This window comes from Scatolibacter rhodanostii (assembly GCF_900197595.1).
Taxonomy (GTDB): domain Bacteria; phylum Bacillota; class Clostridia; order Oscillospirales; family Acutalibacteraceae; genus Scatolibacter; species Scatolibacter rhodanostii.
The window spans coordinates 115,344-173,014 of sequence record NZ_FZLO01000003.1; the positions used below are offsets into that span (position 1 = coordinate 115,344).

The 57,671-nt window shown below is 40.0% G+C and carries 56 protein-coding genes (2 of these 56 cut by a window edge); 23 read left to right on the top strand and 33 right to left on the bottom strand.

Annotation, left to right across the window (positions count from 1 at the left end; all coding sequences use genetic code 11):
• Positions 1-990, bottom strand: partial view of a spore germination protein gene (locus tag CS931_RS08005; protein ID WP_099205259.1) — the 5' portion only. 636 nt of this gene lie to the left of the window's left edge; the window shows 990 of its 1,626 coding nt (coding positions 1-990); the start codon lies at positions 988-990; the stop codon falls past the left edge of the window.
• Positions 991-1,364: 374 nt separating this feature from the next.
• Here CS931_RS08005 and hcp point away from each other — a divergent pair, with 374 nt between their 5' ends.
• The 4 genes from hcp to CS931_RS08025 all read left to right on the top strand — a co-directional run bounded on the left by hcp (position 1,365) and on the right by CS931_RS08025 (position 5,792).
• The gene (gene hcp / locus CS931_RS08010; protein ID WP_099205260.1) at positions 1,365-3,236 is read left to right on the top strand and encodes a hydroxylamine reductase; all 1,872 of its coding nucleotides are present in this window, start codon (positions 1,365-1,367) and stop codon (positions 3,234-3,236) included.
• 432 nt (positions 3,237-3,668) lie between these two features.
• Positions 3,669-4,346: a YveK family protein gene (locus CS931_RS08015; RefSeq protein ID WP_099205261.1), complete on the top strand. Its 678-nt coding sequence runs from the start codon at positions 3,669-3,671 to the stop codon at positions 4,344-4,346.
• A 17-nt stretch (positions 4,347-4,363) separates the two neighbouring features.
• Positions 4,364-5,077, top strand: a complete 714-nt coding sequence (locus tag CS931_RS08020; protein WP_099205262.1) for a CpsD/CapB family tyrosine-protein kinase — start codon at positions 4,364-4,366, stop codon at positions 5,075-5,077.
• The gene (locus tag CS931_RS08025) at positions 5,052-5,792 is read left to right on the top strand and encodes a CpsB/CapC family capsule biosynthesis tyrosine phosphatase (protein WP_099205263.1); all 741 of its coding nucleotides are present in this window, start codon (positions 5,052-5,054) and stop codon (positions 5,790-5,792) included. The genes CS931_RS08020 and CS931_RS08025 overlap by 26 nt, the downstream gene beginning before the upstream one ends.
• A gap of 185 nt (positions 5,793-5,977) precedes the next feature.
• Here CS931_RS08025 and CS931_RS08030 read toward each other — a convergent pair whose 3' ends face one another.
• From CS931_RS08030 to CS931_RS08075, 11 genes are all read right to left on the bottom strand, one after another.
• Positions 5,978-6,373, bottom strand: coding sequence for a thioesterase family protein (locus tag CS931_RS08030; RefSeq protein ID WP_099205264.1), 396 nt, complete (start codon positions 6,371-6,373; stop codon positions 5,978-5,980).
• Positions 6,374-6,537: 164 nt separating this feature from the next.
• The gene (locus tag CS931_RS08035; RefSeq protein ID WP_099205265.1) at positions 6,538-7,287 is read right to left on the bottom strand and encodes a phosphotransferase family protein; all 750 of its coding nucleotides are present in this window, start codon (positions 7,285-7,287) and stop codon (positions 6,538-6,540) included.
• Positions 7,288-7,302: 15 nt separating this feature from the next.
• Positions 7,303-9,912, bottom strand: a complete 2,610-nt coding sequence (gene adhE, locus CS931_RS08040) for a bifunctional acetaldehyde-CoA/alcohol dehydrogenase (protein WP_099205266.1) — start codon at positions 9,910-9,912, stop codon at positions 7,303-7,305.
• A gap of 318 nt (positions 9,913-10,230) precedes the next feature.
• Positions 10,231-10,770: a biotin transporter BioY gene (locus CS931_RS08045; RefSeq protein ID WP_099205267.1), complete on the bottom strand. Its 540-nt coding sequence runs from the start codon at positions 10,768-10,770 to the stop codon at positions 10,231-10,233.
• Positions 10,767-11,780, bottom strand: a complete 1,014-nt coding sequence (locus CS931_RS08050; protein WP_099205268.1) for a biotin--[acetyl-CoA-carboxylase] ligase — start codon at positions 11,778-11,780, stop codon at positions 10,767-10,769. The genes CS931_RS08045 and CS931_RS08050 overlap by 4 nt, the downstream gene beginning before the upstream one ends.
• 139 nt (positions 11,781-11,919) lie before the next feature.
• Positions 11,920-12,837 carry a 4Fe-4S binding protein gene (locus CS931_RS08055; protein ID WP_242964940.1) on the bottom strand — a complete coding sequence of 306 codons (918 nt, stop codon included), beginning with the start codon at positions 12,835-12,837 and terminating at the stop codon, positions 11,920-11,922.
• On the bottom strand, positions 12,830-12,994 hold the full coding sequence (locus CS931_RS12820; protein ID WP_370738188.1) for a CD1871A family CXXC motif-containing protein: 165 nt from the start codon (positions 12,992-12,994) through the stop codon (positions 12,830-12,832). The genes CS931_RS08055 and CS931_RS12820 overlap by 8 nt, the downstream gene beginning before the upstream one ends.
• Entirely contained in the window at positions 12,963-13,580 is a 618-nt protein-coding gene (locus CS931_RS08060; RefSeq protein WP_159459773.1) for a TlpA family protein disulfide reductase, read from the bottom strand. The genes CS931_RS12820 and CS931_RS08060 overlap by 32 nt, the downstream gene beginning before the upstream one ends.
• Before the next feature lie 60 nt (positions 13,581-13,640).
• Complete coding sequence (locus tag CS931_RS08065; protein WP_099205270.1) at positions 13,641-13,955, bottom strand: ArsR/SmtB family transcription factor; 315 nt, start codon at positions 13,953-13,955, stop codon at positions 13,641-13,643.
• Between the two features lie 191 nt (positions 13,956-14,146).
• Entirely contained in the window at positions 14,147-14,620 is a 474-nt protein-coding gene (gene nrdR / locus CS931_RS08070) for a transcriptional regulator NrdR (RefSeq protein WP_099205271.1), read from the bottom strand.
• Between the two features lie 142 nt (positions 14,621-14,762).
• The gene (locus CS931_RS08075; RefSeq protein ID WP_159459774.1) at positions 14,763-15,590 is read right to left on the bottom strand and encodes a sugar phosphate isomerase/epimerase family protein; all 828 of its coding nucleotides are present in this window, start codon (positions 15,588-15,590) and stop codon (positions 14,763-14,765) included.
• A 178-nt stretch (positions 15,591-15,768) separates the two neighbouring features.
• Here CS931_RS08075 and CS931_RS08080 point away from each other — a divergent pair, with 178 nt between their 5' ends.
• Together CS931_RS08080 and mtaB are read left to right on the top strand one after the other, a co-directional pair.
• A complete protein-coding gene (locus tag CS931_RS08080; protein WP_099205273.1) occupies positions 15,769-17,691 on the top strand; it encodes an ABC transporter ATP-binding protein in 1,923 nt (640 codons plus the stop codon).
• A gap of 112 nt (positions 17,692-17,803) precedes the next feature.
• Positions 17,804-19,093 carry a tRNA (N(6)-L-threonylcarbamoyladenosine(37)-C(2))-methylthiotransferase MtaB gene (gene mtaB, locus CS931_RS08085; protein ID WP_099205274.1) on the top strand — a complete coding sequence of 430 codons (1,290 nt, stop codon included), beginning with the start codon at positions 17,804-17,806 and terminating at the stop codon, positions 19,091-19,093.
• A 72-nt stretch (positions 19,094-19,165) separates the two neighbouring features.
• Here the strand turns inward: mtaB and CS931_RS08090 are convergent, their stop codons facing one another.
• A complete protein-coding gene (locus tag CS931_RS08090) occupies positions 19,166-19,411 on the bottom strand; it encodes an RDAC family protein (protein ID WP_099205275.1) in 246 nt (81 codons plus the stop codon).
• A 17-nt stretch (positions 19,412-19,428) separates the two neighbouring features.
• Complete coding sequence (locus CS931_RS08095; protein ID WP_099205276.1) at positions 19,429-20,301, bottom strand: sugar phosphate isomerase/epimerase family protein; 873 nt, start codon at positions 20,299-20,301, stop codon at positions 19,429-19,431.
• 307 nt (positions 20,302-20,608) lie between these two features.
• Between CS931_RS08095 and CS931_RS08100 the strand changes: the two genes are divergently transcribed.
• The 8 genes from CS931_RS08100 (at position 20,609) to pfkA (ending at position 31,539) form a co-directional block, all read left to right on the top strand.
• Positions 20,609-21,790 carry a MalY/PatB family protein gene (locus tag CS931_RS08100; protein ID WP_099205277.1) on the top strand — a complete coding sequence of 394 codons (1,182 nt, stop codon included), beginning with the start codon at positions 20,609-20,611 and terminating at the stop codon, positions 21,788-21,790.
• 51 nt (positions 21,791-21,841) lie between these two features.
• Complete coding sequence (hprK, locus tag CS931_RS08105) at positions 21,842-22,807, top strand: HPr(Ser) kinase/phosphatase (protein WP_099205278.1); 966 nt, start codon at positions 21,842-21,844, stop codon at positions 22,805-22,807.
• A gap of 218 nt (positions 22,808-23,025) precedes the next feature.
• Positions 23,026-23,775 (top strand): phosphatase, encoded by a 750-nt coding sequence (locus CS931_RS08110; RefSeq protein ID WP_099205279.1) that lies wholly within the window; start codon positions 23,026-23,028, stop codon positions 23,773-23,775.
• Positions 23,776-23,794: 19 nt separating this feature from the next.
• Positions 23,795-24,703: a UDP-N-acetylmuramate dehydrogenase gene (gene murB / locus CS931_RS08115; RefSeq protein WP_242964941.1), complete on the top strand. Its 909-nt coding sequence runs from the start codon at positions 23,795-23,797 to the stop codon at positions 24,701-24,703.
• 244 nt (positions 24,704-24,947) lie between these two features.
• Positions 24,948-25,805 carry an RNase adapter RapZ gene (gene rapZ / locus CS931_RS08120; RefSeq protein ID WP_099205281.1) on the top strand — a complete coding sequence of 286 codons (858 nt, stop codon included), beginning with the start codon at positions 24,948-24,950 and terminating at the stop codon, positions 25,803-25,805.
• A gap of 15 nt (positions 25,806-25,820) precedes the next feature.
• A complete protein-coding gene (whiA, locus tag CS931_RS08125; RefSeq protein ID WP_099205282.1) occupies positions 25,821-26,753 on the top strand; it encodes a DNA-binding protein WhiA in 933 nt (310 codons plus the stop codon).
• Between the two features lie 126 nt (positions 26,754-26,879).
• Positions 26,880-30,386, top strand: coding sequence for a DNA polymerase III subunit alpha (locus CS931_RS08130; RefSeq protein WP_099205283.1), 3,507 nt, complete (start codon positions 26,880-26,882; stop codon positions 30,384-30,386).
• 184 nt (positions 30,387-30,570) lie between these two features.
• A complete protein-coding gene (pfkA, locus tag CS931_RS08135) occupies positions 30,571-31,539 on the top strand; it encodes a 6-phosphofructokinase (protein ID WP_099205284.1) in 969 nt (322 codons plus the stop codon).
• A 194-nt stretch (positions 31,540-31,733) separates the two neighbouring features.
• Here pfkA and asnB read toward each other — a convergent pair whose 3' ends face one another.
• Positions 31,734-33,587, bottom strand: a complete 1,854-nt coding sequence (gene asnB, locus CS931_RS08140) for an asparagine synthase (glutamine-hydrolyzing) (protein ID WP_099205285.1) — start codon at positions 33,585-33,587, stop codon at positions 31,734-31,736.
• 313 nt (positions 33,588-33,900) lie between these two features.
• Here asnB and CS931_RS08145 point away from each other — a divergent pair, with 313 nt between their 5' ends.
• From CS931_RS08145 to CS931_RS08155, 3 genes are all read left to right on the top strand, one after another.
• Complete coding sequence (locus tag CS931_RS08145; protein WP_099205286.1) at positions 33,901-36,270, top strand: ATP-dependent helicase; 2,370 nt, start codon at positions 33,901-33,903, stop codon at positions 36,268-36,270.
• Between the two features lie 235 nt (positions 36,271-36,505).
• Positions 36,506-37,126 (top strand): superoxide dismutase, encoded by a 621-nt coding sequence (locus CS931_RS08150; RefSeq protein ID WP_099205287.1) that lies wholly within the window; start codon positions 36,506-36,508, stop codon positions 37,124-37,126.
• A gap of 27 nt (positions 37,127-37,153) precedes the next feature.
• The gene (locus CS931_RS08155) at positions 37,154-37,597 is read left to right on the top strand and encodes a Dps family protein (RefSeq protein WP_099205288.1); all 444 of its coding nucleotides are present in this window, start codon (positions 37,154-37,156) and stop codon (positions 37,595-37,597) included.
• Between the two features lie 180 nt (positions 37,598-37,777).
• Here the strand turns inward: CS931_RS08155 and CS931_RS08160 are convergent, their stop codons facing one another.
• Genes CS931_RS08160 through CS931_RS08180 form a run of 5 tightly spaced genes read right to left on the bottom strand, consistent with a single transcriptional unit; the run spans position 37,778 to position 42,448 of the window.
• The gene (locus tag CS931_RS08160; RefSeq protein ID WP_099205289.1) at positions 37,778-37,954 is read right to left on the bottom strand and encodes a YjfB family protein; all 177 of its coding nucleotides are present in this window, start codon (positions 37,952-37,954) and stop codon (positions 37,778-37,780) included.
• A 24-nt stretch (positions 37,955-37,978) separates the two neighbouring features.
• Complete coding sequence (locus CS931_RS08165) at positions 37,979-39,025, bottom strand: protein-glutamate methylesterase/protein-glutamine glutaminase (protein ID WP_099205290.1); 1,047 nt, start codon at positions 39,023-39,025, stop codon at positions 37,979-37,981.
• A gap of 3 nt (positions 39,026-39,028) precedes the next feature.
• Complete coding sequence (locus tag CS931_RS08170) at positions 39,029-39,880, bottom strand: CheR family methyltransferase (protein ID WP_143826241.1); 852 nt, start codon at positions 39,878-39,880, stop codon at positions 39,029-39,031.
• Positions 39,881-39,892: 12 nt separating this feature from the next.
• A complete protein-coding gene (locus CS931_RS08175; protein WP_099205291.1) occupies positions 39,893-40,375 on the bottom strand; it encodes a chemotaxis protein CheW in 483 nt (160 codons plus the stop codon).
• A gap of 18 nt (positions 40,376-40,393) precedes the next feature.
• Positions 40,394-42,448 (bottom strand): chemotaxis protein CheA, encoded by a 2,055-nt coding sequence (locus CS931_RS08180; RefSeq protein WP_099205292.1) that lies wholly within the window; start codon positions 42,446-42,448, stop codon positions 40,394-40,396.
• Positions 42,449-42,705: 257 nt separating this feature from the next.
• Here CS931_RS08180 and CS931_RS08185 point away from each other — a divergent pair, with 257 nt between their 5' ends.
• The 6 genes from CS931_RS08185 (at position 42,706) to CS931_RS08210 (ending at position 48,024) form a co-directional block, all read left to right on the top strand.
• On the top strand, positions 42,706-44,139 hold the full coding sequence (locus CS931_RS08185) for a hypothetical protein (protein ID WP_099205293.1): 1,434 nt from the start codon (positions 42,706-42,708) through the stop codon (positions 44,137-44,139).
• Positions 44,126-44,443 (top strand): EscU/YscU/HrcU family type III secretion system export apparatus switch protein, encoded by a 318-nt coding sequence (locus tag CS931_RS08190; RefSeq protein WP_099205434.1) that lies wholly within the window; start codon positions 44,126-44,128, stop codon positions 44,441-44,443. Before CS931_RS08185 ends, CS931_RS08190 begins: the two co-directional genes overlap by 14 nt.
• Positions 44,436-45,245, top strand: a complete 810-nt coding sequence (locus CS931_RS08195) for a M15 family metallopeptidase (RefSeq protein ID WP_159459775.1) — start codon at positions 44,436-44,438, stop codon at positions 45,243-45,245. The genes CS931_RS08190 and CS931_RS08195 overlap by 8 nt, the downstream gene beginning before the upstream one ends.
• Positions 45,246-45,414: 169 nt before the next feature.
• A complete protein-coding gene (locus CS931_RS08200) occupies positions 45,415-46,644 on the top strand; it encodes an EAL and HDOD domain-containing protein (RefSeq protein ID WP_099205295.1) in 1,230 nt (409 codons plus the stop codon).
• A gap of 163 nt (positions 46,645-46,807) precedes the next feature.
• Complete coding sequence (locus tag CS931_RS08205) at positions 46,808-47,575, top strand: ParA family protein (RefSeq protein ID WP_099205296.1); 768 nt, start codon at positions 46,808-46,810, stop codon at positions 47,573-47,575.
• Positions 47,575-48,024 (top strand): late competence development ComFB family protein, encoded by a 450-nt coding sequence (locus CS931_RS08210; protein WP_099205297.1) that lies wholly within the window; start codon positions 47,575-47,577, stop codon positions 48,022-48,024. The genes CS931_RS08205 and CS931_RS08210 overlap by 1 nt, the downstream gene beginning before the upstream one ends.
• Positions 48,025-48,175: 151 nt before the next feature.
• Here CS931_RS08210 and CS931_RS08215 read toward each other — a convergent pair whose 3' ends face one another.
• The 13 genes from CS931_RS08215 to fliN all read right to left on the bottom strand — a co-directional run.
• On the bottom strand, positions 48,176-48,664 hold the full coding sequence (locus CS931_RS08215) for a chemotaxis protein CheD (RefSeq protein WP_099205298.1): 489 nt from the start codon (positions 48,662-48,664) through the stop codon (positions 48,176-48,178).
• Positions 48,661-49,284: a chemotaxis protein CheC gene (locus CS931_RS08220; RefSeq protein ID WP_099205299.1), complete on the bottom strand. Its 624-nt coding sequence runs from the start codon at positions 49,282-49,284 to the stop codon at positions 48,661-48,663. Before CS931_RS08220 ends, CS931_RS08215 begins: the two co-directional genes overlap by 4 nt.
• A 10-nt stretch (positions 49,285-49,294) precedes the next feature.
• A complete protein-coding gene (locus CS931_RS08225) occupies positions 49,295-50,020 on the bottom strand; it encodes a flagellar hook-basal body protein (RefSeq protein WP_099205300.1) in 726 nt (241 codons plus the stop codon).
• 16 nt (positions 50,021-50,036) lie between these two features.
• Positions 50,037-50,783 (bottom strand): flagellar hook-basal body protein, encoded by a 747-nt coding sequence (locus CS931_RS08230; protein WP_099205301.1) that lies wholly within the window; start codon positions 50,781-50,783, stop codon positions 50,037-50,039.
• Between the two features lie 87 nt (positions 50,784-50,870).
• Positions 50,871-51,653: a sigma-70 family RNA polymerase sigma factor gene (locus CS931_RS08235; RefSeq protein ID WP_099205302.1), complete on the bottom strand. Its 783-nt coding sequence runs from the start codon at positions 51,651-51,653 to the stop codon at positions 50,871-50,873.
• A 35-nt stretch (positions 51,654-51,688) separates the two neighbouring features.
• Positions 51,689-53,746, bottom strand: a complete 2,058-nt coding sequence (flhA, locus tag CS931_RS08240) for a flagellar biosynthesis protein FlhA (RefSeq protein WP_099205303.1) — start codon at positions 53,744-53,746, stop codon at positions 51,689-51,691.
• On the bottom strand, positions 53,743-54,807 hold the full coding sequence (flhB, locus tag CS931_RS08245) for a flagellar biosynthesis protein FlhB (RefSeq protein ID WP_099205304.1): 1,065 nt from the start codon (positions 54,805-54,807) through the stop codon (positions 53,743-53,745). Before flhB ends, flhA begins: the two co-directional genes overlap by 4 nt.
• Positions 54,808-54,845: 38 nt before the next feature.
• On the bottom strand, positions 54,846-55,616 hold the full coding sequence (fliR, locus tag CS931_RS08250) for a flagellar biosynthetic protein FliR (protein WP_099205305.1): 771 nt from the start codon (positions 55,614-55,616) through the stop codon (positions 54,846-54,848).
• A 4-nt stretch (positions 55,617-55,620) separates the two neighbouring features.
• The gene (fliQ, locus tag CS931_RS08255; RefSeq protein WP_099205306.1) at positions 55,621-55,884 is read right to left on the bottom strand and encodes a flagellar biosynthesis protein FliQ; all 264 of its coding nucleotides are present in this window, start codon (positions 55,882-55,884) and stop codon (positions 55,621-55,623) included.
• A gap of 30 nt (positions 55,885-55,914) precedes the next feature.
• On the bottom strand, positions 55,915-56,637 hold the full coding sequence (gene fliP / locus CS931_RS08260; RefSeq protein ID WP_099205435.1) for a flagellar type III secretion system pore protein FliP: 723 nt from the start codon (positions 56,635-56,637) through the stop codon (positions 55,915-55,917).
• Positions 56,638-56,728: 91 nt separating this feature from the next.
• Entirely contained in the window at positions 56,729-57,142 is a 414-nt protein-coding gene (locus tag CS931_RS08265; RefSeq protein WP_099205307.1) for a FliO/MopB family protein, read from the bottom strand.
• Between the two features lie 33 nt (positions 57,143-57,175).
• Positions 57,176-57,538 carry a response regulator gene (locus CS931_RS08270; RefSeq protein ID WP_099205308.1) on the bottom strand — a complete coding sequence of 121 codons (363 nt, stop codon included), beginning with the start codon at positions 57,536-57,538 and terminating at the stop codon, positions 57,176-57,178.
• A 19-nt stretch (positions 57,539-57,557) separates the two neighbouring features.
• Positions 57,558-57,671 carry the 3' portion of a flagellar motor switch protein FliN gene (fliN, locus tag CS931_RS08275; protein WP_159459777.1) on the bottom strand. It continues 1,302 nt past the right edge of the window, so only the last 114 of its 1,416 coding nucleotides appear in the window; the start codon falls outside the window, past its right edge; the stop codon is at positions 57,558-57,560.

A 57,671-nucleotide genomic window follows, 5' to 3' on the forward strand; every position in this document is an offset into this window, starting at 1 on the left:
GATAAATCGAGTAACTCGCATTAGGCTGGCATAAATGGTTCGTGTATAATAATCTTCTGTAGTCTGAAAGCTTTCTACAAAAAGCATGGGAGCCGTCAGTACAAAAGGTGTGCCATCTACAATAATCGCAATTCTTCCCTCCAAAATTTTTCCTGCCGCTACGTCCGGTTTTTCTGTGTATCCAACAGTTGGAAAAGGCGAAAGCGGTGCATCTTCTATATATTCTTCTATATATCCAGACTCTAAAATAGCATCTACATCCAGCTGCTTCATGCGTGATTTTACGGTTCTGATTACATCCGAGCTTACCACATCCTCTAAATACATAAGACAGATATCAGTCTGCGTTTTCCTGCCAATTTTCATGTTTTCTACATGCAGTTTGCCGCTTTTAATCTTTCTTCGAATCAAAGATGTATTGGTTCTTAGATTTTCTGTGAATCCCTCACGAGGGCCCCTAACCACGGTTTCTGACTGAGGCTCGCTAACACTGCGCTTGTCCCAGCCCTTTGTACTGATTACCAAAGCAGAAGCGCAGCCCTCCATGAAAAGCACCGTGTCTCCCGACAAGCAACCGGCAACCGCTTGAGGCAACTCCAATATTTTTTCGATTTCGCCTGAACAAAGTGCTTGTTCAATGACTCCATCCATAAGTTTTTCTTCATCTGGCTCTTGCTCACTTTGAGCTTCCCAAACTGTTAAAGGACGCAGAATTGATTCTGTAATTAAGGTATTGCTCACCAATCCATCAATAAAGGCTAATGCTCCCGTATAACAGCCATCCTTACCGGTACGAAAATAATGGATTTTTAAGTCACTGCTGTTACTTAACCTTTTTTTCAGATTGCTAACATTGCTAGAAAGCTGCTTTTTCACGCTGTCTTTGGTAATTTCTTTTTTTTCTGGCTCTTCTTTTTCTACGTCAGATTCTTTTTGCTTAGCTGCATGTAACAAAAACTTAATTTTGCGGGATATAAATTTAAAAATCACTTTGTATCTATCCTCCTACACTAAGGTTCTTTCATTTTTAAATAGGCCTTAGAGAATCATTTTATAAGAAGTAGTACCAACAAATTATTTTTCTAGTTGCCGTACTAATCTAATTCGTTTTTTATTAAATTTTTTCTAACTTCGGCTGATAAAAACATGAATACAAATGTAAATTCTAGTATAGGCAGTTTTTTTCCAAATATGCCCTGTCATGACAGATCACTGGTCAGTTTATTTGTAATTTTAATTTTTTCTTTTGTAACATTTGTTACGGATTTTAAACTGTGCTCCTGATATGATAAAGACATCACAAAAACATCTACAAAATGTAACAATTGTTTATTCTATGAATTTATGCAGGAGGAAAAGAGAATATGGAAAATAAAATGTTTTGTTATCAATGTCAAGAAACGGCTGGCAACACGGGTTGTACACAATCAGGTGTCTGCGGCAAAAAACCAGAAGTAGCGGCTATGCAAGATCTACTCATCTTTGTCAGCAAGGGAATTTCTGCTGTCACCACTTGTCTTCGAAATGAAGGGAAAAAAATAGACCCCGCTATTAATCACCTGATTACCCTTAATCTTTTCACCACAATTACCAATGCAAACTTTGATGAAGAAGCCATTGTGGCACGCATTTTTGACACATTAAATGCGAAAAAAGAATTACTCGTTCAATTGTCCAATACTGCTTCATTGCCCGAAGCCGCCCTGTGGGACGAAACCGCCAGAGTAAATTTCTCAAGTAAAGCCGCTGAAGTGGGTGTTCTTTCTACAAAAGATGAAGATGTTAGAAGTCTGCGTGAGCTTATCACTTATGGACTAAAAGGACTTTCTGCTTACAGCAAACACGCTAATGCTCTTTTGAAAGACGACGAAGACGTAGACGCTTTCTTGCAAAGTGCCCTTGCTAAAACACTTGATGATTCTTTGAGCCTAAATGATTTAGTTGCTCTTACCCTTGAAACAGGTAAATACGGCGTAAACGGCATGGCACTACTTGACAATGCAAATACTACAACTTACGGCAACCCTGAAATCACAACTGTGAAAATCGGTGTAGGTAATCGCCCCGGTATTTTGGTTTCCGGTCACGATTTGCGTGATATGGAAATGTTACTCAAACAAACAGAAGGCACGGGAGTTGATATTTATACGCACTCTGAAATGCTGCCGGCTCACTACTATCCCGCTTTCAAAAAATATAATCATTTTGTCGGTAACTACGGCAATGCTTGGTGGAAACAAAAAGAAGAATTTGAAACCTTTAATGGACCCATTTTAATGACCACTAACTGTATTGTTCCCCCAAAAGAGAGCTATAAAGATCGCCTTTATACAACTGGCGCAGCAGGATTCCCCGGGTGCAAACATATTGCCGGTGAAATTGGTGAAGAAAAAGATTTTTCTGCTATTATTGAGCACGCTAAAAAATGTGCTGCTCCAACTGAAATTGAGAGCGGCGAAATTGTCGGCGGATTTGCTCATAATCAAGTGTTGGCTTTGGCAGACACCGTTGTGGGTGCTGTTAAATCAGGCGCAATCAAAAAATTTGTGGTTATGGCCGGTTGTGACGGGCGTGCAAAATCTCGCAACTACTATACCGATTTTGCCAGTGCGCTGCCAAAAGATACCGTGATTCTTACAGCTGGCTGCGCAAAATATCGATACAACAAACTTGACCTTGGCGACATCGGTGGAATTCCACGCGTTCTTGACGCCGGACAATGCAACGACTCTTATTCCTTAGCCGTTATTGCTCTGAAACTAAAAGAAGTCTTTGATTTAGACGATATCAATGAGCTGCCTATTGTTTATAACATTGCTTGGTATGAACAAAAAGCCGTTATCGTTTTGTTGGCACTTCTTTATTTGGGCGTAAAAGATATTCATCTTGGCCCGACACTGCCAGGTTTCCTCTCTGCTAACGTTGCCAAAGTACTGGTCGAAAATTTTGGCATTGCCCCCATCGGCACGGTTGAAGATGACATCAAGCTTTTCTTTGATGAAGAAGAAAATGATGATAGCCGCGTTTCTGTATCAGGCATTACCGCTGATTCTCTTATCGGTGACATTCTGCTCCAGTATCCCGACACCGCTCCCATTCTGATGTCCTGCGGTATGCACTGCCTAGGCTGCCCTTCCTCTCAAATGGAATCTCTTGCCGATGCCTGCATGGTTCATGGCATTGATGTAAACATCGTCCTGAATCAACTAAATGCATTTGTAACCCAAAACAACTAATAGCTCTTATCGTTAGAATGGCCGCTTCTTTATCCAGTAAGAAGCGGCCATTCTTTATTGAGCGAATATTTTTAAATACTTTTCTCTAATTTAGTGGGGTATAATAAACAAGGCACATTTTATTTTCTACAAAAATTTTCGGAAATCCACGGTTCAAAATAAAACTAAATAATATTTTTATAGATTTCATCGTCGCTTTATGATATACTTTTTAAGGTATAAAAATGGGAATTCTTTCTTCTTTTTTACTAATCCAATAGATTGCAAATTTTCTATGTTTTCACCATCAATAATAGGCAAATAGATGTTGTTTTGCCTATTCCAAAGCAACAAGCGGCAATATCCTTTTGCTTTGAAAGCCAATTGATTTTTTATTTCTAATATGATAATATATCATATGGTATCATTTAATTTTACAAGCGAGGTTATGAGATGCAAGAAGAGTTAAGTCTAGCTGAAATTCTGTACACTTTACAAAAGCGTTGGAAATGGATTTTTATTTCTACCATTTTAGGTGGCATTGCCGTATTTCTTCTATCTAGTTTTTTGCTCCCTAAAAAATATACATCTACTTTAGAGCTTTATGTCAATAATGCTCAATCCTCTGTTTCTAGCGGTGACCTGAACATTAATGATATCAATGCCGCACAAAAATTGGTTTCTACTTATGTTGTCATTTTAAAGAACCCTGATGTCATGCAAACGGTTGCTGATACAGTCGGGAGTGTCGACAAGAAATTTATTGAGGACACTATTGTGATGGCTTCTGTTGATAACACAGAAGTATTGCGTATTTCAGCTGAAACAACTGACCCCGATTTATCTGCGCAAATTTGCAACACTATGGCTGAACTTGCTCCTGGTATTTTGACCCGTGTGGTTAAAGCCGGTTCTGTTGAGATTATCGCTCCTGCGGTGCCTTCTCCTCTTCCCAGTTCTCCCAATGTGATACGCAACACCGTGATTGGCGCCTTTCTATTCTTCATGCTAGCTGTAGGTGCCTCTATCCTTCTTTACTTTTTAGATACAACTGTAAAGGGTGAAGAAGATATTAAGCAACGTACTGGTCTCTCTGTACTTGGTGAAATCCCTGTTATTACCGATAAATAAAGCTAAGGAGCCTTTTAATGGTTAAAAATAAAGACGTTCACGGCAAGAACCGTTCATCAAAAATTCTAAGCAAGGCTTCTTCTTTTCAAGTCGTTGAAGCTTATAATACTTTGCGCGCAAATCTGCTCTTCTCCTTATCTACTTCACAAAAAAAATCTGTTATTTTTACAAGCTCTGAACCGGGTGCCGGTAAATCCACTACCTGTTCAAATTTAGCTTTGGCCATGTCGCAAACAGGTGCTCGTGTCATCATTCTTGATGCTGATATGAGAAAACCCGTGCAGCACAAAATTTTTCGCCTAAACAATGTAGACGGTCTTTCAAAACTACTGAGCGGTCTTTCTCCTTTAGAAGACTGCCTTTTAGAGACACGTTCTCCTAATTTGCATATTATTACAGCTGGGCCCATTCCACCAAACCCTTCAGAACTTCTAGGCTCACAGCGGATGGGCTATTTAATTGAAGCTCTCTCAGAATCCTATGATTATATTTTCATTGATACGCCGCCTATCAACGTCGTTGCAGACGCACTGATGTTTTTAGATCAAACCGCAGGTGTTCTACTGATTGCTAAACAAAAACAAACTCATTATGATGAATTACAACGAGCAGCAGAAAAAGTTCATAACTTAAAAGGAAATGTGTTGGGTGTCATTGTTTCCAGTGTCTCTGTCGCTGACAAACCCTACAAGAGTTATTCTCATTATGCCTATGAATCTTCTAATGAATAATCTTTCTCAATATCAACAAACTTTTCATTTGGATTTGCATACACATTGTCTGCCTGGAATCGATGACGGAGCCAAGAATCCTGAAGTTTCTCTGCAGCTTTTATCTCGACTGTTAGAGCAGGGAATCACGAAAGTTGTTTTTACTCCTCATTTTTATCCACACAAAGAAACGCTCTCTTCTCTGCTTAGAAGGCGGTTTGAATCTTGGAACCGTCTAATTCCTCATCTTCAAGGCAAAAAAGTTCCTAATCTTTGCGTGGGGGCAGAGATTTATTTAACACGTGAACTTAGCCGAGAAGATTTGCGCCCCTTATGCCTTGGAAAGAGTAATTATTTGTTGATTGAAATGCCCCGTCAGCCTTATCATGAATGGATGGCAGAGGAAATTCAGAACATTGCTTTCACTTGGAATGTCATCCCCATTATTGCTCACATTGAACGTTATCTTCCTTGGTATAGTGCCAAAGATTATGAAAGCTTGCTTGCCTTCGATGAGCAGATTTTACAATTTAATGCTGAATCTGTTCTCAAGAAAACAGATTTCAAATTTATTTATAAGCTATATCAAGTTGGGTATCCTCTTCTCATTAGCAGTGATTGTCATGATTTAGAAATGCGGCGACCCGTTTTTGATCAAGCTGTCCAATTTTTATCCAAGAAAAAACAAGGGCGAGAAATTCTGGCTGCTTTGCAAAATGACAATTTAGTTTTATGAATCTAAGTTTTCCACCCTTATCTAATTAGTATTTTTTTAATTTGCTCACTTTTTATAAGATATCTGCAGAATTTTGATGAACAGATATCTTACAAAAAGTGAGCTTTTATTCATAACAAAAGACATAGCGTATAAAAAAACACACCATGTCTTTGTTATGGGATATTCTTGTTTTATCAATTAAATCAAGCTTTATTTAATTTTCCATTTGTTTTTTCCATAAAGCGTTCTGCGGATATAATAAAGCGTTCATGGCGACCTTTGCCAATCAATCCGCTTTCATCAAACGCCTGCACAGAAAAAATTAATTTTCTACCGTCTATCTCTTCTAATAAACTTTCTGCTTTAACTGTCATACCCATAGGAGTAGCATTGATATGTTCAATCTGCATGAGTGTTCCTACTGTAGTTTCTCCGTCTTTTAAATGAGGCTGCACACTTTCACAAGCAGCTTTTTCCATAAGAGCTACCATCGCCGGCGTAGCAAAAACAGCTAAACTTCCACTGCCCATCTCTTTTGCAGAGTTTTCTTTCGCCGCCATCGTTTCTGCTTGTCCTCTAATTCCTATTTCCATATTCATTCACTCTTTCTTTTTATTGTTTTAAGATAAAACTCATGTAATTTCTATTTTACCCATTATAGCATGAAACAAAGGCAATCTCCACTAATAGTTGTTTATTCAAAAAGAAGGAAGAGTACTTTTGCACTCTTCCTTCTTTTACATCTATTGAAACTAAAGTAAAATTATTCGTATTCAACAACACTTGCCCATTTGATAAGCAAGTCTTTTTCCTCTGGTTTTCCTTTGATAGACTGTGATGCAGCTACAATGGGAAGCCATTTTTGCACATATTGTTTTGCTGTGTCACTCTTTTGGCAGAACAAATCCAGATATTTTTCAGCCAAATCAATTTGCCCTTTAAGGTGGAACAGCAAATAGGTTCTGGCAGCATCAGCACTGGCATTGCCCTGTGTAGCATGTGACCAGTCTAAAATGCCATAGCTACCATCATCATTCAGCAAAACATTACTGGGATTAAAATCACCGTGGCACAGTTTTTTGTGCTTAGGCATACTCTCTAATCTGGTATGCAACTCATAGCGAGTGGTAGCATCCAAGTCTGTTTGAGAAATTTTGGTGTTCATTTTGTCTTTCAGTTTGTTTAAAAGCGGTACTTTGTGGTTGTGTATCTCAAGTTGAATATCAACAAATTTTTCTAGATACTCATCTGTCTTCTCGGGGTTTTTGCTGATCAAATTTGTAATGGTTTCGCCTTGTAAAAATGTCATTACAATTGCCCATTTGCCGTCAATTTTGGTAACCTCGACCACTTTGGGTGTCGGTAGACCGGTTTCTTCAACTCTTGCAAGATTCAATGCCTCATTGAGTATGTCAGATTTTGAGAATTTTTCATCAAAAATTTTAACTACATTGTTCCCGTCACGATAGATTTTTTTTGAAGATCTTTCGGCTATCATTTGATCAAAGTTCATGATTTGGTTCCCCCTTTAGTTTCCATAATAAGAATCAAGATAAAGTTGTTTAATCTCACTCATCAGCGGATATCTCGGGTTTGCGCCTGTGCACTGGTCATCAAATGCATTTTCAACCATTTCGTCAAGTGTAGCAAGGAAATCTTTCTCGCTGATTCCGTATTCAGCAATTGATTTCTTCACGCCGCATGTGGCTTTTAATTCTTCAATAGCAGCAATATATTTGTCTAAAGTATCGTTATCATCTTTGCCAAAAATACCCATAAAGTTGGCACATTCAACATAACGTTTTTTTGCATGGGGATATTGATATTGTGAGAAGGTTCCCATTTTGGTTGGAACATCTTCTGCGTTATAGCGAATTACATTGGTGAAAATCAATGCATTGGCAATACCATGAGGCAAGTGGTGATAAGCGCCTAATTTATGAGCCATGGAGTGGTTTAGTCCCAAGAAGGCATTGGCGAACGCCATACCTGCCATACAAGAAGCTTCTGCCATTTTCTCTCTGGCATAAGGATCTTTCGCACCGTTTTCATAAGCAGACGGTAGATAAGTCAAAACGTTTTTCATGGCTTTAAGTGCCAAGCCGTCTGTGAATTCTGTTGCCATAATAGAAACATAAGCTTCTGTTGCGTGAGTCAAAACGTCGAGACCGGAAGCACTGGTCAGACCTTTTGGCTGGTTCATCATGTTGTCTGCATCTACGATTGCCATATTAGGGAGCAATTCATAGTCAGCCAGCGGATATTTGATACCGGTTTTTTCGTCAGTGATAACAGCAAAAGGAGTTACCTCAGAACCTGTACCGGAAGAAGTTGGGATGGCAACAAACAAAGCTTTTTCGCCCATTTTAGGGAATTTATAGACACGTTTGCGGATATCCATGAAATCCATAGCCATTTTGGGGAAGTCTTCATCTGCTTCGGGGTGTTCATAGAGAACCCACATGATTTTAGCAGCATCCATTGGAGAACCGCCACCAAGAGCGATAACAACATCAGGATTAAAGGCTTTCATGCGCTCTGCGCCTTCTCTGGCACAAGCAAGGGTTGGATCGGGAGCAACGTCAGCAAAGCAAGTATACTGAATACCCAGTGCATCCAATTTATCAGTCAAAGGCTTGGTATAGCCATTTTCAAACAAGAAACCATCGGTAACAATGAAAGCTTTCTTGCAGCTATATTCATCTTTTAGCTCATTTAAAGCAACCGGCATACAGCCTTTTTTGAAGTAGACCTTTTCAGGAGCGCGGAACCAAAGCATATTTTCTCTCCTCTCAGCGACGGTTTTAATATTCAGCAAATGTTTAACGCCTACGTTTTCTGAAACAGAGTTGCCGCCCCAAGAGCCGCAGCCCAATGTCAGAGAAGGAGTTAAGCTGAAGTTATACAAATCGCCGATTGCACCGTGAGAAGCAGGTGTATTGACCAAAATACGGCAGGTTTTCATGGCAGCAGCATGTTTTTCAATCTTGGCACGTTCTGCTGTGTTGACATACAAACAACCTGTATGTCCTAAGCCGCCGTCTTCAACCAATTGTTCTGCTTTTGCCAAAGCATCATCAAAATCTTTTGCTTTGTACATAGCAAGTACGGGAGAAAGTTTTTCGTGAGCAAATTCTTCAGACAGCTCAACGCTTTCGACTTCACCAATTAAAATCTTAGCTGCTTCAGGTACTTTTACCCCGGCAAGAGCAGCAATAGTAAAGGCGGATTGACCAACAATCTTAGCATTCAGCGCACCATTGATAATGATGGTCTTACGCACTTTTTCAGTTTCTTCTTTATTGAGGAAATAACAGCCGCGTTTCTTAAATTCATCTTTAACTGCTTTATAAACACCCTCTAGCACAATAACAGATTGCTCAGAGGCACAAATCATACCATTATCAAATGTCTTAGAATGAATGATTGAGTTGACAGCCATAATCACATCTGCTGTGTCGTCAATAACAACCGGTGTGTTACCGGCACCAACACCCAGAGCAGGTTTGCCAGAGGAATAAGCGGCACGCACCATACCAGGACCACCTGTTGCCAAAATGGTGTCAGCCTCTGCCATAACGGTATTTGTCATTTCCAAAGACGGCTCATCAATCCAAGCAATAATATTTTCAGGAGCACCGGCAGCTACAGCGGCTTCTAGCACAACTTTAGCAGCTTCAATGGTAGAATTCTTAGCACGGGGATGTGCACTGATAATGATACCATTGCGGGTTTTTAAAGAAATCAGCGTTTTAAAAATAGCAGTAGAAGTGGGGTTTGTGGTCGGAATAACAGCAGCGATAACACCGATTGGATCTGCAATCTTGGTGATTCCGGCGCTTTCATCGCGTTCAATAATACCACAGGTTTTGGTATCTCTATAAGCATTGTAAACATATTCGGCGGCATAGTGGTTTTTGATGATTTTGTCTTCCACAATACCCATTCCGGTTTCTGCAACAGCCATTTTAGCAAGCGGAATTCTCATGCTATTAGCGGCAGTAGAAGCGGCGAAGAATATTTTGTCTACTTGCTCTTGCGTATAGGTCGCAAAAATCTTTTGTGCCTCACGAACTCTGGCAATAGCGCTGTGAAGAGTTTCAACACTAGTCACTGGTTCATATGTCTTCTTTTTCATAAAAATAATCACCCATTCTTTTCTATTTTGCTGTGGTGGATAGTCGGATAAGGAAAAGTTAAAATATTAACATATTTAACTTTGATAATATTTTAACATTCTTTTAAGGTTTTGTAAATAGGATGAATCTACAACCAGTCTAAACATGACGTGAATATTTTATGCAATTATACCATATAAATGACAAAGAAGAAAGTCGATTTTTCTGTTTTATAGTACTATCACTTTAAATTTGCTGAAATACAGAAGGTTCCCCATGCCGCAGCGAAGGAGAACCAAATGACTGACACTATTCTAATTTTGTTTGATGATTAATCATTAAGCCATTTTTGCTTTTTTCAGTGCGGCGGTAATTCGATTTCCTAAAAGCCAAGCTACTGCTACTGAAGCTACATCTTTAATAAGATAAGGAACAGATACCAATACAAACGATTCCATCCACGTGCGCTCTGTTAAAGCCGCAAATTGAATAACTCCCAAGAAGTGACAGATTGCCAACCCTAGAATCGCCAATGCAATAAGTATCACTTTATTTTGTGCACGTTCTCCCACTCCGCACAAAACGGCTAAGAAAAGGAATCCCCATAAAAAACCACCTGTCGGCCCTGCAAATTGCCCTATTCCTGCGCTAAAGCTTGAAAAAACAGGAAGTCCTACTGCACCCATTGCCCAATACAAAATAATGGATACAGCCGATAATTTTGGGCCTAGAATGAATCCACACAGAGCGATGCCAAATGTCTGCAATGTGGTGGATACCCCCGTAGGCATCGGAAAGCTAATCCACGCACAAATGACCACTATAGCCGTCACCGCTGCTATTTTTGTCATGGTTTGAATATTTTCTCTCGATTTCATTGTATTTGCTCCTTTGATTTTTGCAAGATTTTCTTTAATGATTCTTTTTCAATTGATGCCTCACCCGATGAATATTTTTTTATCTCACCACTGTCTAACCGCACAATTAATTCTGCTCTATTGCTAATGCCCACCACTATTCCATGTGACTCTTGATTGCCTTGCGTGAATGTAATTTGACAATCGGTCAAAAGAGAACGACTTTGGTATTCAGACATAAATTCATGTGCTGACAATTTTTGGTACATTCCTATAAATCGAGTCAAAATTTCTGCCGCCAGTTTAGCTTTGATTCCGTCAGGCGCGTTTTCGTTGAACAAAGCTCCTGCTACATCACGAATTTCTTCCGGAAATCCGCCTTGTGGCAGAGTAACATTAATTCCCATTCCAAGAACAGCATAATTAACACTTCCGCTCTCAAAATCCATCGAAGCTTCCGTCAAAATTCCGCAAACTTTCTTTCCTTTGACATAGATGTCATTGACCCATTTAATCTTGGCTTTGCTGTCTGTTATCGTTTCAATCGCCTGTGCCACAGCAACAGCTGCCGCTACTGTGATAAACAGAGCTTCATCCGGCAAGCACTTCGGACGTAGAATCACGCTCATGTAAAGACCGCCGCCAGAAGGCGAATAGAAAGAGCGGCCCAGTCTGCCCTTGCCCCCTAGTTGTTCTTCAGCAATTAGTACAGTTCCCTCTTTGGCACCATTTTCTGCCAAAGCTTTCAACTCTGTATTGGTAGAACCTACTGATTTCTTAACCTCTATTTTAAAAGGATGAACTTTGGGCATATGCAACAAAATTGAAGTGGCGGATAATGTTTGTCCTTCTGCACACAATTTATACCCAGCATTGGTCACAGCTTTAATCACAAATCCTTCTTCACGTAGGTTCTGTACGGCTTTCCATATGCTATTTCGACTGACCCCTAGACTTTGTGCTATTTTCTCACCAGAAACAGCTTGCCCTTTCTGTTTTAGTAAATAATCTAATACTTGTGTTTTTACCATTTACACCATTTCTTCCTCTCTCCTCCATACTTGCCCATTAAGCAAAAATCTCCTTACTCTATTTTCAAAAATAACATAGCAAAAAAGCATTGTCAACCCAAATTTGTATTTCAGGTGACAATGCTTTTAACTTTGCTATTCAATTTTTCGCTTTTATATCCGAAATTCTTCTCTTATCTAAGCTTTTTTCTTTGCTGCCAAACTGAAATCCAGAGGTTATCGCTCCCGTTGGACAAACCGTTTTACAGACACCGCAGCGCACACATTCTCCATGATTGCACTGCTTGACGGGATCAATGTTCATCGGACATTCCCGCTCACATTTTCCACAGCTAATACATGTTGTTTTAGAGACCGTATAGTGGTATGCCGATATTTTATTGAATAAGGCATAAATTGTACCGAGCGGACAAATGTACTTGCAAAACGGACGATAGATTATAATAGAAAGCAAAATGGTGACGATGAGAATAACAAGCTTCCAAGTAAACAGAAATCCTACTGCGCTCTGCAAGCTGGGATTGCTACTGACTAGCGGAATACCGCCCTCTAACATACCCGCAGGGCAAATCCATTTGCAAAAGGCCGGTGAACCTCCGCCGATGGCATCCACAACAAACATGGGTATCAATAAAACGAATACAAGCAAGATAAAATACTTCAACAATCTTAAACTCTTATCCCCTCTAAAAGTCTTAATCTTCTTGGGGAATGGAATTTTGTGCAGTAAATCCTGTACAAAACCAAATGGGCAAAGAAAACCGCAGACAAAGCGACCTAGCAGTGAACCAACAAGCAAGAAAAAACCCATGAGATAAAAAGAAAGTTGATATTCAAAACTGCCCACAACCGCTTGCAGCGAACCAATGGGACAAGAGCCGAGCGCACCGGGACAAGAATAACAATTTAGCCCCGGCACACACAAACTCTTTAGCTTTCCATTATAAATTTTCCCTGTAAAAAAACCGCTGATATTGGCATTTGTTAAGAACGCCCACCCTGCTTGTATGCCATTTCTTCGGCTGAACAACTTTGCTAGTTGATTCTTTTTAGCCAATGCCAATACACTCCAAACAAATATAGATTGCTTTCATTAAAACGGTCTTAACTTCGCCTCTGCTTGCTCCTATAAAAATAAAGACAACACCCAACAAAATGAGAATCCAACGTACCCATGCGTAGTTAAGTTTCCATTGCTTCCAATACTTTGTCAATGATTTCACTCCATTTTGCAAAGTCATTTGCTGACTGTACCACATACAGTAGCTCCCCTTTGTCGTTCACAAACAATGTTGTCGGGAAAGCCTGCACTCTCGGCAGAATTTCAGTCATCAAGGTTTCATCTGGCAAAACGACCGTATAATCTGCCCCAGCTGTTTCTAGGAGCGTCTTGGCATTCTCTATAATTTTGTCGTCTTTTTTGCCTTCTTGGTCAACACCATCATGCAGCAAACCAATCAATTGCACATGTTTATCAGGATAGGATTCCGTGATCTGCTGTAACTCGGGCAACTCACTGATACAAGGCGGACACCATGTTGCCCAAATATTAATAATAGTCAAATCTGATTCAGCAAATATTTCGCTGCTAACCGATTGGTCATTTAGGTCTGTGGTGTCAAAACTGACAACCAGGGGTTCCTCTTCTACCTTTGCAGAAGAATTGCTTTGCTCAGAAGCAGACGACTTTTGCACTGCTGCCGATGAAGATGGAGTTTCTTTGCTTTGGCAAGCGGTGAAAATACCTAAAGACAGCAACGAAGTGAGAATCAACGCAACCGCTTTCATCTTTGTTTTCATAATCACTATCCTCTCTACAATCATAGAAATCAACTGTTTAAGGCCATGTTAAAATCATTTTTAAATGCCCATATCATCTGGCTCATCGGGATAACGGTCACAATAATATTTGCGTAAAACATTAATAACTTCTGCAATTTTTTCATCCGCTATAAAATAAGTGACTTTTTGTCCTGACTTTGAAGAATCCAAGATACCATGTGCTTTGAGAATACTTAAATGCTGCGAAAGAGCTGATTGCGTAATTCCCGGAAGATGTTCAGCTATTTCGCTCACGGTAAGCGGTGTATCCATCAATACACAAAAGGTAATAAGACGATTTTCATTTGCCAACACTTTCAATATTTCTGCCATTCTTTTGGCTTTATTTGCCATAGTTTCACCCCTGTTCTCTGCTTTGAGGTTTATAACCTGTTAATATATTAGAATTTTCTAAAATATTAACATATATTATGTGTCTCGTCAAGAAAAATATTCTTTCTCCGCCTTTTAGTTTGCTTTTTGCATTGAACTAAATTTACCATAAATAAAAAAGACTTGCACAAAGCGCAAATCTTTTTCCGTTTTTATTCATTTTCAGAATCTTGCTTTTTATTGATTAACTTGCTCAATTCTTCCATAAAGCTGTTGATATCTTTAAACTGGCGATAGACCGAAGCAAAACGAACATAGGCAACTTCATCTAACTCTTGCAGCTTCTCCATCGCATAAATTCCGATTTTCTGCGAAGAAACTTCTCTGTCCAACGAGTTTTGAAGCGTATTTTCAATTTCATCTACCAATTTTTCTAGCATATCAATTGAGACCGGTCTTTTTTCACAGGCACGAAGCAAACCGCCTAGCAGTTTATTGCGGTCAAAGGTTTCTCTCGACTTATCCTTTTTAATGACAACAATCGGTACATTTTCAATGATTTCATAGGTCGTAAATCGCTTGGCACATTTCAAGCATTCTCTCCGGCGACGAATGCGTTCGCCCTCATCAGTCGGGCGGGAATCAATTACCTTGCTTTCGCTGTAGTTGCAATAAGGGCATTTCAATGGTACGACCTCCAAACTTTATCTGTTTTTACGACAATTATACTTGTTTTTTCGAAAAAAATCAAGCTTTATGCGATTTTTAGCCTCTTTGCCCTATAGAAGATATCGCCGTTTAGTTAAAACGTTGCCTTCCCGTTTAGAATCAGACAAATTGCAGCATTTTTTGACGACTTTCAGCAAGCACTTGTATATCATCATAACTGTTGCTATACACCTCTGTCACCAGTTTACCTGTGTAGCCTATGTCATTTAATAAGGCAAAAAGTTTGCCAAAATCATAGTCACCAATCCCGGGTACAAGACAGGGAAAATCCCCTTTGCTATCACTGATATGCACATGACAAAGCTTTTCTCCCATCGCCTTTACCATCTCTTCAATTGGCACTCCAGACAGTCGGCACTGCTTAATATCCATAACAAAAGCGCAGTCCTCTTGCAGATAGTCTTTCATACTACGAATAAAGTCGGGACTTTCGCTTTTATGTGCTGTCACATTTTCCTGAATCGGATACGCTCCAATATCACGGCCGGCACGATACAACCGACTGAAGGTTTCCCAATATCCTTTATCAGCCGCAATTGCATTAAAACCGCTTTTATTCGGAACATGACTGCCCGCATGGCGACCATGAACCCCATGTATGACAACATATTTTGCGCCTAAGTGGGCTGCTGCTTCCATAAAGCTTTTATAAATCTCTATTCCCTCTTCTGTACGGCGGTCATAGTTACCGAACAACAGCATAGTTTCCATCGGCGAAGTATAGGGATGAACCGAAGTAAAAATGGCACCGTAGTGATCCGCTCTTTTCTTTAGTTCTTTCATAAAATCAGGAGAAAATTCCTGTTGCGCGTTGACGAATACTTCAAATACACGAAACCCCATTTCTAAAAGGGTTTGCAGTGCTTCTTCCGTGTGCATGGGATATAGGGAGGCTGTGCTAATACCCAGGTCGTTTTTTGTAATCATAGAACCCTCCATTAAAAATCTGTTATGATATTTCGTTTTTATTATATTCCCTTTTGAGGTTCAATTCAACTAACTATCACATCTATTTTACAGTTTTGGCTTGCAGTTGCGAAATTTAAATTTATCCTATATAATAGAAAGTTGAAATCACGAACAACTCGAAGATCAGGAGATATAAATGGCAATTTTAACAGCAAGTAATCTGACCAAGAGCTTTGGCGATACCACTGTTGTGGAAAATATTACTTTCGAAATACAAAAAGGTGACAGGGTTGGTCTTGTCGGTGTGAATGGCAGCGGCAAGACGACTTTATTTAAACTCTTAACCGGTGAATATATTTCTGACACAGGCGGCATGGCCTATGCCAAAGAAACCAATCTTGGCTACATGGAGCAACATGTCTGCAAAGATTTAGAACGTACCGCTTTTGATGAAGTGATGACTGTCTTTGAAGACTTGCTGACATTAGAAGCTGAGTTGGAAAGCCTCACAAAACAGCTTACTTCGTCTTCTCTTGCAGAAGATGAAATGAATGCGCTGATTCTGCGTCAAACTGAATGTAACGACCGCTTTGTGAATGAAGGCGGTCTTACCTGCCGCAACCGCGCTAAGAGCACACTAATTGGTTTAGGCTTTGCCGAGAATCAAATTGAGAACCCTGTCGGTATTTTGAGCGGCGGCCAAAAAGCAAAATTACAGCTTGCCAAAATGCTACTTGGACAAGCCAACTTTTTGCTTTTAGATGAGCCGACCAACCACCTTGACATTACTTCAGTGGAATGGCTTGAAGAATTCCTCAAGAACTACCGAGGCAGTTATATTGTCATTTCGCATGATCGTTATTTTCTTGATAAAATCACAGATCGCACTTTTGAAATGGCACATACACATCTCTCGTGCTATAAAGGAAACTATTCTAAATTCTTACTTCTCAAGGAAGAAAAACGCCTGACCATGCAGCGTGAATACGACGCCCGCCAAAAAGAAATCAAACGGATTGAGGGCATTATCGAACAACAAAAACGTTTTAATCAGGCACGCAACTATGTTACGATTGGCAGCAAGCAAAAACAGATTGATCGCCTATCTGATGATTTGGAACGACCTGAAAATGATCCAAAATCTATTCGCTTTCAGTTTAAAGCCAGCCGTCGATGCGGTGATGAAGCACTGCATATCAAAAATCTTGCCCTCCGCTTTGACGAACACCAACTTTTTGAGCAAGTTTCCATGGATATTTATCGAGGTGAAAAAGTTTTCCTCATTGGCCCAAACGGCTGTGGAAAAACTTCTCTGTTAAAAATCTTACTTGGCCACTATCTGCAGAGCGAAGGTTTCGTGAAATTCGGTGTAGACGTTGACATCGGCTACTATCAGCAATCGCAGAGTGGGCTACATGACGAAAAAACAGTTATTGATGAGATTTGGGATATGTACCCCTCCATGACACAGACCGAAGTGCGCAGTGCTCTGGCTATTTTTCTCTTTCAAGGAGAAGATGTTTTTAAACCAATCGGTGCTTTAAGCGGCGGTGAGCGTGCTCGTATTCTTCTTTTAAAGCTTATGCTCTCACAGACCAATTTTCTTCTGTTGGATGAACCAACCAACCATTTGGATATCGGTTCTTGTGAAGCTTTAGAAAACACACTCACTGATTACGACGGCACTCTATTAGTCGTTTCGCATGACCGTTACTTAATCAATAAATTAGCTGACAAGATTTATTATCTTGATAAAAACGGTGCTACTCTGTATCTAGGCAACTACGACAGCTTTTTGGAACAAAGAGAACAGGAGCAGTTGTCTCAAGTAGAAGTAAAACCAGAAAAGGCAGAGAAACAAGTCGGCTACAAGCAGAAAAAAGAACGAGATGCCTTTTTGCGTAAGCAGCGTGCAGCGCTTTCAAAATGTGAGCGTGAAATTGAAGCTACTGATGAAAAACTGGCTCTGCTCTCTGAAAAAATGAATGACCCGCAAATTTCCTCTGATTATGAAGAGAGCATGAGGATTTCAGAAGAAATTGCACAGACACAGGCTGAATCTGAACTACTGTGGCAAACTTGGACAGAACTAAGCGAGAGTTTGGAAGAAACAGATTAAGATTCTTTTTTATGTCTTAAACCGTTAGAAAATCTTTTAATCATAGAACCATACGCTATACCCAAAATGGTGATACCGTCTGACGTTCTTTTATTGTATAACAGGAGCACTTATGAAAGTTAAAATTCGCACCCTTGGGTGCAAAGTCAATCAATATGAATCCGAAGTGATGATGTCTCTGCTGCTTTCCAGCGGTTTTTTCAAAGCAGAGTCAGAAGAACCTGCTGACGTTATCATTGTTAATTCTTGCACAGTGACGGCCGCCAGCGACAAAAAAGTACGGCAAACCCTTCGACACGAAAAAAAACAAAACCCTGATGCTGTTGCCGTTTTAACAGGCTGTATGCCACAGGCATTCCCTGAAATAGCCGACCGCTTTTTAGATGCTGATATTGTTATTGGCACTAAGAATCGTTCTGCCCTGCCCAGCCATATTTTGCAGTATCTCTCGACCAAACAGCGCATTATCGACATCGCACCGCACGAAAAAGGCGACAAGTTTGAATCCATGCAAATCACGTCTTTTGGGGAACGCACCAGAGCTTTCCTCAAAATTCAAGACGGCTGTAATCGCTTTTGTTCTTACTGTATCATTCCTTATGCCAGAGGACGAGTGCGCTCTAAACCGCTTGATGATATTCAGAAAGAGGTTCATGCGTTAGCAGAGAATGGCTACCGAGAAATCGTGCTGACGGGTATTAATCTACCGGCTTACGGAGAAGATTTAGACCTTCACCTCTGTGATGCGGTTGATGCTGTTTGCGCAGAAGAATCTATCAAACGTGTCCGTCTTGGTTCGTTAGAACCCGAAAGACTTACACCTCACGTAATTGCAAGGCTTGCTAAACAAGAAAAGCTTTGTCCCTCTTTTCATCTTTCTTTGCAAAGTGGTTGTGACGAAACCCTAAAACGTATGAACCGCCACTACACAACCAATGAATACCGCAAAATCGTGGCTGATTTACGGGAAGCTTTTCCAAATTGTGCAATTACCACCGATATTATGGTCGGATTTCCAGGCGAAACCGATGAAGAATTTGAAGCTTCACTGGCATTTGCCAAAGAGATTGAGTTTGCTCGAACTCATGTGTTTGCTTATTCTCGCCGCCCAGGTACAAAAGCATATGATGCGCCAAATCAACTGACTAATTCTGTAAAAAACGAGCGCAGCCATCGCATGATTGCGGTCATCACGCAAACACAGCGTGATTTTCATGAGTTGCAAGTAGGCAGAACAGAAGAAGTTATTTTTGAACAGCTTTGCGGTGAAAACCTCTATGAAGGGTACACTATGAATTATACACCCGTACATGCTTATTCAGAAATCGATATCACCAAACAAATTTTACCTGTAAAAATCACCCGTGCTGAAAATGATTATTGTGTCGGCAACTTAACCTAACAAAAAGCTTCTTGATTTAAAATAAATCAAGAAGCTTTTTTCTTTAGCTCATTCTATTCTTTTTTAATTAGGTTAGTTTACTGCCCAAAACCGTTCGCCATCTGTACTAAACGCAAGTTTTATCTCTCTTGGGGCAAAATAATCAGACAGAAAAGCTTGCAGTTTTTCTGTTGCAACAGCCTGATTCGCTGCCATATTTTCTAGCCACATAGTTTGCCCACCACAAGCATCACGCAGATGAACTTGAAACGGAAATTCCTTTTCCTTTAAAGCGTGGTTTAATTCGATAATTTCATGAATACCTATTATTTTTGCCATGATATTCACCTTCCAGATCAAATGTCTCCATTTAATCTCTTTAGATTTTCGAGTCCAAGGGCGATACCCGATAAAGCTGGCTCTAGCCCCTCAAATTCAATTGCAATTGTGCCGTCATATCCAGTTGATTTTAGCACTTGCAGACATTGTTTGACTGGCACAACACCGTGACCGATAATCGTTCCTCTCAGGTAGTTGCCAGCACGTGTTGGGAAGAAGCCTTGGCCGGGGTTGCCCTCTTGTCCGCTTTTGAACAAAAAGTCTTTAGCATGAGCATAAAAAGCGTAAGGTGCTACACGAGCATAAGCCTTTTCAGGTGCTTCATCCACGCAGAGGAAATTGCCCATATCGCACAAAAGTCCAAAATTATCATCAGCGACGGCATTGACTAATTTTTCAACACGTCGGCTGTCTTGAGAGAAATAGCCGTGATTTTCTACCATCGTTCGAACGCCTTTTGTCTTGGCATAAGCAGTCACAGCTCGGCAACCCTCAACCAAAATAGGAAGTACCTGATCAAAACCTTTAAATCCTCTTTCGCCTTGAGGATAACCGGCAGTAGCATCATGGCGCATGCTAGTTGCACCCAAGCGAACAGCCATATCAACTTCTTTGCAAACTCTGGCAATCTCTTTTTGAAGATCACCGCCTGAACCTGTCAAGAAGTCTGCTCCTACTGTATAGTTCGATACAAAAAGGCCTTCTTTTTCACATTCAGCTTTCAGAATATCTGCATATTCTTCTTCTGAAAATCCACTTTCAGGTTGTACGCCAACAAATTCAATCGCGTCAAAACCCATTTCTTTCGCTTTTTTGATACAATCCTTTTGTGTCATTTCACCACTGCCGAGCAACGATGAAAAGCTGTATGTACTGACTGAATATTTCATCACAATCTCCTCCGTATTTTAAGCGTATTTGTAAGTCTAAAAACCAAAATTTTTTGCGAAAAAAGCAGCCTCTTAAAAAGAGGTAACTACCTTTTATATACAAATTTTTAGCCGCAGAGCGTAGTTTCTAGCATTTGCATACACGCTTAGATTTATGTGTTCATCATATCACACTCTTTTATAAAAAAGAAGATGATTTTCTGTTTTTTGATAAAATGTTTTGCCATCAGAGAGATGGATATTTATCCATAGACATTTCTGTTCAAAGTTGTTATAATGAAAAGACTAGAGAATGGAGGTCTGTAACATGCCCTATGATTTTGAAACACTAGTTAGCCGAAAAAATACCGGTTCTTCTAAGTGGAATTCGATGTATAATTCCGTTAAAGATGAGCTGTCTGACGATATTATTCCCTTTTCCATTGCTGATATGGATTTAAAACATCCGCCTCAGATTACAAAAGCTTTGCAGAACTATGTAGCAGAAAACATTTTGGGATACACACACCCTCATCCTGCCTACACAGATGCTGTCTGCCATTGGATGAAAACTCGTCACAATTGGGAAGTTGAAGCTGAATGGATTATTCCTTTTCCGGGTATTGTTCCCGCTGTTTATGGCATAGTCAGAACTTTTACAGAACCCGACGACGGCATTATCATCATGCCGCCTGTTTACTACCCTTTCTATTCTGCTATTAGCAGCAACGGCCGCAAAACGGTAGAAAATTTGTTGATTGACAATAATGGCCACTATGAAATTGACTTTGCTGATTTAGAAGAAAAGGCAAAAGATCCGAAAAATACTATGTTGATTTTTTGCAGCCCTCATAACCCTGTTGGGCGCGTTTGGACACCCGAAGAACTCGAAAAAGTAGGTCAAATTTGCCTTGATAATCACGTTCTCCTTGTTTCTGACGAAATCCATTTTGATTTGGTTATGCCTGGCTATCACCACACGGTACTTTCTACGGTTAACCCTGCTTTTGCAGCGAATACCATTGTTTGTACTGCGCCGACAAAAACATTTAATCTTGCTGGATTGAATGTTTCCAATCTGGTCATTCAAAATGATACTTTACGCAGCAAATTTAAAAACTATATCGAGTCTTTGGGTCAAATCGGTGTGAATGCCTTAGGCCTCAAAGCGTGCCAAGTAGCCTATACTGAATGTGCCGATTGGCTGGACAACCTTATTGCTCTTCTTGACACTAACAAGAAGCTTTGCGAAAACTTTATGAAAGAGCATATCCCGCAAATTGAAGTTCGCACACTTGAGGGCACTTATCTGCAATGGTGGGACTGCCGTAAATTGAATTTGAGCGAAAAGGAACTCGAAAAGCTAAACCAAGAAAAAGCATTTCTCTTTTTAGACGAAGGTTATATTTTTGGAAAATCCGGTTCAGGCTTTGAGAGAATCAACCTTGCCTGCCCCACTGCCTATATCGAAAAAGCTTTGCTCAGACTTGAAAAAGCGCTAGAAAATTAGTATTGCGCTTACCACATATTATTCTAAACTGTAAACAAAAAGGTGGATACTATGGCACAAGAATATTCAATTTCCTTGTCAAGAGTCGTGAAAGAACTTTCACTGACAGAAAAATACCTGCCGAAAAGTGCAGAAGAAATTCAAATTACCTCCCGCGATGTAAATCGTCCGGGAATCGAACTCAACGGCTTTTTTGACTATTTTGACCCCACTCGAATTGCAATTATTGGACGAGCTGAAATGGCAATGATTGAAAGCTTTGGCGAAGAAAAATGTATTAAAGCAGTCGATAACTTTTTTTCTCTAAAACCACCTGCTGTTATCATTTCGAGAGGCATTATTCCCGAAGAGCATTTTTTGCATAGTGCTCGCAGACACGGCGTTCCTATCTTGCTTTCAGAAGAATCCACCTCCAATTTGGTTGCCGGTTTGGTTGCTTTCTTAAACGTGGAACTGGCACCTCGTATTACCCGCCATGGTGTTTTGGTAGAAATTTATGGCGAAGGTATTCTTCTTGTTGGTGACAGCGGTGTTGGTAAGAGTGAAACCGCTATTGAGCTAATTAAGCGTGGTCACAGACTAATTGCCGATGATGCCGTAGAAATTCGTCGTGTTTCTAATATTTCTTTGGTCGGGCAAGCTCCTGAAAACATTCGCTATTTTATTGAATTGCGCGGCATTGGTATGATTAATGCTAAGCGTACATTTGGTATTGGAGCTGTTAAAGAACAAGAAAAAATTGATATGTGCATTAACCTTGAAAATTGGAACGCTTCCAAAACATATGACCGCATGGGCATCGACAATGAATACACCGATATTTTGGGTATTAAAATACCCGTCATGACCATCCCCGTTAAACCCGGTCGTAACTTGGCCGTTATTCTTGAAGTCGCCGCTATGACCTATCGTCAGCGCAAAATGGGTTATAACGCTGCTCATGAACTGCTTCAAAACCTTGGTATGGATTTAAGTGTCATTCAGGGCACCGAAAGCACGGTAGAAATCAATATTTAATCGCTATAGCAATTGGTTCAAAAAATCTTGCGATAGCGGCAAAAGCAAAGTCTGCAAGGGAGGGTTTGGGATTGTGTTGCGTTCGCCGCTTTCAGTCTTTCTCCTCCCTTGCTTTTATTTTTGCCATTCATTCTATAACAAATTTGACTAACTTTTCAATAGTTATCCAACTTTATTCAAACCATTTATCTTCTCTCAAGAAAGGAGTCTTCTAAAACATGTATAACATCATTGCCGATTTGCATACTCATACAATAGCCTCTACTCATGCGTACAGCACCATTGCCGAGATGGCAGTTTCTGCCCGTGACAAAGGTCTTTACGCTTTGGCCATCACTGATCACGCTTCTCCTATGCCGGGCGGCCCAGGTCCGTGGTATTTTTCCAATCTGAGAAGTTCCGTTCCGCTTTTTTACAAAGATGTCTTAATTTTAGCTGGCATTGAGGCTGATGTCATCGATTTCGAAGGTCACTTGGACCTCGAACCCATTGACGAAGAACGTTTAGATTGGGTTGTTGCTTCCATTCACGATGTCGGTTTTCCGGGACTTGAAAACCCGGATTTTGACAAATGTACTGCACTTTGGCTAGGTGTAGCCAAAAACCCTGCTGTCAATGTAATTGGCCACAGCGGCAGCCCAAAATTTGCCTATGACTACGAAAAGGTTATCCCTGCATTTGGGGCAAATGGGAAATTGGTTGAAATCAATTCTCATTCTTTTGACGTCAGAGCGGATAATATCAAAAACTGCCGACAAATTGCTCTCACCTGTAAAAAATATGGTGTGTCAATTGTTGTCGATTCTGATGCCCATTTTGAAACACAGATAGCCGACTTCCATCCAGCTCTTCAAATGTTGGAAGAAATCTCTTTTCCAGAAGAATTGATTGTGAATTCATCAAAAGAAAGATTACACGCTTATCTAGAAAAGCATTCAAAAATAGCCAAACTACTTCCTAACACTTAATAGAGAAAGAGGTGACATTTTGGACTTTCATCTGATTGATTCCACTTGCAAAGAATGTGGATGTGATTTGCTAAAAAACGAACCCATGCAGTATCATACTACTTTCAAGATTGGCGGGCCAGCAGACCGCTTTATTACTGTGTATCATGAACAACAGCTCAAAAAAATTCTGCAAGCTGCGAAAGAAAGCGACATTCCATTTTTTATCTTGGGCAAAGGTTCAAACCTGTTAATCTCTGATAAAGGAATATCGGGAATTGTCTTGCACCTAGACGGCGATTTTAAAAAGATGAAATGGACCTCGCCTACTAGCATTTATATTCCTGCGGGGGCATCTTTGGCGGCAGCCTCTCGATTTGCCTGCGAACAAGAGCTGACAGGCTTCGAATTTGCTTGGGGAATTCCGGGCAGTGTTGGCGGCGCTTTATATATGAATGCGGGTGCTTATGGCGGTGAGATGGCACATATTGTCACTTCTGTCACCTATATCACTCCTGTTGGCGAAATCCTCACTGCTTCTGGCGATGAATTGCAATTTGCTTATCGTAAGAGCATGTTTACAGGAACCAACTTAATCATTTTAGGGGCTGAACTGAATTTAAAGCATGGCATATCCAGTGAAATTCAAGCCCTCATGGACGATTTAATGAATCGCCGCAAATCAAAACAACCTTATGATATGCCCAGTGCCGGCAGCGTTTTTAAGCGTCCTGAAGGGCATTATGCTTCGGCCTTGATTGAAGAATCAGGCCTCAAAGGTACCGCCTGTGGCGATGCCATGGTTAGCCCCAAGCATGCCGGTTTTATTGTCAACAATGGTGAGGCAAACTGTGAAGATGTGCTCAATCTAATTGAACTTGTCAAAAAAACCGTTTGGGATAAAAAACAGGTGCACTTAGAGTGTGAAGTGAAAGTATACGGCCGATAGCCGAAATATAAGTGAAGGCATTTAGCTTTACATATAACATTAAGTCCTTGATTTTACTGCTTAAATCTATATATGTAATGTATAATAGCTTTACACTATTGTTTTGATTATCCTTTGTCTTAATTTTTCAGATTTTTGCCTACAATTTGCCTACAACTAAAAAAGAAGAAAAACGTTCTTCTTTTAAGATAGCCAAAGATAACTCTATGGGATAGAAACCGTTGAAAAGAAGGGATTGAATAAGATGGAATTTGTAATTGTAACAGGCATGAGTGGTGCTGGCAAGACAAGAGCCATGCACGCTTTAGAAGACATTGGCTTTTTCTGTGTTGACAATTTACCGCCAGAAATGATTGCCATTTTTTATGATTTGTGCGTGAAGTCTGATAATATGGCACAGCGAATTGCTGTTGTCACTGATACCCGCGGCGGAGAATTATTCAAATCTTTCTTTTCTGCTTTAGAAGCACTCAAACGAGAGAACCGCCCTTATAAAATTGTGTTTCTTGACTGCGCTGAACAGGTACTCGTTAACCGTTTTAAAGAAACCCGCCGCAAACACCCGTTGGCTGACGGACTCAATGGTTCTCTCGAACAGGCTGTAAAACTAGAAAGAGAAATGCTCAAACCTGTCAAAGAATCTTCTGACTATGTGATTAATACCTCGGGTGTCTCCCCTACTCAATTAAAAACTAGAATCACGGAGCTGTTCTTAACCAAAACAGGAGACTCTCTTTCTGTGCACTGCATTAGCTTTGGTTTTAAATTCGGCATCCCCTTAGAGTCTGATTTGATTTTTGATGTTCGCTGTCTGCCGAACCCCTTTTACGACGAAAATTTGCGTCCTCTCACAGGTTTAGACCAGCCCATCATTGATTTTGTGATGAGCAAAGAAGAGACCAAAGGCTTTGTCACTCGTTTCACCGATATGATTGATTACCTGTTGCCTCTCTATAATAAAGAGGGTAAAAGCCAGCTAGTCATTTCTGTGGGGTGCACAGGCGGTCATCACCGCTCTGTTGCTCTTTCACAATATATGTGTGACTATTTACTAAAAAAGGGAATACGCAGCAGTGTTACTCATCGTGACATCATCAAATAGAGACTGGGGTGCATTATGTCTTTTGCATCAGATACAAAAACAGAACTTGCTAAAATTGAATCTAAGAAAAGCTGCTGTCAGTTAGCCGAATGCTATGGCATTTGGCTCTTTTCTCGTTGTTTTACGTTAAAAAACAGCTACTACGTCACAGAAAACTCTTCTGTCACCACGAAAATGGCAGAACTTGCTGCAGCCTGTACAGGCGCAGAGACAGAAATTCGTTATGCAATCAGCCGCCGCCAAAAAACTGCCTATCGCATACAATTGATTGACGACAATGCACGTCAAAATTTGCTGCAAAGATTTGGTGCCACCGGAACAGAACCAAATCTGCGCATTAATCGTGCTAATTTACCAGAGGCTTGCTGTAACAACGCTTTTTTGCGCGGTGCTTTTCTTTCCTGCGGAACAGTAACCAACCCTAGCAAAGAATATCATCTGGAGTTTTCCGTTCCCTATAAAAAATTGTCGCAGGATTTAATTACTCTTATGGGCGAAATAGAAGACCTAAATTTAACCCCTGCCATTTCTATGCGCAAGGGCAGCTATGTTATTTATTTAAAAGACAGTCGGCAAATTGAAGATTTTCTCACCTATTTAGGCGCTTCTTCTGCTTCTATGGAGCTCATGCAGGTTAAAATGTATAAAGAAATGAAAAACGACATTAATCGCAAGGCAAACTTTGAAACTGCCAACATGGATAAAACCTATTCTGCTTCAGCCAGACAGATTGCCGCTATTGTAAAAATCAGCAATGAAGAGGGACTTGAGAGTTTATCGCATGACTTGTACGAACTTGCTCTTCTGCGCCTTGATAACCCTGAAATGAGCCTGCGTGAGCTTGCAGAACAACTTGGTATTACTCGCAGCGCCGTTAATCATCGCATGAAAAAAATACAAGAACTTGGTGATACTTTAGGAGATTCAAGCCATATTAAAATGGTATAGCGCTTTGCTTATTTTTTCTCTTAGTAGTAAAAGAAATTTCGCAGTAAGCAGTAAACAGAATGAAACTTATTTCTTTCTCAGATACAAATATTCTAAACACTAAAAGATTTAGAAAGGAGGAATACGATGGGCTTTGCTCATTTACATCTACACACTGAATTCAGTCTTTTAGACGGTGCTTGCCGCATTGAAAAGGTGCTGGACGCCGCTAAACAAATGGGACAAACTGCTGTGGCCATTACTGACCATGGCGTGATGTATGGTGTCGTCGATTTTTATAAAGCTGCCAAAAAAAGAGGCATCAAACCCATAATCGGCAGTGAGGTTTATGTTGCCAAACGAAGCCGATTTGATAAAACGCATGAATTTGACTATGAAAATCGTCATTTGGTCTTGTTGTGTGAAAATGAAATTGGCTATCAAAATTTAATTTATTTAGTTTCTCACGCATGGACAGAAGGCTTTTATAATAAGCCACGTGTCGATTTAGATTTGCTGGCTGAACATCATGACGGGCTGATTGCACTTTCTGCCTGCCTAGCCGGTGAAGTCTCTCGTGCTCTCTCCCGCAATGACTATGAAGAAGCCAAAACAGCTGCTTTGCGTTATCAAACTATTTTTGGCAAGGATAATTTCTTTTTGGAACTGCAAGATCATGGTCTTCCTGAACAAAAACATGTTAACCCTCAAATCATTCGCTTATCCAAAGAAACTGAAATTCCTCTTGTCGTCACGAATGACTGTCACTATATTCGCAAAGAAGACAGCAAAATGCACCATATTTTGGTTTGCATTCAAACGAACAGAACGATTGAAGATGAAGATACACTTGAGTTTGGTTCTGATGAATTTTACTTTAAAAGTGAAGAAGAAATGCGTGCGCTTTTCCCAAGCTGCCCTGAAGCTGCTGATAACACCGCGCGCATTGCAGAGCGCTGTCAGGTTGACTTTGAGTTTGGTCATACCAAACTTCCGGCTTTCACAACACCTGATGGCAGCGACAACAAAGACTTTTTCATTCGTGAGTGTTATGCCGGCCTTGTGCGCCACTACGGTGAGAAACCGGACCCTAAAATCACCGAAAGACTGCAATACGAAATTTCAACAATTGAGCAAATGGGTTATATCAACTATTTCTTGATTGTATATGATTTTATTCACTATGCCAAAAGCAGAGGAATATCTGTAGGACCTGGACGTGGTTCAGGTGTGGGAAGTATCGCCGCTTATTGTTTAGGGATTACAGGTGTTGACCCACTGCGATATGATTTGATTTTTGAGCGTTTTCTAAACCCTGAACGTGTCAGTATGCCCGACTTTGACATTGACTTTTCAGACGAGCGCCGACAAGAAATTATCGACTATGTAGTAGATAAATATGGTGCTGACCACGTAGCACAAATTGTTACGTTTGGTACTATGGCGGCACGAGGTGCTCTGCGGGATGTAGGTCGAGCACTTGCTATTCCTTATGCAAAAGTGGATATGGTTGCCAAGCTTGTGCCCATGGAACTGGGCATGACGTTGGAAAAAGCTCTCAAAATCTCGAAAGAATTTCGCTCCAAATATGAAGAAGACAGCCAAGTGCAAGACTTAATTGACATGGCGCTTCAACTTGAGGGTATGCCTCGTCACGCTTCTACTCATGCGGCTGGGGTGGTGATTACAGACAAGCCTGTCATGGAATATGTTCCCCTTGCCAAAAATGATGAATCGGTCGTCACTCAATTCACCATGACGACAATTGAAGAGCTCGGTCTGCTCAAAATGGACTTTTTAGGTCTGCGCAATCTCTCTGTTATTGACAACGCTTCTGTCATGATTCGGCAAAAAAATCCGTCTTTCTCTATCGAAATGATTCCAGATGATGACCCTGCTGCTTATACTATGATTGCCAGTGGTGCAACAGAGGGCGTTTTTCAGTTTGAATCTGCGGGTATGCGCCGATTGATTATGCAATCAAAACCATCTCAGCTGGAAGATTTAATCGCTATTATTTCTCTTTATCGTCCAGGCCCCATGCAGTTTATCCCCACTTACATTCAAAACCGAAAAGATCCAACCAAAGTGCGGTATCTACATGAGAAATTGCGCCATATTTTAGATGTTACCTTTGGCTGTATCATCTATCAAGAGCAAGTCATGCAGATTTTCCGCGACCTTGCCGGTTATTCACTTGGGCGAGCTGACATTGTGCGCCGTGCTATGTCAAAAAAGAAGCACCGTGTTTTGGAGAAAGAGAAGCAAGTCTTTCTTCACGGATTAAAGCGTGAGGACGGCACCTATGAAATAGACGGTTGTCTGCGCCGAGGGGTTGATGAAAAGACTGCAGAAATTCTTTTTGGTGAAATTCAAGACTTTGCCTCTTATGCCTTTAATAAATCACACGCAGCAGCCTATGCGGTTGTTGCTTATCAAACCGCTTACCTAAAATGTCATTATCCTTATGAATATATGGCGGCTCTTTTGACTAGTGTTTTGGGCTTTACCTCAAAAGTCACAGAATATATGGAAGAATGCACTCGCTTGAGCATTGCCGTTCTACCTCCTCATGTTAATTACAGCTTAAACGAATTTACTGTTGTTGGCGAAAGCATTCGTTTTGGGCTTTTGGCGATTAAAAACTTGGGGCGCAATGTCATTCTTCGTTTAATTGAAGAACGCCGTTTAAGAGGCAATTTCGTATCTTTTTACGATTTTTGCGAGCGCATGCAAGGTAAAGAATTAAATAAGCGTGCCTTAGAAAGTTTGATTCGCTGCGGTGCTTTAGATGATCTTGGCAACAACCGAAAAGAAATGCTTTCTGCTGTATCCGATATTATGGACAGCCTTGAGGCTGACAAACGACGTAACTTAGAGGGTCAAATCGGCTTTTTTGATACGCTTGAAGATCACTCTTCCTCGGGCACATTCATTCCCTCTATGCCAGATTTTTCTCACTTTGAGAAGCTGAGCATGGAAAAAGAAGTGGCCGGTATGTATCTTTCCGGTCATCCGATGGCTGAATACCGCAATCTTTATCAATCTGCTGCTGTGGCCCGCTTAGATGAAGTTTTGCTATCTTCACAGGGAGAATCTGACCGCTATCATGATGAACAACGAATTCGCTTATTGGGTATTATCACCTCTGTGCGGAAGAAAATCACCAAAAGTAACAGTACCATGGCTTTCGCTACGATTGAGGATATGTTTGGGTCTCTTGAAATGTTGATTTTTCCAGCCGTATTAGATCAATTTAATGAGCAATTGGCTGAATCAAAGATTGTTTCGGTTACAGGACGTTTGAGTTTTACTGAAGAACAAGAGCCTAAATTGCTTTGTGACAGTGTAGAAGATATTCAGCAATTTTTAAAAAATACAGAGAAAACAAGTCCAAATCAGACCTCCGTACCTAAAGCGAAAGCACCTGCCGGACTTTATTTAAAAGTACCGGCACAGAACTCAGCCGTTTATCAAAAAGCTTTGCAATATATCGAAGTGTTTGATGGGCGAAGTGACGTCTATATTCGATTCGCTGATTCTGGCAAGCTTCTGAAAGCGCCGGCAAAATATCGAGTAGACATCAACGATGTTTTGGTGGGAGCTTTGCGGGAATTATTGGGCGAAAATTTAGTAGCTGTGATTAAAAATTAACCTATATTTTTATCAGGAAAATTATTCTTTCTTTTTCACGATGAAATATTGAGATAACACTTGCTATATGGCCTGACTTTGGTATAATATAATGTGAATATCTTAACTTAGTTTATCTTGAGCTTATCGGCAAGAGCGGCTCATCTTATCATCAGATTTATGTATTGAAAGCGAGGAACAAATAATGGGAGCAAAAAGTATTGCAGTGCTGACTAGCGGTGGTGACGCACCCGGCATGAACGCAGCTGTTAGAGCAGTTGTTAGATCTGCACTGTCTATGGGAATGGAAGTTTATGGTGTCAACAGAGGCTATAATGGACTTTTGAAAAATGAATTTATTCCGATGACGCTTCGCAGCGTTTCGGATATCATTTCAGACGGTGGTACTTTTCTTTACACTGCTCGCAGCCCTGAATTTAACTCGGCAGAGGGCGTAAAAAAGGCTGCTGACAACTGCCGTGCCAAAGGCATTGACGGTGTTGTCGTTATCGGTGGTGACGGTTCTTTCCGCGGTGCAAGAGATTTGGTCGGCGCCGGTATTATGTGTATTGGTGTTCCCGGCACAATTGACAACGACATCGCTTGTACAGATTCTACTATTGGTTATGACACTGCTTTAAATACCGCTATGGAAATGGTTGATCGTATTCGTGATACCACAGAATCTCATGACCGCTGCAGCGTTGTTGAAGTTATGGGGCGCAAATGCGGCGATATCGCATTGAATACCGGTATTGCTGTTGGCGCAATTACAACACTGGTTCCTGAAGTGCCTTATGATTTTGACAAAGATATTGTAGCCAGAATTGAACGTTCACGCTCCACCGGCAAAAAGCATTATGTTGTTGTTGTGGCTGAAGGTGTTGGACATACAGAAGAACTTGCCAAAAAGATTGAAGCCGCTACCGGTGTTGAAACCCGTGCTACTATCCTTGGTCACGTACAAAGAGGCGGCTCACCCACTCTGCGTGACAGAGTGCTGGCAAGCCAAATGGGTTATCATGCTGTCAAGCTTCTGCACGAAGGCATTAGCAATCGTATCGTTGCCACAAAAGGCCTAGACGTAGTTGATTATGAAATTACAGAAGCACTAAATCGTGACCGTGTATTTGACGAGGAACTCTACAAAATTTCAGCTGTTCTCTCTATTTAATCTCGCTTTGCTATAACTAAGTATTTAAACCAAGCAATGCTGTACTTTAGATTATAGAATATAGAAAAGCCTAGAGAAAATTCTCTGGGCTTTTTCCTTTTGTACAAAAATTTTTATATCCAACAATGGTTAAGGACTAAAATGTACGTGCTTATTCTTTTAGGCTATTACGGGGTGATTACCCTTGTTCATATTTATATATCCAAATACACATTGTAGTGCAAGAGCCAATAATTGATTTGCAGCAAGAATGCCAACAGCTGCGGCCCTGCCATCAATTGTCCATACCATGGCTTGCCATAATCAAAGCTTTCCCCTAGCAATTTAGAAACCACATCTTTTGAGAGAATCTTATGAATCGGCTGTGCGCTGTCACGCAAAACATAGCCAATTTTATCTTTAATTATCTTTTCATAGCCGGGGTTATGTGTTTTGGGGAACGGACTTTTCTTTCGGTACAGCACATCTTCAGGCAGCCAATCTCTAGAGGCATCACGCAATAACCCCTTTACAATGCCATTAGGCGCTTTATATTCCCACGGCACATTAAATACATATTCTACCAAACGATGGTCTGCAAACGGCAAGCGTACCTCTAAACCCGTTGCCATGCTGCATCGGTCTTGCCTGTCAATCAGTGTTGCCATAAACCACTGCATATTGAGGTGCATGACATCACGCATTTTTTTATTTTCTGCTGATTCGCCTAGCAGTACCGGAATTCTTGCAAAGCTTTCTTCTAATCTCTGCCCCACATAATCATGCAATTTGAGTTCTTCTTTAAGTTCAGGCTTTAGGAAGCTTTCTCGTAAATCAACATTATTGGACCATGGGAAAGATTTACCGTCAAACACATCTTTTTTATGAAACCACGGATAGCCGCCAAAAATTTCATCGGCTCCTTCACCGCACAACACAACACCATGCTTTTCTTTAACTTGTTTGCAAAAATAAACCAAAGAACCATCAATGTCTGCCATGCCAGGCAAATCTCTTGCTATTACGGCATCATAGACGGAATTTGCCAAATTTCTATTGTCGCAAAGTAGCTTTTGATGATTGGTTTCTAACATTTGACTGACTTTATCCGCCCAATATTCATCTCTATCTGGCTGAAAAGCAGTCGGCTTAAAAAATTTGTCATTCCCTACATATTCAAAGGAATAGGTATCTAATTTCTTTCCTTTTACGGCAAGCTCTTGCGCCATAATCGCTGTCAGAACGCTGGAATCCAATCCTCCTGACAAGAATGAACAAATAGGCACATCTGCTTTCATCTGCCTTTTTACAGCATCCTCCAGCAGTGCCTTCACCGTTTCGGTTGTCTTTTGATAATTATCCGTATGGGGCATCGCCTTTAAAGAATAGTATTGATACTCGTTGAAACCTTCTTGATTGAATATTGCCAAATGACCTGGCTGAATTTCATGAATGCCATCAAACACACCATGTCCGGGTGTTCTGGCAGGCCCAACGCCAAAAATTTCACACAATCCCTCTTTTTTGATGACAGGATTAATGCCTGGATATTCAAACAAGCTCTTTATCTCTGAGCCAAATATTAGGCGTCCATTCCTAAGCGAATAAAAAAGAGGCCGTATACCAAATCGATCTCGGCAGAGAAAAATCTGATCATGTGCCGTGTCATCTACTACAAAGGCAAACATTCCATTCAGTTTTTCTACACAATCTTTTCCAAAGTGGATGTAAGCCGTAAGTACTACTTCCGTATCACTCTCTGTCTCGAAGTGATACCCTAATGAACAAAGTTCGTCTTTTAATTCTTCTCCATTATAAATTTCGCCGTTATAAACAATGGTGTATCCTTTTCCCTCATATTTCTTATTCATTGGCTGTATGCCACCGGGTGCATCGACAACTGCCAATCTCGAAGCCGCTAGTGCACAGTGCTTAGATACATGCTCTCCGCTTTGGTCAGGTCCACGATGAACAATTCTTGCTGCCATTCTCCTTGCCAATGCCATCCAAAGATATTTTTCTTCTTTCAAACTGTCGTGATAATCACAGAACCCTGCAAACCCACTCATTTCTAACCTTCCCTCCTTTTGGTATACTCTATTATATGCACGCATAGGCCAATAGTACGATTTTTCTTTTTGTCTGATTTTGTCGAAACGACTTTGTCTATATTCCCCACGAATTAACACAATAAAATTTCTCTCTTAAAATCTACTTTGTCATGAACTTTTGTGTGTTCTGCCTTGCTATCGGACAAGCAATCAGGTAAAATAAGAAAAGTGCAAATGACGAATTGGTTATACATGGCTTTGCTTGCCTTACTGCAAGCAAGAATACCATTTCTTTTTAAATAAAACAGGCTTTTTAAAGGAAGGATTGACTATGATACATACCGATAAAGAGAAACTACTGGAGTTAAGAAAAAAAGTAATTGAAAAAGATTTTAATCGAATGAACGACCGCCAAAAAGAGGCTGTTTTCACAACAGAAGGACCCGTTTTGGTACTTGCCGGTGCCGGCAGTGGTAAAACTACCGTCTTGGTTAATCGAATTGCCAACATTGTCCGTTATGGCAAAGCCTACCACAGCAGCTTTATCCAAGATTCTTTGACAGAAGAAGACGTTGAGGCTTGCCAAAGCTTTTTAAACGGTGGTGAACTGTCTGATGTGACACGAGCCAGACTTTCGGTTTCGGCTTGCTTTCCGTGGAAAGTTATGGCAATTACGTTTACCAACAAAGCGGCAGCAGAGTTAAAAGAAAGACTTTGTAACATGCTAGGCGGTGAGGATGGCGAGCAAATTTGGGCCTCTACTTTCCACTCCAGCTGTGCTCGTATGCTGCGCCGCGATGGTGACAGACTGGGATATTCTTCTCACTTCACCATTTATGACAGCGACGACAGCCGCCGTATGATGAAAGAAAGCTTGAAAGAATTAGATGTTTCTGAAAAAGCACTTACACCTAAAGCGGTGCTCGGTGAAATTTCAAGAGCCAAAGATGAGCTTCTTTCTCCGGCAGAATTTGAAAAAGAAGCTGGCGATGATTTCCGTTTAAAATTAATTGCCAAAGCATACAAGCTCTACCAGAAAAAGCTTAAAGAAGCTGATGCGATGGATTTTGATGATTTAATTGTCAATACCGTGCGCTTGTTTCAAACTGCTCCTGATGTTTTAGCTTATTATCAAGACCGTTTTCGCTACATCATGGTGGATGAATATCAAGATACCAATCATGCGCAATATGAATTTATTAATCTCTTGGCACAAAAGAGCGAAAATCTCTGCGTAGTCGGTGATGATGACCAAAGTATCTATAAATTTAGAGGTGCAACCATTGAAAACATCATGAATTTTGAGCAAGATTTTTTAGGTGCCAGCGTAATTCGATTGGAACAGAACTACCGCTCAACACAGAACATTTTGGATGCAGCGAACGAAGTCATTCAAAATAACAGTGCCAGAAAAGGTAAAAATCTGTGGACAAGCAACGGCAGCGGCGAGAAAATCAAGTTTCATGTCGCTGAAACCGAACAGGACGAAGCTGGACGAATTGCCAAAATCATTTTAGATGGTGTAGCAAATGGACGCAAGTTTTCAGATTATGCCGTTCTTTACCGCATGAATTCACAATCTCTTTCTTTAGAAAGAATGTTTGCAAAACAAGGCATTCCTCACCGCATTATCGGCGGAACAAGGTTCTTTGACCGCAAAGAAATTAAAGATATGATTGCTTATCTCAATATCGTCAATAACCCGAATGATGAAATCCGTATGCGCCGTGTCATTAACTGCCCAAAACGAGGAATCGGCGATGCAACAGTCGACAAAGTATTTCAAATCGCTGGTCAGCTTGGTGAAAATTTCTTAGATGTCATTGCGCATGCAGAGGATTTTCCGATACTGGCAAGAGCTGCGAAAAAGCTGAAAGATTTTGCTTCTCTCCTCCAAGAGTGGATTGAAATCTTACAAGATGACACACAAAACATGAACGACCTTTACCGATCTATTGTAGAAAAAACAGATTATGTTCATTACCTCAAAACAGACGACCCTGAACGTGCTGAGGATAAGATTGAGAACATTCAAGAGCTTTCCAGTAATATTCAGCGCTACGAAGAAGAATCTCAAGGTTCTCTGGCTGAATTCTTAGAAGAAATTTCACTGTTCACTGACATTGACAACTACGATGTTGGTACGGATGCCTCTGTCATGATGACTGTTCACTCAGCAAAAGGACTAGAATTCCCTGTTGTATTCCTTCCAGGCTGGGAAGAAGGTGTTTTCCCTGGCATGGCCGTTATTTATAACCCTGCTGAAGTTGAAGAAGAGCGACGTCTCGCTTATGTTGCCATTACTCGCGCAAAAGAGGAACTCTACATCTTCAGTGCAGAATCTCGCATGGTATTTGGTAGCACAAACCGCAACAAAACCTCTCGATTTGTGGAGGAAATCCCTAGTGAACTGAAAGAAAATACTCGCTCAAGAGAGGCTTACGTGCGCCCTGTCACCATGCCTTCTTTTGGTGGGCCAGCTCAAAGCCAAGCCTCTTCACGCTATCAACCCCTGCCTACACCCAATAAAGTCTCTGGCCAAACTTATCATGCTGGTGACCAAGTAGAACATAAAACCTTTGGTGTGGGTTTAATTCTCACGACTACCCCTATGGCTAATGACACTTTATTGGAAATTGCTTTTGACAAAGTTGGTACTAAGAAAATTTTTGCTAACTTTGCAAAATTAAACATTCTATAATTTTATTAGCCTTATCTTTACTCTATCAAGTAAAAGAATAAAACCAAAAGCCATGGGAATCTTATTTCTCATGGCTTTTAGTTTTGAAAAAAAGAAAGATTTATAAAAATGATAATAATTTCTATTTTTCTATTGACTTTCTATTTTGTCATGATATAATAAAGATAATCTAGTTAGACATCACTAACAAATAATAAAATTTTAAATAGAACCGTATTCGAGAGGAGAACTTATTATGTTTAAACAAGTTGAATTATCATATGCCTATGACGCTCTAGAACCCCATATCGATGCTCTCACCATGGAAACGCACTACAGCAAGCACCATGCTGCCTACACCAACAACCTCAATGCTGCTGTTGAAAAAGCAGGTGTTGCCGACAAAGACATTGTTTCTCTTTTAGGCTCTCTAGACAGCATTTCTGACGAGGCTTTGCGAGGAGCTATTCGCAACAACGGCGGCGGTTATTATAACCACAACCTCTATTTCGCTGGACTAAGTCCAAATGGCGGTGGTCAGCCTGACGGCGAACTTGCAGCCGCTATCGAAAAAGATCTAGGCGGTTTTGATGCTTTCAAAGATGCTTTCGGCAAACTTGGTATAGGTCGATTTGGTTCAGGTTGGGCATGGCTTTCAGCAAATAAAGAAGGAAAACTCCAAGTTTCTTCTAGCCCCAATCAAGATAATCCCATTATCGAAGGCTCTGACTATGTACCAATTCTAGGTCTAGACGTTTGGGAACATGCTTACTATCTCAAATACAAAAATCTTCGTGCTGACTATATTCAAGCCTTCTATGATGTAGTTGATTGGAAGTTTGTTGCTGAGAATTATAAGAACGTTAAAAACGGATAAGAATTTACTCATAAGGAGGTGATACCAATGCCACAAGATCTACAGGACAAAATGAATCTCTATCTTGCTAACCAAGAAATTATGTACATCAAGCTTCATAATCTCCATTGGTATATACAAGGAAAAGGTTTCTTTACCCTTCACGCTAAACTAGAAGAGCTTTACGACCAAACTGCAGAGGTTATTGATGAAGTTGCTGAACGTCTTTTAGCAATTAGCGGAAAACCCATTGCTAACCTCAAAAATGCTCTTGCAATTGCCACTGTCAAAGAACTTGAAGATGAACCAGTTTCTTCAGACAGCGTTGTTTACAAATTGATATCTGATGTAGAATATTGGATTCAAGATTCTGCCGAGATTATTAAACTAGCAGAAGACGCCGATGACGTTGGCACGGCAGACCTCTTCACAGGTTATCTCGCTAACTACCAAAAACTTCTTTGGATGCTGCGAGCTTATACTTCCTCCTAATCATAAAAAATTGGCAGATTAACACTTTGCCTAAACAAAAAGGATACTGTCCAAGCAGTATCCTTTTCTCTTGCATTTTTATGTAATTTCATAATTAATCGAAAGCAAAAGGGAAGAGCAAACTACAATTAAGTATTTTGCTCTTCCCTTTTGTCCTGTGCGGTTATCCGAATTTTGATTTTAAATGTAAATATCAAGTTGATGACCAAAAGAAACTGGGGGCATCATCTCCATAATAGCCGCACCCTGGTTCTCTTGTATATCCATTGCTTTGTCGAGCAAAGAAATGCTAGCTGTCTGCTGCCAATTAGCAGCGGAGACATCTACATTTGCTGCAGAAATAGCCATAATATCCATCTATTTTCTCCTATCTTCTTGAGCTTAACAAGATGTATTGACAGATTTGTTGAGATAATAAATTAATTCATCTCCTATTTGATTCAGCGGAAGTTGCCTTTCAATACCGCCTCTTTTATAGGCTTCCATGGGCATGCCGTATACAACGCAGCTTTCCTTATCTTGGCCGATTGTATAACTGCCATTTTTACGCATTTTTGTAATTCCTTGCGCCCCGTCAGCCCCCATGCCTGTGAGAATTACCCCAATAGCATTTTTTCCGGCTACATCGGCTACAGAATCAAACATTACATCAACAGAGGGACAATGTCCGCTAACTTTTGCTCCAGTCTGGCTGCGAATATAATAGCCTTTTTCGTCTTTCTTTAAAGTTAGGTGATATTCACCCGCTGCAATAATAATCTGCCCCGGCTTCACTCTGTCAAAGTCTTCGGCCTCTTTGGCATTCATCTTGCAAACTTTATTTAATCGTTGTGCATACAAATTCGTAAAGTTGGCCGGCATATGCTGCACAACAATAATTCCCGGTGTGGATTCCGGTAAATCTTTGACCACTGATAGAATAGCCTCGGTGCCACCCGTTGAAGCACCAATTGCGATAATAGAATGGGAAGCACATGTCTTTAGGGTTCTCTTAGAAGACAATTGAGAAACCAAAGAGGGTTTCGTCTCAGCCGGACAGCGCACCTTTGCCTTAGCCGCAATTTTTATTTTGCTTTTTAATTCTTCTAAAAACCGATTCAAAGAGTCCTTTTCGCCGGCAACAGGCTTTCTAACAAAATCAACAGCACCGGCACTAAGAGCGTCTAGCGCATTCATGGGTAATGAACTGACAACAACCACCGGAACAGGGTTTTGGGGCATAACCTTTTTTAGAAAGCTAATACCGTCTACTTTTGGCATTTCAACATCTAGTGTAACCACATCAGGGTGCAATTGCTCAATCATCGTCATTGCTTCTGTGGCATCCATAGCCAACCCAACAATTTGAATCTCTTTGTCTGTCAGGCTAAGCTTCATCTTTGTTCTAAATAGAACAGAATCATCTACTACTAATACGCGCAGAGGCATAATTTATCGCCGACCTCCTCTCGTAATCTTCTGATAAACAGACGGTCGCAAGTAAGTATATTCACTCGGGCTGCCTTTTGCAAGGGATTCTGAATGCCCGATAAACAAATATCCCCCTTCGGCCGTTGCCTCATAAAATTTTTCAATTAATCTTCTTGTCGTTTCCGCATCAAAATAAATCATTACATTGCGGCAAAAAATAATATCAAATGGTTTTTTATACTGGAAAGTATCCATTAAATTAAAAATTCGATAGACAACTTCTTTTCTAATTTTTTCAACTACTTGATAGGTTCCACCCGGCAACAGTTGAAAATATTCTTTTTTCCACTGAGCCGGCATATTTTTGATATGCTCTTCGGGGTAAATCCCTTGTTTGGCCTGTGAAAGCACCTTGCTTGATATATCAGTAGCCAAAACAGTTGTATCCCACCTATTTTTTTGAGGACCGAAAAACTGATCCATAACCATGGCAATGTTATACGCCTCTTGACCAGCTGAACATCCTGCACTCCAGATACGCAAATCTTGTTTTCTAGTTTTGGTCAGCTGAGGCAACGCTTCATGCATTAAGAAATCAAAATGTTCGTTCTCTCTGCCAAAATAAGAATGGTTGGTGGTAATTTTATTTAAAAAAGCTTGCATTTCTTCACTAGAATTACTATCGAAGAGGACTTTCATATACTCGCTAAACGTATTCATTCCTCTTGCCTTAAGCGTATAAGAAAGCCTGCCTTCGATGAGGTGACGCTTTTTTCGTAAATCAATTCCATATTTTTTATATACGAAAGAGAAAATTTCTTCAAATTCGCGATCGGTCATATGAATTAAAGAATTGGTCGTTTGCAAATCCATATTGGCCCTCCACTATTGCACTTTTATGACATCAAGATCATCCTTAAGGAATTTTTCGAAATCAATATTCAGAACAATTCTATCTTCCAAATTGGTAACAGAGTCAATGTACCAGGCAGACATTTCTTTTGTATTCGGCGGAGCTGCCAGATTTTCACTGTCTACCGTCACCACTTCAGAAACACTGTCTACAATGAGTCCTACTTGCATATCTCTTATCTCTGAAACAATGATACAGGTTTTATCATCATAAGGGCGCTCTTCAATGCCAAATTTCAAACGAATATCCAGTACCGGCAGAATTTTACCTCTTAAATTGATAATTCCTTTAATATACGGTGCTACTCCCGGCAAATATGTGATATTTTTTGTTTGAATGATTTCCAATACTAGGACAAGCGGAACACCATAAAGCATGTCACTGCAGTTGAACAGCAAATATCTGCCATTGAGCTCCTCGATTGCGCTTAATTCTGTTGCATGATTCTCGTTCATAATGTGAACACCTCCCCTTTATTGGTTAGCCAAAAAGTTATTGATATCTAGAATAAGACTGATACTGCCATCGCCCAAAATACTGCAGCCTGAAAAGCCTTTTTCTTTGAGATTATATTGATTGAAGAACATTGGGAAGGATTTTACAACTACCTGGTATTCTCCCAACAGCTCATCTGCAAAGATACAAGCACTGATATTACTGCTTTCGACTTGAATCATAATACCTTCTGTAATATCCGTCAGTTCTGTTTCAAGTCCGAAAACATTATGCAAACGGAAAACAGGATAGCATTCACCGCGAAGCATAATCATTTCTGTACCGTTCGTATTCTCTATAATCTGGTCAGGACTAGTCACCTTAAAGGACTGGCGAATGGAAGTAATCGGAATGGTAAATATGGTATCGCCTACTGAAATATTCATACCATCCATAATGGCAAGTGTCAATGGTATTTTAATAGTGAAAGTGGTTCCTTTGCCCTTTGTGCTGCTAATAGAGATTGAACCGCCTACCTGCTCAATGTTCTTGCGCACAACATCCATACCAACGCCACGACCTGAAAACTCTGTAACTTCTGTATTGGTTGAAAATCCCGGCAGCATAATCAGATGTAAAGCCTCTTTCTCTGTATACTCGCTCTCAGGTTTTGTTAAAAGGCCATTTTTCTTTGCTTTGCTCAGCAATTTTTGCGGGTCCATACCATAGCCGTCATCTCCAACTTTGATATGAATTTCACCGCCGACATTCTTTGCCGTTAGAGAAATCCTCCCCACTTCTGGCTTTCCTGCTGCTTTTCTTTCTTCTGCCGATTCAATAGCATGATCCATTGAATTTCGAATCATGTGCATAAGTGGGTCAACAATGGTGTCATTGATTGTCTTATCAACTTCGGTATCGCCACCTTCTGTTACCAACTCAGCTTTTTTGCCAAGCTTTTTGCTCATATCTCTCACAATACGATCCATTTTGTGGAACGTGCTTTGAAGAGGTACCATGCGGATAGACATGACGATATCTTGCAATTCATCTGTTAATTTTCGCAGTTCCCGAATAGATTTTGTCAGGTTGTCCAGCTTCAGGCCGTTTAAATCCGGATTACGGATAACCATAGACTCTGCTGTCACCAATTCGCCCACTAAATCCATTAGATAGTCTAGTTTACCTTGATTGACACTAATCAAGCTTTGTTTTACGCCGCCTGTTTTTACGGTCACAGGTTTGCCAGTTACGGTGCCTTTAGCAGCTGCCTCATTTTCTTCCACTGAAACAACAGATGATTTTTCATCTTTGCTTTTTTCTTCAACAATGGCTTCTTTTTTAGAAGAATTCTCTAGCACTTCATATGTTTTAATATTCAGCACGCCTTCTATCGTTTTCAGCACTTCTTCCAGACTATTGGTCGGCTTGCAGATAACAACAAAACCATTTTTAATAATCTGAGCGGAATATTCTGAATCATTTTCAGGATGAGAAGGAATAGATTCCAGTAAATCACAGTAATGCTGTAACTGCGTTAATAACATAAAGGCACGCATATTTTCCATTTGACATCCGTCATCAAAAAACACACGAATTCTATAAGTATTTTCATCATCTTCTACTTCAGTATCTACATTTGATTCTGTTTCAGACAAAACGATTGTATCTGTATTGCCTTTTAAAAAGTTAGCTTGATCATGCAGCTTATCAATTAAAATAGTTGGGTATTTTTCTTGATAATCTGCCTCACCTTGCAGCTTGCCGATTTCTTCTTTTAAGAAATCCGAGCTCTCTAAAATCAAATCAAAAAGTGAATCAAATACAATCTCTAATTTATCGGGTGCTTCACGTAAAACGTAGAAAACATCCTCAATGGCATGTGACAAATTTGAAATTCCATCAAACTCCATCATGGCTGCTGAGCCTTTTATAGTGTGAGTAATACGAAAGATATCATTTATATTTTCTTCGCTGAGACTTCTCGCTCTCTCTGATTCTAATAAAATCTCGTCTAGCTGTTCTAACATTGTGTCTGTTTCATGGATAAAAGTTTCAAGCATGGACTCCATACCAGGATCAACTGTGCTCATTTTATTCACCTTCCCATTTATACTTTTCATAATGACTATTTATAATAATTATCCTATCTTTTTCCAAAAAAGCAAGTCTTTCTTTTAACTTTCCTTATATTTCGACTTTTTTCCTAATGACTTTCTTTTTCTAAATTTCATGAAATAACTATAATAAGACTATTTATTTAATGGTATCACTATGCATTTAGATTGATAAGTTCACCTTTTCATTTATATACATTTATGCTATGATTCTATGAGAGAGGAGCATCACTTTGCCTGATATTTTAAGGGTAACTACCCCCCTGGTTCATAACAATCAGCCGGTTCAACAAAAAAGTGGGGTCGACCCTCTTTTTCCATCTGATATTCGCAGTTCATCTAGAGTTGTTCAAGCTCAAAATCAAAGTGAACTCTTAAAACAAAACACAGGGGCGCTTGAGGGCGGTGAAGCCCCTGTTCTGTTGCTAAATCTCTTAAAAGATCCTGCTGTAACTATCTCTTACCTCAAAAATATTTCTATGTTAGAAGAAATTTTTAGGTTGCTGCCCGCCAACAATCAAACCGTTACACCAGAAATTGAACAGATTTTTCAAGAGCTCATTTTGCCTTCTACAGACATTGAATCTGAAATACTAAGGCAAGAATCCGGTGCTACGGCTTTTAAGGGAGAATTGTTTGATTTTTTAAGAGCTTTCAGCGTACAACGTGAAGCTACCCCTCAAGTACAGGTAGCGATTGCCAATTTTTTGAAATCTGTAAACAATTTGCTGTGCAAAGGTGATATTGAAGATGCAGTGGCCAATAGCTTAACCTATTTAAAAAATCAACTCTCTTCGAGTACCTCTATCAGCACACGATTGGATTCTCTTATTGCCCGTTTCCGCCAAAATAATGCTTCACAGAATTTTACAGACCTTAAAGAAGAAACTTTATCTTTGTTAAAAGAAATAGAGAACAGCGTTCTTTTTACCCCAAAACTTAGCAAAGTTTTGTCTATTACCATATACAATCTTTCTCGCCACAACGTCAGTTGGGATTTTTTTAATGAATCCTCCTACCATTTGCGCCAATTTTTAGCTGGTACGCAACGTCAGCAATTTATTTCACTGGTTGACCGTTTTGCTTCTGCTTTAAAATCAGGTGTCTATGATTCTAACATCCTTTCTCATGATGAAACGATGAATCACGATTCAAAAGTCATGGAAGCTTTGGTGAAACTTATTGGTATTCAGTCTTCTAACGACCGATTGAGTGCGTCAGATTCCTCAAAGATTGATAAAATTCTGCATAGTTTGCTGTCATCTCCCTGTAACTTCACCCCTCTTTTGCATTTTATCATTCCGGTCATACATGAAGACATTCGTGCGTTTGCTGAAATTTGGATTAACCCGGAAAGCGATGAAAAAGACTTGCCAAACGGAGCAAAAGAAGGCAAGCATTTTTTGCTCGTAATTGATGTGGATAATTTAGGTCGTTTTGAAGCAGAATTATTTGTATATGGAACGACTATTGATTTTTCCCTTTTCTGTCCGCCTGACTATGAAAAAGAATTTCAGGGCATGATGAAAAATATGCCCAAAGCTTTGGCCGATTCTCCTTTTCGTATCGGAGAAACCAAATTGGCTCCATTAGAGCGCTCTCGTTCCCTAATGGAAGTCTTTAAATCATTACCATATAAAAGAGTGGGTGTCGATGTCAAAATCTAACGAAAAAGCGGTTGCTTTAAAATATAATGCAGACCAAGATTTAGCTCCTGTGGTCATTGCTTCGGGATATGGGCAAGTCGCACAGAATATTATTGATGTGGCTGAACAACGCGGAATCCCTGTATATCGAGACGACAGTGCCGCCTCCATGCTTTGTATGCTGGATGTCGGCGCAAATATTCCAGAAGACCTTTACCAGGTGGTAGCTACTATCTATACACAAATTCTTTCTACCGCTGCCAAAATACAATATGGCGATTCTATCGCTAAACCGTCTAATGCTACGGAGCAACCCAATGAATAGACGCTTAGCCAAAATAAAGCAAGAAAGAGAACGGGAACGAAAAGAATTAAAAACTAGAAACCGTACAACTTTTTTGGTTGTGTTCCTAGTGATTATATTTACTTATTTATATAATTCTCATGTAGCTAAAAGTAAGGGCCAGCTATCAGACACCAATTTAATAACCGATGTTTCTTCTGCGACCACCAAAGAAGAAACTTTATCCAACTATGTCAATGATTCTTTTGCTGATATTTGGAGTTTAATATTGGTGAATAAGGATACTCCCCTACCTTCAGATTTCGAGGTCACCTTAGAAGATGTTCCCGGTGGTCAAGTAGATGCCCGTATTGCACCCACTCTGCTGCAAATGTTAGAGGATGCTCACAATGACGGCGTTGAGCTAAATATGTGTTCCGGCTATCGCAGTATCGAACTGCAAACTAAAATTTACAATGAAAATATAGACTATTATCAAAATCAAGGTTATACGGCAGAAGATAGTCAAATATTCACTGAACGTTATGTCTTGCCGCCTTCTAAAAGTGAACATCACACTGGGTTGGCTGTTGACTTTTTGACAGAAGGCTATCAAAGCTTGAACGACGATTTTTCTCAAAGCAAGGCTTATACTTGGTTACAGGAGCATGCTGCCAACTATGGTTTTATTGAACGCTATCCTCGTGACAAAGAATCCATTACCAAAATTCTGTGGGAGCCTTGGCACTATCGTTTTGTAGGTCTTGAAACGGCGGGGGTTATTTCGAGTTCGGACTTATGCCTAGAGGAATATATTCAGCAACAAAAAGCAGCTGGCACATAAATTGGGACTTTAAAAGCTTGTGATTTTATTTTTGTATTCCTCGTTTTTAAGTTAAATTAGAGCTATACTAAAAATTCTCACTCTTATCAAAACTATTTTCACCTTTTATTCATTTTCAGACTATTTTTAGATTGTTCATTCTAGTCACGTAGAAAAAGGAGCTTCTATTATGGATACATATATGATTCGTCAGCCAATCATGAACGAGAAACATAAGCTGGATGCCTATGAAATTATTTATCAGCAAGATAGCAGCAGTCTTTATAATCCACAGGATTCTAAAATTGCTACTGCTATCCTTTCCTTTTTAAGTCACCTTGACAAATCAAACTTTTTAGAAGGAAAAGTGGCTTTTCTGACAATTCCGCCGAACCTTTTGATGCAAAATGTCCCTCATTTATTTGATGAAAAGAAACTTGTCATTCAAATAGAAGAAAATGTTTTAATTTCTGCAGAAGGATGTCAGATTTTGCGACGCTATAAAAATCAAGGTTTCAAGCTTGCTTTGCTTGATTTTGAGTTCAATAAACGTTATCTCGATATTTTGCCATTTGTCGACTTTATGAAAATTGATTTTTCTAACCCTGATGATAAAAATATTGAAACTAAAATCAATATTGCCCACCAGTATAACATGAAAACCATCGCCTATAATGTTGACACCCTGGCTGCTTTGGAGAAAGTTACCCAACTCAATTTTGATTTCTTTCAGGGAAACAGTGTCGCTGAAATGGTTCGTTCTAAAGTACATAAAGCAGAACATTTGCAATCAAATTTCTTTCGACTCATTGCTGCCATCTCACATGAACATCCTGATTTTGATCAAATTGCCAGCATTATTTCACTCGATGTTACACTGACTTTTTCTTTGTTGCGTGTAGTTAATTCTGCCTATTTTGCCCTGCCGAATCAAGTAAAAGACGTTAAACAAGCCTTAACTGTACTTGGTGTTGGACAATTGCGTCATTGGATTTATCTGCTTAGCTTCTCTTCTGAAGAAGGACTGTCTGAAGAATTGATTAAGATTTCTTTTCTGCGTGCCACTTTCTGCCAAGAACTATCACGAAGCATTCAAAATTTTCCGCTCTCTCTTTCTGAAGTTTACTTGCTTGGCATGTTCTCCACACTTGATATTCTGCTGAAAGTTCCTATGGAGGATGCTGTCGCAGAACTTTCCATTGATAATCGTGTGAAAGAAGCTCTTATCCACAAAACCGGAGTTTGCAGTGATTTGCTGGATATTTGTCTTGCCTATGAACAGGGTAAATGGAATAAAGTCGGCAAACTGGCTAATACCCTATCTATTCCAATCCCAGTCATTGCTCAAAAATACTTTGAATCTGTTGAATATGTGAATGAAACGTGGAAAGATATCAGCCAACCTTTTCAAGGCAATTAATTTATGGAAAAACGCAGCCATGCTATTGCCTAAATATAGTTTTTTGGCTTTTTGTTGATTTTATGGTATAATAAATTTCTTATGTCGTGCTTCTTGCATGGCAAGTAGCATTTATTTTTAATCTATTTTATGTCGCAATCTTAAATATAAAGAGGTATCTGCCATGGCTAAAATCATTTCTCTTATCAACGAAAAGGGCGGTGTTGGCAAAACCACTTCCACCAATCTTATCGCCACCTGTTTAAAGCATAAGAATTTTCGCGTTCTGTGTATCGACTTCGACCCTCAAGGTCATCTCTCTTTTAGTATGGGAGCAGACACACGGGAGCGTTCAACCATTTATGATGTATTAAAGCGCACCATCAAACCACAATATGCCATTCAGCACACCGCTATTACAGATATTATCCCCGCCAATGACTTGCTGAAAAGCATTGAGCGGGAGTTTACCAATTCTGGCAACGAACAGCTTCTCAAAAATTGTATCAAATCCTTATCCTCTTTGTATGATTATATCTTGATTGATTCTCCCCCTGAATTGGGATTAATTTCGGCTAATGCGTTGGTTGCCTCTGATATTGTCTTAATCCCGTGTTTACCCGACGGCTATAGCTTGATGGGTGCTATCAAGGTTCATGACACAATTATGCGAATTAAGCGAGCCTTTAATCCGGAGTTGGCTATTGGTGGCGTTTTCTTAGTTCGCTACTATTCAAGAGAAAACTTGAGCCGCTCTGTTGCAGAAGTGTTGACTGATTTGACAGAAAAATTAGATATTACCGTTTTGCAGACAAAAATTAGACACAGCAATGTCATTAATAGTGCTACCACTACCAAGCAACTTGACGCTATTGGTTCCCTACCTAAAAATAACGCTGTGTTAGATTATCAAAATTTGGTAGATGAACTATTTGAAAGAGGTGTTTTATAATGGCAAAAACCAAAAGTGATTCTGACAAAGACCTACTCTTTAGCAAAATTTTGCCTGCTCTTAACGAAAATACTTTTTCTTCTCTGCATGATGAAATTCCAAATCCTTTAGAAACCGAATCTCCTGCCCAAGAAGATTTATTATCTGCTCTGCGCAGTAAACTTTTTGCACGATCCAGCAGCTATGTTCCCGATTCCTATGTCACAATCAATGTGATGGAAAATCTTGTCCTCAAACACATTGATGCTGCCATGCAGCGCTTTAATGCCTGCACTTGCGACCATTGCCGATGCCGTGTGGCCGCTTATGCGTTGAATCATTTAACACCTCAATATATTGTTGCCAATTCAGAATATAAAGAAGAACTCATAGATGCTCAAACAACAAAAATGGTCATGGATGCTCTTGTCAATGCTGTTTTGCATGTAAGAGCAAACCCTAAACATTAATTGATATTTTCCGATAGAATATCAACTAGTAGCATAATTTGCTGCGAATTTCCTGTCGTTGTAGCAAGACTGTAAAAATAAATTTATATATTCATACACAGCTTTTGCACAAAAAAGTCCTCTGTCAACTGACAGAGGACTTAACTTTATTTTAATATACCCATTCACCGCGGTTGACAGATTTAATTCGCATGGTACCATCTGCAGAATCAAAGTATTGCGTACGTCCGTAATTCTTTCCGGTATCTTCTACTAAAATCGGTATATTTAATTTTTGCAGTTCTTGCCGTACAGCTATAATATTTCGTTGACCAATATTAGCCAAACCCGAATTGTTGACCGCCGCAAACATTTGCGCTCCACCGGCAATTTTGGCACGCAAACAAATTTGCTTTGCTCCCATAGCTTTCATTTTGTCAACAAGAATAGGAATTGCTAAATCGGCAAATTTATAAATCTGATTTCCAGTAGGATGAAATCCAACACTTGACGGCAGCATAATATGAGAAAGGCCAGCCACTTTTCTCACACTGTCATATAGGCAAATTCCAATACAAGAACCCAATGCATAGGTAACTAGAACATCCCCATTTTTTGCTACATTCAAATCTGAGATTCCAACCGTAATCATATTGCTCATTCTTCTAACCCTAAGCTTGTCATAATTTTTTGGAGAGATTCTACTTCCGGAATCAACAAAATATGACTGGAAGCATGGCTGGTGCCTTGATTGAATTCATCTTCAATAAATATGATTTTATCGCTAATATTTGCATAATAAATAGCTGGCACACTCAAAATAGAACCCACCATATCAATACAAATACTTGGCACAGAAATATTGATTCTCAAACCTGTCAATTCTGCAATTGCATTGATATATGACGCTGCCATAATATTGCCAACCTCACGAATAGCCGATTCACTGTCTTCGTCTACCTCTCCGTTTTCAGGAAAAGCACTGCCCATGAGCGTATTGAGCATCATGTGAGCAAATTCCTTTTGTAGCAAAAACATAATCATACCTGTTGTGTCGCCTTCTAGTGACAAAAGAAGCCCCACCATAAGCTGTTCTGGGCCGCCTAAGTTATCGACAACAGTCTGATAATCTAGAATTCGAATCTTTGGTACTTCAATGTTAACCGGCTGATCTAGCATCGAGGCCAAAGCAGAGGCAGCGTTGCCTGAGCCAATATTACCGATTTCTCTCAGTGCATCCAGTTGCATATCGTTTAAATCATTGTAATCCTTTAAAGACATATCTAAAACTCTACTTTCTTAAGTTATTGATGGTCTGCTCAATTTCATCTGCTGTTTGAACAACTCTTGCACTCATTTGATAAGCACGTTGTGAGGCAATCATATTACTCATTTCATCCACCAGAGACACACCCGAAGACTCCAACGCACCCGCTAGTATATTATCTGCTACATTAATCTGTACTGGATTTCCTGAAGCTGCTGTAGGTAAATAACGATTTCCTGATACTGGGTCTAAAGCCCCCGCATAATCAAAGTTATACACCGCCAGTTGATCCTTAATATTGTCGGTATTATATATCCCATTTTCTTGTTTTGTAACTGCAATTCGACCACCGGTGTTATTCAGAACCGGCAACCCTGATTGCGTTGACAGATAGGCTTGATTCCCCTCTAAACTAACAGCAAATGCACCGTCACGGGTATATTGAATCTCGTTTCCATTTCTTACTGCAAAAAAACCATCACCAACAATGGCAAAATCCAACGGATAATTTGTTTCTTTCAGAGGATTCTGTCCAACTTGAAGTCCTGTTGACACTGCTTTTACGCCTACACCATGATTGGGATCATTTTCTGAATTAGCATACATTTCCATATAAAGCAAATCCTCAAAAGATATACCCTGCTTTTGATATCCGTTTGTATTCACATTTGCGATATTATTGCCAATATTATTGAGTGCTTGTTGCTGTGCTATTAGGCCGCTTGCGCCTGCATAAAATGATGATTTCACAAAGATTCACTCCTTCTTATAGGGACGCCAACTGCGTTGCCGCTTTTCGGTTCATTGAGTCAACAATTTGCAAAGCTGAACTGCAGGCCTGAAAAGCCCGCTGTGCTTCTATCAAATTGGTCATTTCTTGATTCATGTCTACATTAGAAAGTTCTAGATTATTTTGATTGACGGTATAGTTCTGTGCAGCTTGGCCGCCAGCTCCATTTGCTAATTGGAATAAACCGTTATCTAACTTGAGCAGTTCTGCGCCTTCTGCCGGAACAGTTACTTGAATGGCACCTAAAAAATTACCTTGGTCATTATATACACTGCCATCTGCGTCTACAGTAAAGTTTTCATTCCGTACCTGAATAGGGCCATTTGCGCCTAAAACACGGCCGATTGCCGGCAAAGTCAAATATCCCTGTTGGTCAATTTCGAACTGTCCGTTTCTTGTCAAAAGTGTTCCGTTATCCGATTGAATATTGAAAAAACCATCGCCACTAATAGCCACATCTAAAGAGCGATTGGTTGATTTGATGGTGCCGTCATGAAAGAGAGACACCACTTCGTCTGCCACAGCTGAAGTAGCAGATGTATTGGATAAGCCCTGTGTATAATTGACCTCTTGACGAGTTAGCTCTTGCTCAAAAGAAGAAATTAACATTCTGTCTGTTCTATAGCCCGGTGTGGATACATTCACGAGATTGTTGCCAATCACGTCTAACTCACGTTGTCTGGTGAGCATACCCGAAGCAATGGTGTAATATCCTGATAGCATAACTTTCACCCTCTTTTCTTACTAATAGTTATTCTATTTTATCTTGAAAAAACAAGAAAATCTTCAAATTTAATCTACATTCGACATTTATCGATATTGTTCAAGCGTCTCGTGTAGCTGGTCGAGTGCCTTTTTTCGGCGCTGAGAAATTCGCTGAGGAGACAAGTCAAGCACCTCTCCAATCTCTCTCAAATTCAAGCCTTCATAATAATGCAAAGTAATAATTTGCTTTTGCTTGGGCGGCAGTTCATCAATCGCTTTAGCCAGTGCCTGCCTTAATTCTTCCACCATTATGTTTTTGCTGACATCGTCGTTATTTCCATTGGAAGAATGATACAATATATTTTCGTAAGTTTGTCCCACCATTTCTTCAAAAGAAATGGTATCTATCACCGAAATTTCCACCATCTGCTGCGAAAGTTTTTCTTCACTGATAGCAAGATATTCTGCAAGCTCTTGATTCGTCGGCTGGCGCATTAATTTTTGCTCCAGTTTCTTTTTACCCTGTGATATTTGTTTCCTAGCCTCCCACAAGCGATTTGGAAGCCAATTTTGTTTGCGCAGGTATTTTAAAATTCCTCCACGAACTCCTGTATAGCAGTATGTATCAAAAGTAGCCAATCCACGCTCGGGATCATATCGTTCAATACAATCCATTAACGCCAGCACACCTTGATTGAAGAAATCATCAAAAGGCACACTAGAAAGCAGAATAGACCGCATACTGTATATGGCTACATTCACATGCTGAATGTAATGCATAACCAATTGATTTCGTATCTCCAAATCTCCTGTTTGCTTATATTTTCGCATAAGCCCCTCTGGATCTTCTACTGTAACTTCTTTAATGGCTGCACTTGATTGATTCAATGCGGATATCCTCCTTTCTGCAAAGTGTCTTTACATTAGATGCCAATATTGCCGAGTGCTAAAATTTGAACATTGGTGTCTACATCATTAATAGAAAGCACCGTGATATTGGGATAAAACTGATCTAACAATCTCTTAAAGTAGATGCGTACAACCGGTGAAGTTAAAATAATGGGAGTTTGCACTAGCTTTCCAACCTTATCCACTTCTTCTTTCGTCCGCTGCATAATTTTCTGAATCATATCAGGAGGCAGATTTAGGTAGGTTCCTCCTTCAATTTTCTTGAGGCCTTTAATGATGACATCTTCTATATTGCTATCTAAACTAAGCACCTTAAGCTGCCCTGCTTCTGAATAGCGATGGGTAATCGTTCGTTTCAGCGCTTGTCTGACATATTCAATAAGCATATCATTATCTTTCACAGTAGGTGAATAATCTGACAAGGTTTCTAAGATGATTTCTAAATCAATAATGGGAATACCCTCTTTTAGAAGTCCCCTTAGCACTCTCTGCAAATCATTCAGTGAAATAACAGAAGGAATGGTATCATTAACAACATCTTCATTGGTTTTCTTCAGATTCTCAACCATTCTTTTTACTTCTTGACGAGTCAAAAGTTCATAAGCATGTACTCTGACAATTTCAGAAAGATGCGTGATGATAACAGATGTTGGGTCAATTAAGGTATAGCCCGCCATCTCGGCTTTGATTCGTTTATCGTCGCTAATCCATTTAGCTGGCATACCAAAAGCAGGGTCAACTGTTTCAATACCGTCTATTTCATCGCTCTCCAAAATATCGTTTGGCGCTAACCCCATGTAGTGGTCAACCAGCACCTCACCGACTGCCAAGGCCTCACCACGCAAATTAATTTGATATTGGTTAGGGTTAAGTTCACTACTGTCTGAAAGCCGCAAAGAAGGAATGACCATTCCCATATTGTCAGCAAACTGCTTTCGCAACATAACCACACGATCCAAAAAGTTTCCTCCGCTACCCTCGTCAACGAGAGGCAGCAAACTATAGCCAACCTGCACGCTAATAGGGTCTACGTTTAAAAGATCGTATACATTATTCAGGTTCTTATAATAATTCACTTCACTGGTCACTTCTTCAATAACAGCCGGACCTTCTTCTACAGTTTGCAACGCCGCGCGATTTCTTCGCAGAAGAATGAATCCTAGTGCAAAAAGGACGGCAGACATCAAAAACAGCTGTAACGGAGGGAATCCGATAAATGCAAGAAAAGGCAAGCCTGCTCCCGCAATCATCAATGCTGTCGGCTGTCCCATAAATTGCTGAATAACGTCTGTGTTCAGGTTGGCTTCAGAAGCCGATCGAGTGACCACCATACCGGTTGCTACAGAAATAAGCAATGCAGGAATCTGACTCATAAGTCCATTACCCACCGTTGCTATCGCATATGTATTGATAATGGTTTGAATATCGCCTTGGCCGCCTAAAAAGCCAACGCCAATACCACCAATCAAGTTAACTAATGTGACGATAATAGAAATAATAGAGTCACCTTTTACAAACTTAGAGGCACCATCCATAGAGCCAAAAAAATCGGCTTCACGCTGAATTTTGGAACGACGCTCACGCGCTTGATTTTCATCAATGAGTCCTGAATTCAAATCAGCATCAATTGCCATTTGCTTGCCGGGCATAGCATCCAGCGTAAATCTTGCTGAAACCTCTGCCACACGTTCTGAACCTTTTGTGATAACCAAAAATTGTACCAAAACAATGATAATGAAAACCACTAAACCAACTACTATGTTTCCTCCAATAACAAACTGGCCAAAAGTCTTGATAACTTCACCGGCATATCCGCTATTAGAAAGAATGGCACGGGTAGAAGAAACATTAAGAACTAACCTAAAAAGCGTTGTAATCAATAACAAAGAAGGATAAATTGAAAATTCAAGCGGTTCTTTTATATACATCGTTATGAGAAGAATCACCAGTGACAGCGCTAAATTTAGGATTAAAAGAAAATCCAACATGCCTGTTCCTAGTGGAATTATCAAAAATGCTATAACTAGTACTACAAATACAGAAACAACGTTGTTCAAAAACTTGACATTCATCTATTCAAATCCTTCTTTTTTAAGCTATATACAAATGCCAATACCTCAGCAATCGCCTGATAATGTTCTGCCGGTATTTCAGCATCTATGTCTACGGTTTCAAAGAGGGCACGTGCCAAAGGTCGATTTTCTGTAATATAAACATCGTTCTCTTCCGCTACGGCAATAATGCGAAGTGCCACTGCATCAGCACCCTTTGCCAGCACAACCGGTGCACGATGTTTCTCTTGATCATACTGAATCGCAACCGCATAGTGTGTGGGGTTTCGAATCACCACATCCGCTTTCGGTACATTTTGCATCATACGCTGGCGTGCTCTTTGCTGCTGCAACGTGCGCACACGACCTTTAATTTCGGGGTTACCTTCTATCTGCTTATATTCATCTTTAATTTCTTGCTTACTCATTCTCAAATTCTTTTCATACTGCCACCACTGAAAAAGATAATCAGCCGCCGCCAAAAACACAAAAATCAGACCTGCCTGTGTGACAATTTTCATAATTACTTGGCCTGTGTAAATGATGGCTTGCAAAGCATCCATATCCATCAGCCGAGGCAAAAGCATAATTTCATCTTTTAAGACAGAATAAACAATGTAAAGTAAAATGATTATCTTCAGCATGGATTTAAGCAGTTCCATTAAACTTCGAACTGAAAACAACTTCTTAAACCCATTGATAAAACTAATTCTTTCTGCTTTAAAGGCAAAATTCTTGCTGGAAACCAACATACGAGTTTGCGCCATGGTTGTAATGATATTGACTATTACCCCAATGAGCAAAAGAATGAGAGCCGCTTTTGCAAAAACAATAATGCCTTCTATCAAGAAAATACGGGTATCTTGTACAGTGATTTCAGTCTGCGTCGCTCCTTTTTCCACAAACGAAATCAACGAATCTTCTATCGTGGTAAAAATAAGCGGAGACAATAATTTGAAAGAATAAAAGGAGGCGAGCAAGGCCGCTATCGAAATAACCTCACGGCTAAAGAAGACATTACCCTTTTTTCGTTCGTCGTCTTTTCGTTTCGGAGTCGCCTTTTCGGTTTTTTCGCCGGCCATATCATCCCCCCTTTAGTTAAACCAAATATTGATACCTGTCAAATCACGCCCAATAGTTCCTGCATACTCATAAACATGGTATTGATATATTTGTTGATAAAGGAAGCTGTTGGCTCAGCAAACAGAAAAAGAAGCAAAATTCCGAAAACCACTTTAAACTGAAAGTGGATGGAAAATACATTGATTTGGGGAATTAATTTCATTAGCAATCCCATTGAAATTTCTAAAATAAACGAAGCGGCTATAAATGGTAATGCCAATTGAATTGACAGGGTAAATACACTGGAAAACAAAGTCATCATAAAACTTCCAACGCTGCTCCCAAATGTCACGGCTCCAAGATTTACTAAATCATATGAAGACACCATCAGTTTAATCAAAATCAGATGACAGTTATTGACAAAAAAATACATAATAAAAAGAATTTGAAAAATATTGCCTGACATCGAAACCTGAATGTTGGCGCCTGGGTCAAATGCTTTGGCCATCGACAACCCAAATCCCATATCGACAATATCGCCAGCGGCAAACAACATATAGTAAAAAAACTGAAATACGGTGCCAAAGGCGAATCCTACAAATAGTTCTTTTATCATTGTCCAAATAAAAACAAAATCCGTGAATTCTGATGGAGCAGTGGCACTAAGCGACGGTGTAATCAGCAAAGTGATTCCCATAACCAGCGCTGTTTTTACTTGCGACGGAATATTTTTTCTAGAGAGAAGCGGATTAAAAAAAATCATGCCCCCCATACGGCAAAAAACTAAAATATAAGTGCTTAATGATTCAATAATCACACTACTTGTCATAAATCTACAACTCCGCCATCAAGTTCATGAGATAGTGGAAGAAGTCCATTAGGCTTGTCAGCATCCAAGAACCTGAAGCCAAGAGCAGAAGAGCAATAGCGATAATCTTGGGGACAAACGTAATGGTCTGCTCATGGATTTGTGTAGCCGCCTGAAAAATAGCAACAATCAATCCAATGGCTATACTAACAATCAAAAGTGGAGCTGACAGTTTCAGAATCATCCACACCGCTTCACGAAAAACCAACAGTACATCCTCTTGCGACAATTGTTCTCCTCCTCTCTTTTATTTAGTAAGCTAGTAAAAGCTTTTAACCAACATTTCCATAATCAAACTCCAGCCGTCTACAACCACAAACAGCATTAATTTAAACGGCAGTGCAATGGTTGACGGCGGCAGCATCACCATACCCATTGACATTAAGGTACTAGAAACAATCATGTCTATGATAAGAAACGGCAAAAACAATAAAAAACCAATGGTAAATGCACGTTTCAGTTCACTGGTGATAAATGCCGGTACAATAACTTCTAGCCCCAAACTCATCAGTTTGTCTGGCTCAACGGTATTCAGCTTTTCTGTGTCACCCGAAAGAGATAAAAACAGATTTAAGTCTGGTGCCTTAGTTTGCTTGAGCATAAATTCCTTAATAGGTTCCTGCATCTTTTCTAAAGCAACCTCTTGGGTAATCTCCTGCTGCATATAAGGCTGAACGCTCTCTGTATTAATTTGATTAATAACAGGCATCATGATGAAGTAAGAGAGAAAAAGAGAGATACCTACGATAACCTGATTCGGAGGTGTTTGTTGCAGACCAATCGCATTGCGCAAAAAGGAGAAAACAATGACGATACGTGTGAAACTGGTCATCATGATTAGTATGGATGGTGCTAAAGACAGCAAAGCGAACATAAAAAGAAGTTGTAGCTCGCTCATGCCACCTTCTGAACCCTCTGTATCAAAATCTACTGTGATACCGGCAGCAGCAGCTTTTGTGTAGAGAAAAGAGAAAAGCAGCATACAAGCAACAAAAGCAATGGCAAACTTCACAAAGAGAACTCGATAGTTAGGTTCGCGTTTTTTGGCAATATCAGCGGTAAGTGTATGGGTTTTAGAATTTTTCATGCTTGTCCACCCTACCCCCAGCCTCTAGATTTCCTTTTTTGCTCAGTTTACCATCCGTTGCCTTCTTCCAAACATCCTTTAAGACGTGATTGAAATCGGGTACAACTAACTTTGACGTCCTTATTTCTGTAATTTGAGCAGAATCTAGCTCTTCTATTTTCTGAATGCTCTGGGGTGTTACCCCTAGAAGCATCGTTTTATCAGCTATTCTGACAATCAGCAAAGATTGGTCTTTTCCTATTGCCTTTTTCTCAATCAATTCGATATTCCCACTTTTGTCAGAATCAAACGATTGATATCGGCTGCCTAAATATTTAGAAACATAATAGGCGCCAACAAAAATAGCTACGATGAGCAGTAAAGTTCCGATTGACGAAAGAATCGGCATTAAATTTTCCATTTAGTTCGTCCCTTCAACGTGACAAACTGCCGATTAAAGCGGTAAAACTTTAGAAACAGTCTGAATAATACGGTCTTGTTTAAAGGGCTTTACGATAAAATCTAAAGCGCCTAATTTAATCGCTTCCATAACCATAGATTCTTGTCCCATAGCAGAACACATGACTACCTTTGAATCTGGGTCACCTGCTTTAATATTTCTAAGTGCTTCAATCCCATCCATATTCGGCATGGTGATATCCATGATGACCAAATCTGGTTTTTCAGCACGGTAGGCGTCAACAGCTTGTTGTCCGTCAGCGGCCTCAATAAAACCATCATATCCGGCTTTACTCAAATAAGTTTGAACCATCTTTCGCATGAATCCTGCATCGTCAACAATCAAAATTTTATACATTTCAATATCCTCCTGAAAATTACATATTAGAATCGAGAGAATTAAGCAATTCTTTCGTGCCAACTATCTCTGTGATACGTATACCAAAATTATCTCCTACAACAATAACGTCGCCATAAGCAAGCAATTGTCC

Excerpts from the sequence above, each read along its gene's own strand:
- hcp (WP_099205260.1), top strand. The coding sequence starts at position 1,365 with ATGGAAAATAAAATGTTTTGTTATCAATGTCAAGAAACGGCTGGCAAC.
- CS931_RS08015 (WP_099205261.1), top strand. The coding sequence starts at position 3,669 with ATGCAAGAAGAGTTAAGTCTAGCTGAAATTCTGTACACTTTACAAAAG.
- CS931_RS08020 (WP_099205262.1), top strand. The coding sequence starts at position 4,364 with ATGGTTAAAAATAAAGACGTTCACGGCAAGAACCGTTCATCAAAAATT.
- CS931_RS08025 (WP_099205263.1), top strand. The coding sequence starts at position 5,052 with ATGCCTATGAATCTTCTAATGAATAATCTTTCTCAATATCAACAAACT.
- CS931_RS08030 (WP_099205264.1), bottom strand. The coding sequence starts at position 6,373 with ATGAATATGGAAATAGGAATTAGAGGACAAGCAGAAACGATGGCGGCG.
- CS931_RS08035 (WP_099205265.1), bottom strand. The coding sequence starts at position 7,287 with ATGAACTTTGATCAAATGATAGCCGAAAGATCTTCAAAAAAAATCTAT.
- adhE (WP_099205266.1), bottom strand. The coding sequence starts at position 9,912 with ATGAAAAAGAAGACATATGAACCAGTGACTAGTGTTGAAACTCTTCAC.
- CS931_RS08045 (WP_099205267.1), bottom strand. The coding sequence starts at position 10,770 with ATGAAATCGAGAGAAAATATTCAAACCATGACAAAAATAGCAGCGGTG.
- CS931_RS08050 (WP_099205268.1), bottom strand. The coding sequence starts at position 11,780 with ATGGTAAAAACACAAGTATTAGATTATTTACTAAAACAGAAAGGGCAA.
- CS931_RS08060 (WP_159459773.1), bottom strand. The coding sequence starts at position 13,580 with ATGAAAACAAAGATGAAAGCGGTTGCGTTGATTCTCACTTCGTTGCTG.
- CS931_RS08065 (WP_099205270.1), bottom strand. The coding sequence starts at position 13,955 with ATGGCAAATAAAGCCAAAAGAATGGCAGAAATATTGAAAGTGTTGGCA.
- CS931_RS08075 (WP_159459774.1), bottom strand. The coding sequence starts at position 15,590 with ATGATTACAAAAAACGACCTGGGTATTAGCACAGCCTCCCTATATCCC.
- CS931_RS08080 (WP_099205273.1), top strand. The coding sequence starts at position 15,769 with ATGGCAATTTTAACAGCAAGTAATCTGACCAAGAGCTTTGGCGATACC.
- mtaB (WP_099205274.1), top strand. The coding sequence starts at position 17,804 with ATGAAAGTTAAAATTCGCACCCTTGGGTGCAAAGTCAATCAATATGAA.
- CS931_RS08090 (WP_099205275.1), bottom strand. The coding sequence starts at position 19,411 with ATGGCAAAAATAATAGGTATTCATGAAATTATCGAATTAAACCACGCT.
- CS931_RS08095 (WP_099205276.1), bottom strand. The coding sequence starts at position 20,301 with ATGAAATATTCAGTCAGTACATACAGCTTTTCATCGTTGCTCGGCAGT.
- CS931_RS08100 (WP_099205277.1), top strand. The coding sequence starts at position 20,609 with ATGCCCTATGATTTTGAAACACTAGTTAGCCGAAAAAATACCGGTTCT.
- hprK (WP_099205278.1), top strand. The coding sequence starts at position 21,842 with ATGGCACAAGAATATTCAATTTCCTTGTCAAGAGTCGTGAAAGAACTT.
- CS931_RS08110 (WP_099205279.1), top strand. The coding sequence starts at position 23,026 with ATGTATAACATCATTGCCGATTTGCATACTCATACAATAGCCTCTACT.
- rapZ (WP_099205281.1), top strand. The coding sequence starts at position 24,948 with ATGGAATTTGTAATTGTAACAGGCATGAGTGGTGCTGGCAAGACAAGA.
- whiA (WP_099205282.1), top strand. The coding sequence starts at position 25,821 with ATGTCTTTTGCATCAGATACAAAAACAGAACTTGCTAAAATTGAATCT.
- CS931_RS08130 (WP_099205283.1), top strand. The coding sequence starts at position 26,880 with ATGGGCTTTGCTCATTTACATCTACACACTGAATTCAGTCTTTTAGAC.
- pfkA (WP_099205284.1), top strand. The coding sequence starts at position 30,571 with ATGGGAGCAAAAAGTATTGCAGTGCTGACTAGCGGTGGTGACGCACCC.
- asnB (WP_099205285.1), bottom strand. The coding sequence starts at position 33,587 with ATGAGTGGGTTTGCAGGGTTCTGTGATTATCACGACAGTTTGAAAGAA.
- CS931_RS08145 (WP_099205286.1), top strand. The coding sequence starts at position 33,901 with ATGATACATACCGATAAAGAGAAACTACTGGAGTTAAGAAAAAAAGTA.
- CS931_RS08150 (WP_099205287.1), top strand. The coding sequence starts at position 36,506 with ATGTTTAAACAAGTTGAATTATCATATGCCTATGACGCTCTAGAACCC.
- CS931_RS08155 (WP_099205288.1), top strand. The coding sequence starts at position 37,154 with ATGCCACAAGATCTACAGGACAAAATGAATCTCTATCTTGCTAACCAA.
- CS931_RS08160 (WP_099205289.1), bottom strand. The coding sequence starts at position 37,954 with ATGGATATTATGGCTATTTCTGCAGCAAATGTAGATGTCTCCGCTGCT.
- CS931_RS08165 (WP_099205290.1), bottom strand. The coding sequence starts at position 39,025 with ATGCCTCTGCGCGTATTAGTAGTAGATGATTCTGTTCTATTTAGAACA.
- CS931_RS08170 (WP_143826241.1), bottom strand. The coding sequence starts at position 39,880 with ATGGATTTGCAAACGACCAATTCTTTAATTCATATGACCGATCGCGAA.
- CS931_RS08175 (WP_099205291.1), bottom strand. The coding sequence starts at position 40,375 with ATGAACGAGAATCATGCAACAGAATTAAGCGCAATCGAGGAGCTCAAT.
- CS931_RS08180 (WP_099205292.1), bottom strand. The coding sequence starts at position 42,448 with ATGAGCACAGTTGATCCTGGTATGGAGTCCATGCTTGAAACTTTTATC.
- CS931_RS08190 (WP_099205434.1), top strand. The coding sequence starts at position 44,126 with ATGTCAAAATCTAACGAAAAAGCGGTTGCTTTAAAATATAATGCAGAC.
- CS931_RS08195 (WP_159459775.1), top strand. The coding sequence starts at position 44,436 with ATGAATAGACGCTTAGCCAAAATAAAGCAAGAAAGAGAACGGGAACGA.
- CS931_RS08200 (WP_099205295.1), top strand. The coding sequence starts at position 45,415 with ATGGATACATATATGATTCGTCAGCCAATCATGAACGAGAAACATAAG.
- CS931_RS08205 (WP_099205296.1), top strand. The coding sequence starts at position 46,808 with ATGGCTAAAATCATTTCTCTTATCAACGAAAAGGGCGGTGTTGGCAAA.
- CS931_RS08210 (WP_099205297.1), top strand. The coding sequence starts at position 47,575 with ATGGCAAAAACCAAAAGTGATTCTGACAAAGACCTACTCTTTAGCAAA.
- CS931_RS08215 (WP_099205298.1), bottom strand. The coding sequence starts at position 48,664 with ATGAGCAATATGATTACGGTTGGAATCTCAGATTTGAATGTAGCAAAA.
- CS931_RS08220 (WP_099205299.1), bottom strand. The coding sequence starts at position 49,284 with ATGTCTTTAAAGGATTACAATGATTTAAACGATATGCAACTGGATGCA.
- CS931_RS08230 (WP_099205301.1), bottom strand. The coding sequence starts at position 50,783 with ATGCTATCAGGATATTACACCATTGCTTCGGGTATGCTCACCAGACAA.
- flhA (WP_099205303.1), bottom strand. The coding sequence starts at position 53,746 with ATGAATGTCAAGTTTTTGAACAACGTTGTTTCTGTATTTGTAGTACTA.
- flhB (WP_099205304.1), bottom strand. The coding sequence starts at position 54,807 with ATGGCCGGCGAAAAAACCGAAAAGGCGACTCCGAAACGAAAAGACGAC.
- fliR (WP_099205305.1), bottom strand. The coding sequence starts at position 55,616 with ATGACAAGTAGTGTGATTATTGAATCATTAAGCACTTATATTTTAGTT.
- fliP (WP_099205435.1), bottom strand. The coding sequence starts at position 56,637 with ATGCTGCTTTTCTCTTTTCTCTACACAAAAGCTGCTGCTGCCGGTATC.
- CS931_RS08265 (WP_099205307.1), bottom strand. The coding sequence starts at position 57,142 with ATGGAAAATTTAATGCCGATTCTTTCGTCAATCGGAACTTTACTGCTC.
- CS931_RS08270 (WP_099205308.1), bottom strand. The coding sequence starts at position 57,538 with ATGTATAAAATTTTGATTGTTGACGATGCAGGATTCATGCGAAAGATG.